Genomic DNA, 57,671 nt, shown 5'->3' with positions numbered 1-57,671 from the left:
CGGTGCGCGCCGCCCACTACCGCTCGCCCTCGGCCGCGACGGGATGCGTCTCGGCATCCCTGGACGGCACCGCGGGCGTGGCATTGTGCGTGAAGCCGCCCGCCTCCTCCCGGGTGAGCGAGGTGGTGAGCGGGTGCGCGTTGAGCTGTTTGAGGCAGCGCAGCAGATCCGCGAGCAGCAGATCCGCCATATCGAGGGTGAAGCCGTGTCGCAGCACCGCGCGCATGATGGTCTCGTCCTCGCGGTCGGCGGGCAGCGGATAGGCGGCGATCAACCAGCCGCGGGTGCGCAGTTTGTCGGACAGGTCGTAGAGGTTGAAGGTGCGCTCGCCCTTCAACTTCCACGACACGGCCGTGATGCCGCGGTTGGGATCGCCGTCGTGGATCATCTCGAAGAGTCCGGTATCGGTCAGTCCTGCCGCGAGATGCTGTGCGGCACGGTAGATCTCGTACTGCACCTTGGCGTAGCCGGTGCGGCCGAGCCGAATGAAGTCGTAGTACTGGGTGATGACCTGACCGCCCGGCCGGGAGAAGTTCAGATTGAAGGTGGCCATGGAGCCGCCGAGGTAGTCGACATCGAAGATGAGTTCCTTGGGCAGATCGGCGGCGGTGCGCCAGATGGCCCAGCCCGCGCCCAGCGGGGCGAGTCCGGTCTTGTGCCCGGAGGCGTTGATGGATTTCACCCGGGGTAGCCGGAAGTCCCACACCACCTCGGGCGCGCAGAACGGGGCCAGGAAGCCGCCGCTGGCCGCATCGACGTGGATGGGGATGTCGAGTCCGGTCTTCTGCTCCAGTTCGTCCAGGGCTCTGCTGATTCCGGCCACATCCTCGAAGAGTCCGGTGAAGGTCTGTCCGAAGGTGGGCACCACCATGATGGTGTTGGCGTCGCAGTAGGCGGCCACATCGTCCGGATGCATGGTGAGCTTGTCGCCGCGCAGCGGGATCTGCCGGATCTCCACATCGAAGTAGCGGGCGAACTTCTCCCAGCAGACCTGGACCGGCCCGCAGACGAAATTGGGGATGCCGGTGCCACCGCGTTTGCGCCAGCGGAATTTCGCGGCCAGTCCGCCGAGCATGGCGGCCTCGCTGGAGCCGGTGGTGGAGGTGCCGAGGGTTTTCATGGCGTCGGGGGAATGCCACAGGTCCGCGACCATGCGCACGCAGCGCTGTTCGAGTTCGGCGGTCTGCGGGTATTCGTCCTTGTCGACAATGTTCTTGTCGAGGGATTCGCTCATCAGGCGGCGGGCCTGATCGTCGACCCAGGTGGTGCAGAAGGTCGCCAGATTCATGCGGGAGACGCCGTCGAGCATGAGTTCGTCATGCACGATTTCGTACGCGACCTGCGCGAACATCTCGGGCACCGGGAATCCGGCCTTGGGCGCGCTGCGGCGCAGGCCCGGCATGGCGAAGAGATCATCGGATTCCGGATTGCCCGTCATTTAGCCTCCCAGAGATGGTTGCTGAAAGATTACTATCCAGCTCCATGGACTATCAGAATGTCATAGGACAGGTGATGTCCGCCGCAGCGCCACACATTGGGGAGGGTGCGGTCGCCGATTACATTCCCGGCCTCGCCGTGGTCGATCCCAAACAGTTCGGTATTGCCGTCGCCACCGCCGAGGGGCAGGTCTACAGCGATGGCGACGTGGGAATCCCCTTTGCGATAGAGAGTATTTCCAAGGTTTTCGCACTTGCTTTGGTGCTGTCGCGCAAGGGCACCGCGCTCTGGGATCGGGTTCGGCGCGAGCCGTCGGGGATGCCGTTCAATGACCTGATCGAACTGGAGTTGGAGAAGGGGATTCCGCGAAATCCCTATATAAACCCCGGTGCCATCGTGGTAACTGATCAATTGCTGTTTGATACCGGCGATGCCGTCGCCGCACTCCGGGACCTCTTCCGCGCCGAGACCGGAAACCACGCCCTCGATGTCGACAGCGTCATCGCCGAATCCGAGTTGCGCAGCGGTGAACGCAATCGCGCCATCGGCTATCTCATGTCGAGCTTCGGCAATGTGCGCAATCCGGTGGAGTTGGCGCTGGACCACTATTTCCGGCAGTGCTCGTTCAGCATCACCTGCACCGAGTTGGCGACGGCCGGACTGCTGGTGGCCCGGCATGGCCTGCGCGCCGACGGCAGTCGTTTGCTGGAGCGCGCCGACGCTCGTCATATCACCGCGCTCATGGCCACCTGCGGCACCTACGACGCGGCGGGCGAGTTCGCCTACCGGGTCGGATTGCCGTGCAAGAGTGGAGTCGGCGGCGCGATCCTGGCCGTCGTACCCGATCGCTGTTCGATAGCCGTCTGGGGGCCGGGGCTGGATCCGAAGGGTAATTCGGTCACCGGCGGCATCGCCCTGGCGGCTTTCGCGCGCGCGAGCGGGTTCTCGGTGTTCTGACGAACGGACGGGAAGGTGAGATATGGCCGGGACGACCACGACGGTCGCGAAAAGTACTGCCACCAAATATATCTCGTGGGTGACGCTGGCGCTCATGACCACCAGTTCGGTCGCCAGCCTGCGGGCCTCGCCCACCATGGCGGTGTACGGGCTGGCCTGTGTCTTCCTGTATCTGCTGCCCGCGCTGCTGTTCCTGCTGCCGACGGCCTTCGTCGCCGCCGAGCTGGCCTCGGGCTGGGCGGGCGGGGTGTACAAATGGGTCGGCGAGGGGCTTTCACAGCCGCTGGGATTCCTGGCGGTGTGGTGTCAGTTCGCCATGACGATCTTCTACTATCCGAGCCTCTTGGCTTATGTGGCAAGCACTTTCGCGTACATCATCAATCCCTCGCTGGCGGCCAACGGCACCTACGTGGCGATTGTCATCATCGTCATCTACTGGGCGGGCGTGTTCGTTTCCTCGCAGGGCACCAAAACCGTTGCGGGACTGTCGAGTATGGGGCTGATCATCGGCACGCTGATTCCGGGCGTACTGCTGGTGGCGCTCGGCCTGGTCTTCCTGGCGCAGGGCAATCCGTCCGCCGCGCCCATGGATGCCGGACATCTGCTGCCCGCCTGGACCGGACTCGCCAGCCTGGTGCTCATCGTCAACAACTTCCTGTCCTACGCGGGCATGGAGATGAACGCGGTGCACGTGTCCTCGCTGAAGAATCCGGGTAGGGAGTATCCGAGGGCCATGGCGCTGGCGGTCGCGCTGGTGCTGGTCATCTTCATCGTGCCCGCCGTGGTGATCAGCTGGGTGGTGCCTTCGCAGAATCTGAGCCTGACCGCCGGTGTCATGCAGGCGTTCGACGGCTTCTTCAACCACTTCCACATCGGCTTCCTGACCCCGATCCTGGGCGTCATGCTGGTGGCGGCGGCGCTGGGCGGCATGCTCACCTGGCTGGCCGGACCTTCCAAGGGGCTGCTGCTCATCGGCCGCAAGGAGGGGTATCTGCCACCGGTCCTGACTCGGGTGAACAAGCATGGGGTGCAACAGAACATGCTGGTCGCGCAGGGTGTGGTGACCACGCTGCTGGCGCTGCTCTACGCCTTCATCCCGGATGTCTCCAGCGCGTACTGGATGTTGTCGGTGATCACCACGCAGGTGTATCTGATCATGTACGTACTGATGTTCGCCGCGGCGATCCAATTGCGCCGCAAGCAACCCGACCATCCGCGCGGGTATCGCGCGCCCATGCTCATCGCGCTGTGCGGGCTCGGCACGGTCTCCTCCATTGCCGCGTTCCTCATCGGCTTCGTACCGCCCTCGCAGTACGGCAGCGGCGGCGCGCTCGGATATGTGCTGCTCATCGGTGTCGGCATGGGCGTGGTCGGCCTGCTGATTCCGTTCCTGTTCTTCAAGTTCCGCAAACCGGGCTGGAAGATCGCGGTCCCCGAGGAGGCGCTGGCATGACCGAGGTCGAGATCGAACAGCTGGAGGGGGCCTCCGCGCGGTCCCGGCGGATCGTCTACTGGTCGGTGGCGGTGGTGCTGGTGGCCATCGCGGTGGCCGGGGTGATCGTCTTCCGGGAGGGCCGGAACAGCGATGCGGCGCTGCGCAAAGCGCAGGTGCTCCAATCCCGTTTGCTGGAAGCGGGATTGGCCGCACCCGAGCCGCAGGTGATCGCGGATTCGCTCGGCGAGGACGGTGGGCTGGTCTGCTCGGATCCGAGTTCACCGCTGATCAGGGCCAGGTATCGGGCGTCCATCAGCAATGGGGCCGGTGGTCCGGGGAGTCGCCCGGTCATCGCCGACACCCAGATCTTCACCGCGACGGCGCTCGCCATCGAAACCTACTGTCCCGACCGGCTGGCCGCCTATCTGGAAGAGACCGGAACACTGCGCAAGGGTGACACAGTGAAGAGCGACCATTGATGGAGGAGAGGTAATGACCGAAGACGCCCTGCGCACCGCCGTGCGTGAACTCATGCCGCGCGCGAAAACCGATCTGACCGAGCTGGTTTCGTACAGGTCCGTCTATGACGCTCGGCAGTTCCCGGTCGAGGAGTGCCTGAAGGCCGCGCAGTGGGTCGCGGACGCTTTTGCGGCCGAAGGACTTACGGATGTGGGTCTGCACGAGACCCCCGACGGCAGTAACGCGGTCATCGCCCGCTATCCCGCGCCGCCCGGTGCGCCCACCGTCATGCTGTACTGCCACTACGACGTACAGCCTCCGCTCGGCGATGACGCCTGGAAGACGCCGGTCTGGGAACTCACCGAGAAGGACGGCCGCTGGTACGGGCGCGGCAGCGCGGACTGCAAGGGCAATATCGTCACGCACCTGACCGCACTGCGGGCGCTGCGAAAAGTGGTGGGGGACAAGTACCCCGTCGGTCTGACCCTGGTCGCGGAGGGCTCCGAGGAGCAGGGCACCGGCGGGCTGGAGCGGTTCGTCCCGGACAATGTGGAGCTGCTGCGCTCGGACACCCTGCTCATCTGCGACTGCGGTAATTTCGCGGTCGGCGTGCCCACCTTCACCCAGACGCTGCGCGGCAATGTGAATGTGCTCGTCACCATCGAAACCCTCGAAGGACCAATGCATTCGGGGATGTTCGGCGGCCCCGCGCCCGATGCCCTGGCCGCGCTCATCCACGTCCTGGCCAGCCTGCGCGACGCCGAGGGCAATACCACCGTCGACGGTCTGCCCAATGATCAGAAGTGGGACGGCGTGCAGTATCCGCCAGAGCAGTTCCGGGCCGACGCCAATATTCTCGACGGTGTGGACATCGTCGGCGGCGGCACCGTCTCCGATATGGTCTGGGCCCGACCGGCTCTCACGGTGCTGGGTATGGATGTGCCCCCGGTGGTCGGCTCCTCGGCGGCCATTCAGCCCAGGGCACGTGCCCGCCTCAACCTGCGCATCCCGCCCGGCGTGGAACCCCAGGACGCCCTGAAAGCCCTTACCGCGCACCTGGAATCGCATACGCCCTGGCATGCCAAGGTCACCATCGAGACCGAGGCGACCGGCTCACCGTTCCGCGCCGCGACCGATGGCCCCGCCCGCAAGGCCATGGCGGCCGCCTTCGCCGCCTCCTACGGCCGCGAGGCCACCACCGAGGGCCAGGGCGGCTCCATTCCCCTCTGCAATGTCTTCGCCGACATCTATCCGAACGCGGAGATCATGCTGATGGGTGTGGAGGAACCCAAATGCCTCATCCACGCACCCAACGAGAGCGTCGATCCCTCCGAGATCGAGCACATGGCCCTGGCCGAGGCCCTTTTCCTGGCCTCGTACGCCAAATAGTCGAAACCGGCGGCGCGACCCGGGCATCACCCGGGTCGCGCTTTCATGCGGCCCGGGCATCCGACCGGCCCCCATCGGGATTTCCGCGAATGTGGTGAATTCCCGTGCTGCGCAGCCTACTTCGATTCGAGAATTCGCAAGCCCGCAAAAATAGGGGCGGGGGATCAGAAATCGGTGTGGTCTTCCGGCTGAATGACGGTGAATTCGGTATCGGCGGGGGACATTTCGTTGAAGCGGCCGAAATAGATGCCCTGTGCGGCTGCTTCGATCATGCCGAAGTGGATGGGGAAGGCGGTGGTCGGATTGACCGCGCGGAGGTAGTCCACCGCTTCGCTGAGCCGCATCCACGGGGCGGCCGCGGGGAGGGCCAGTACGCCCACCGGAACGGGCGGCACCCAGAGGGAATCGCCCGGGTGGACCAGCTGTGCGGGGTCCTCGGGGGTGCCCAGTTGGAAGACGGTGTTGTCGATGACCGGGATCTCCGGATGGATCACCGCGTGCCGGCCGCCACCGCCGGTGATCTGGACGTCCTTGACCTTCAGCACATTCCCGGCGTGCACCGCTTCCCAGGGCTCGCCGCGCTGCTGCGCGGTCTGCGGATCGCTGAGCAGTCGCGCCTGCGGATTGGCGTCGATGAGCGCCTCGATGCGATTCGGGCAGATGTGATCGGGGTGCTGATGGGTGACGGCGATGGCGTCCAGTCCGGTGATTCCCTCGAACCCGTGCGAGAAGTTACCGGGGTCGAACAGGATCTTCGCGCCGTTCAACTCCACCAAGATGCAGGAATGTCCGAAATGGGCAATGCGCATGCCTGCCACGGTAGTCCCGCACCCGCATACGCACCACGATGGCTGTGGCGTGTGCCACGGGTGTTCTACCCGGTCGAGTGGGTTCCCGTCGCGCCAACTACTCTGATCAGCGAAACCCCCGCTCGGCCGCACGGTGCGAAACGCTGTCGTCCGGGCCCGCCCCACCAGCTGAGGAGCAACGCGTGGCACGTGTCGTGGTCGAGGTGATGCCGAAGGCCGAAATCCTGGATCCGCAGGGTCAGGCCATTGTCGGCGCGCTGGGGCGCCTGGGTCACCCCGGTATCTCGGAGGTGCGGCAGGGCAAGCGATTCGAGCTCGAGGTCGCCGACGATGTCAGCGAGACCGAGCTCGAGCAGATCGCCGAATCGCTGCTCGCGAACACCGTCATCGAGGACTGGAAGGTCGTCCGGCTGTGACCGCACGCATCGGAGTCATCACCTTCCCGGGCACCCTGGACGATGTCGACGCCGCCCGCGCGGTCAAGCTCGCCGGGGCCGAGGCCGTGAGCCTCTGGCACGGGGACGCCGATCTGAAGGGTGTCGACGCGGTCATCGTGCCCGGCGGCTTCTCCTACGGCGACTACCTGCGCACCGGCGCCATCGCCCGGTTCGCGCCGGTCATGGAGAAGGTCATCGAGGCGGCGGGTTCGGGTCTGCCCACGCTGGGCATCTGCAACGGCTTCCAGATCCTGTGCGAGGCCGGACTGCTGCCGGGTGTGCTCACCCGCAATGAGGGCCTGCACTTCATCTGCCGCGATCAGTGGCTGACCGTTGAGGCCGCGAATACCGCGTGGACCTCCCGGTACGAGCCCGGTGCGCAGATTCTGGTGCCGCTCAAGTCCGGTGAGGGCCGCTACCAGGCGTCCGCGCCGGTGCTGGACGAGCTCGAGGGGGAGGGCCGGGTGGTCTTCCGCTACTCCGGTGACAATCCGAACGGTTCGCAGCGCGGTATCGCGGGCATCAGCTCCGCCAACGGTCGCGTGGTCGGGCTCATGCCGCATCCGGAGCACGCCACCGAGGCGCTCACCGGGCCCAGCGATGACGGGCTGGGCATGTTCCTGTCCGTGCTGGACGCGCTGGTCTCGGCCTAGCCGAACAGTCTTGAGACAACCGGTCGTAAATACAATGCCCGCATCGTCGAGGACGGTGCGGGCATTGTCGTTTCGCGGGCTGACTCAGGCGCAGAGCCGGTCCAGGACCTCGAACTCGACGCCCTCGGCGCGCGCGATATAGCTCGGGAACAGCACCTGATTGCCATCGAATCCGATTGTGCCGGTAGCCGTTTCGATCGATCCCAGCTCGCCGACCACCTCGTGCAGGCGGCGCACGTCCAGAGAACCGGCGGCCTTGGCCATGGCGCAGAGCGTGCGGATCGCCTCGTATTCGGTATTGCTGAAGTTGGTGAGCTTGGGTGCGAAGTCGCCGTGCAGTCGCCGATAGCGTTCGGCGCGTTCGCGACTGGCGGGACCATTGACGAAGAAGCTGGAGGGCACATACAGATTCCGGTTGGCCTTCGCGCCGCCGGCGAGCAACACGTTGTCGTCGACCGCGGGGCTGACCCGCAATTGCCTTTCATCGCGTCCGATTTGGGCGAATTGCCGGTTGAATCGCGCCACATCCGCACCCACCAGCAGCACTATCACCCCATCCGCGCGATCCAATCGCGGATCGCTCAGAAACCCCTCGAAATCCGCGCCGAACGGAACGAATTCCTCCAGCGGCACGAATTCCTCCAGCGACAGCGCCCCGCGCTCGGCCAACTCCGCCCGCACCACCTCCGCGGTGCGCCGCGGCCACACATAGTCATTGCCGATGATCGCCCACCGCCGCGCCCCGAACTCGCGCCGCAGCCAGCGCAGCGCGGGCAGCAACTGCCGCCCCGGATCCGATCCCACCAGGAACAATCCCGGCGGCCGCTCATCCAGACCCTCGTGATCGGTGGCGAAAAGATACGGCACCCGCCCCGCGTTCACCCGGGTCACCGCCCGGCGCACCGCCGAGGTGTGCCAGCCGGTGATGGCGTGCACCATTCCGGTGGCCAGCAGAGCGGAAACCTCCAGCGCCACCTCACCGGGCTCGCGGCCGCCGTCAATGTGAGTGGCACGCAATTCCCGGCCGAGAATTCCTGTGCCACTGTTGATTTCTTCCACGGCCAATGAAATGGCGGCCTCACAGGAAGGCGCGAAGATACCGCCGGGGCCTTGCAGCGGCACTATGTTCAGGATCTCGATACTGTTCTCGGGGCTCCCGCGGAACGAGGTCATCGGATACCCTCTCCTCGTTCAAGTGAAATTGACGGGCGGGAATATGGCGACAATTCTAGGTGGGATTTCCACGCTGCATGGGGCGCTGCGGGCCGCGGAACGCAGTTGGCTTCGTCACCTCGACGCCGCGCTGTGCGCCAGACGGTTGACCGCCGACCAATGGTGCATGCTGACCAATCTCTCCTCCGATACCGGCATCACCATGAGCGAGCTGGCCGCCCGCGCGCAACTCCCGCCCTCCTCCGCCACCCGGCACGCCGACCATCTGGCCGAGCGCGGACTCATCTTCCGGGTCGCCGCCTCCGATGACCGCCGCCGCATTCTCATCGGCCTGAGCCGGCGCGGCGTGGAACTGGTCGATGAGGTGCGCGCCGAGGAGATGCGCGCCGAGGCCGAGCTACGCCGCTGCCTCGGCGGCGCGGATTATCTGGAGCTGCTGCGGCTGCTCGAACGCGTGTCGGATGTGCCGCTTACGCAATGAGACTCACCCGGTGAGCACGTCCAGTCCGAAGACGGGGCATTGCGGTCGCGGTCGCCACACCGAGCGGGCATGGGATAGGGCGTCCGTCTGCGGAAACTGAATATCGACTGCTTAGGATCGCAGTCATGCCAGTTGCCGAGACCACCGCGACCGCCGCCGGACTGTGCGAATTCATCGACGCCTCGCCCTCGCCGTACCACGTCTGCCGCACCGTCGCCGCCGAACTCGACGACCACGGTTTCACCCGGTTGTCGGAGTCCGCACCCTGGCCCTCCAGCAGCGCGGGCCGCTACTACGTGGTGCGCGGCGGCTCACTGGTCGCCTGGGCCGACGGCGGGCCGGGTGCGCCCACCGGATTCCGCACCGGGCAGGCCACCCCGTTCCGCGTTGTCGGCGCGCATACCGACAGTCCGAATCTGCGGGTCAAACAGCATCCCGATACCGCGGTGGCGGGCTGGCAGATGGTCGGGCTGGAGCCCTACGGCGGGGCCTGGCTGAACTCGTGGCTGGACCGCGATCTCGGCATTTCCGGACGGCTCTCGGTGCGCGACGGAAATGTGGTGCGGGAGCGGCTGATTCGCATCGACGAACCGATTCTGCGGGTACCGCAGCTGGCCATCCACCTCTCCGAGGACAGGCGCGGGGTGACACTGGATCCGCAGCGCCATGTGAACGCGGTGTGGGGGATCGGCGGGGAACCGCGCTCATTCCTGGCCTTCATCGCCGAACGCTCCGGCATCGAATCCGGTGCGGTGCTGGGGTGGGAGCTGATGACCCACGATCTGGTGCCGTCCAAGCTGATCGGGCGCGATCTGGATCTGGTGAGCGCACCCAGACTGGATAATCAGGGCACCTGCTACGCCGGGCTGCGGGCCTTCCTGGCCGCGGTCGCCGAACCCGGTGCGGCGGTGCCGGTGCTGGCCATGTTCGATCACGAGGAGGTCGGCAGCCAGTCCGATCGCGGCGCCCAATCCGGGCTGCTGCCCACGGTTTTGGAGCGCATCGTGCTGACCCGCGGCGGCGGGCGCGCCGAATACCTGGCCGCACTGGCCGGATCGGTGTGCGCGTCCGGCGATATGGCCCACGCCACCCACCCCAACTACCCGGACCGCCACGAACCCATGCACCGTATCGAGGTGAACGGCGGGCCGGTGCTCAAGGTCAACCAGAACCTGCGCTACGCCACCGATGCCACCGGCGCCGGGGCCTTCGCCTTGGCCTGCGCGCAGGCCGAGGTGCCGCTGCAACGCTACGTGCACCGCGCCGATCTGCCCTGCGGTTCCACCATCGGACCCATGACCGCCGCCCGAACCGGTATGCCCACCGTCGACGTCGGCGCGGCCCAGCTCGCGATGCACTCCGCCCGCGAAATGATGGGCGCCGCAGACGTTCCCGCCTACGCGGCGGCGCTCGCCGCGTTCCTGACCCCCGACGCCGCGCGCTAGGTCCGGCTCTCGACCCGTTTCGGCTCGGGGTGGTAGGTCAGCACCGCCACCACGAACAGGGCCAGGGTGAACAGCACGTAGCTGCTGCCGATGATCTGCTGCCACCAGGCCCAGGTGAGCTCGCGGTCGTGATCGTGCGGCAGCAGCCACTGCGGGCCGACGGCGAACAGGAGTACCGCCAGACCCGTCGCGCCCAGGAACCAGGGGCCGCGGCGGCCGGTGGCGATGGCATCGGCCACCACGACCAGCACCGGGGCGATCCACACCCAGTGATGCGACCAGGAGACCGGGGAAACCAGCAGCACCGCACCGGCGTTCACCATCAGTGCGGCGGCGTTCGCGCCCACCGAGATGAGCCGCTTCATCCAGATCGCGGCCAGGGCGACCGCGATCAGCGACAGGACGACCCAGATCAGCGTGGCCGCCGAATGGGAGACGCCCAGCCGGTAGGCGAAACCCTTCAGCGACTGATTGCCCGCGTACCAGGGCGGACCGATTCGCCCGGTATCGGAGAGCGTGTGGAACCAGTACTGCACCGAATCATGCGGGAACAGCGCGAAACCCACCGCCACCGCGCCGATGGTGGACAGCACCAGCGTGGCCGCGCCCTTCCAATCCTTGCGCAGCAGGAAATAGAGCAGATACCCGCCGGGCGTCAGCTTCACCGACACCGCGATGCCGATCAGCATGCCGCGCGGCCAGAAAGGCTTGCGCGCCAGGCAATCCAGGGTGATGGCGGCCATCAGCACCAGGTTGATCTGCCCGAAGCCGTAGGTCTGCCGAATCGGCTCGGCCAATTGCAGGATGGCGAGCGCGCCGATCACGATGGCCAGTCGATTCGCCCGCGCCAGATTCGGCCGCAGCCGATCCAGCACCACCCACAGCGTGATGCCGAGCGAGGCGATCGAGACGATCAGCACCGCCCATTCGGACAGCACCAGCGGCATGAGCGCCAGCGGTGCGAAGAACAACGCCGCCAAAGGCGGATAGGTGAACGGCAATCCGAGCCCGTAGACCGGCGGCATCGGACCGTACAGATCCTTGTCGTCCAGCCAGGCCCGCGCCCCGTTGCGATACACCTGTAGATCGATGTACCCGTGCCAGAAGTGCGCGAAATAACTCACGAGCGCGGACACCACGAACAGCGCGACCGCGATGAGGAGCAGCTTCTTCTGCTGCCGAGTCAGCGAGGAATCCCGCGGTGCACTCTTGGGCTTCTCCGCCGGATCCGCCAGCCCGGATCGTTCGTTCACCGGGACAGACTAGCTGTGTTATTGGCCTCCGCTTCGCTGCGGCGGGTTCGCGGCCCTGAGTCTCGCTTCTTCCCTCCCTCCGCTCCTCCGCTTCGCTCCCCCGCTCCACTCGGTCCAGAAGCGAGACGGCCGCGAACCTCGAGGGTTGGGCACGGGGGCGGTTGTTGCTGAAACCATTTCGCGTGTCGCAGGTGGGTTACCCCGACCTCGCGAAATCAGTCCTTCGCACCGCCTGGGGTGTGGTGGCGCACACAGGCAATAGGTGGGCGAAAGTGCTGTTCGAGGGGGAACTAGACTCGGGCCGGTATCTCGCCGAAATCCAGCATGCCGGTTCTCGGTTCTGACCTGCCCGGCCGAAAGGACTCTGGTTTCCCCGTGACCAGCCACGTCGATACCGTCAGCAACGCCGCGGCCAGCCCGGACCTCGCGCAGCCCTATAAGGAACTCGGCCTGAAGGACGACGAGTACGCCCGCATCAAGGAGATTCTCGGCCGGCGGCCGACGGATGCCGAGCTGGCCATGTACTCGGTGATGTGGTCCGAGCACTGCTCGTACAAGTCCTCCAAGGTGCACCTGCGCTACTTCGGCGAGACCACCACCGAACAGATGCGTTCCTCGATGCTCGCGGGTATCGGCGAGAACGCCGGTGTGGTGGATATCGGTGACGGCTGGGCGGTGACCTTCAAGGTCGAATCGCACAACCACCCCTCGTATGTGGAGCCCTATCAGGGTGCGGCCACCGGCGTCGGCGGTATCGTCCGCGACATCATGGCCATGGGCGCGCGCCCGATCGCGGTGATGGATCAGCTGCGCTTCGGTGCGGCCGACCACCCGGATACCCGCCGCGTCGTCGACGGCGTGGTGCGCGGTGTCGGTGGTTACGGCAATTCGCTGGGCCTGCCGAATGTCGGCGGCGAGACCGTGTTCGACGCTTCCTACCAGGGCAATCCGCTCGTCAACGCGCTGTGCGCGGGCGTCATGCGGGTCGAGGACCTGAAGCTGGCCTTCGCCTCCGGTGAGGGCAACAAGATCATTCTTTTCGGTGCGCGCACCGGCCTCGACGGTATCGGCGGCGTGTCGGTGCTGGCGTCGGACACCTTCTCGGGTGACGAATCCGGTTCCGGCCGTAAGAAACTCCCCAGCGTGCAGGTCGGCGACCCGTTCACCGAGAAGGTACTCATCGAGTGCTGTCTGGAGCTGTACCACTCCGGTGTGGTCGTCGGCATCCAGGACCTCGGCGGCGCCGGACTGTCCTGCGCCACTTCCGAACTGGCCGCCGCCGGTTCCGGCGGTATGCACATCAATCTGGACGCCGTCCCGCTGCGCGCGGCGAATATGTCTCCCGCCGAGATCCTTTCGAGCGAATCGCAGGAGCGCATGTGCGCCGTGGTCGCCCCCGAGAATGTGGATCGCTTCATGGCGATCTGCAAGAAGTGGGATACCACCGCCACCGTCATCGGTGAGGTCACCGACGGCGAGCACCTGCGGATCACCTGGCACGGCGAGACCGTCGTGGACGTCCCGCCGCGCACCGTCGCCCACCACGGCCCGGTGTACGAGCGCCCCGTGCAGCGCCCCGCCGACCAGGACGCGCTGAACGCGGATTCCACTGCCGCGCTGAACCGTCCGAAGACCGGCGACGAACTGCGCGCCACCCTGCTGAAGATGATCGCCAGCCCGCAGCTGTGCTCGCGCAAGTGGATCACCGAACAGTACGACCGCTACGTGCGCGGCAATACCGTGCTCGCCGAGCACGCCGATGCCGGTGTCATCCGCATCGACGAGGAGTCCGGCCGCGGTATCGCGCTGGCCACCGACGCCTCGGGCCGCTACACCAAACTGGACCCGTACACCGGCGCACAGCTCGCGCTGGCCGAGGCGTTCCGCAATGTCGCCACCACCGGCGCCGCCCCCAAGGCCGTCACCAACTGCCTGAACTTCGGTTCGCCGGAGGATCCGGGCGTCATGTGGCAGTTCCAGCAGGCCGTTCGCGGTCTGGCGGACGGCTGTGTGGCCCTTGGCATTCCGGTCACCGGCGGTAACGTCTCGTTCTACAACCAGACCGGCCAGACCGCCATCCTGCCGACCCCCGTGGTCGGCGTGCTCGGCGTCATCGACGATGTGCACCGCCGCATTCCGACCGGCCTGGGCCTGGAGCCCGGCGAGACCCTCATCCTGCTCGGCGAGACCCACGATGAGCTGGACGGCTCCATCTGGGCGCAGGTCGAACACGATCACCTGGGCGGCGTACCGCCCAAGGTCGACTTCGCCCGCGAACAGCTGCTGTCGGAGATCCTCACCGCCGGTTCCCGCGACGGCATGATCAGCGCCGCGCACGACCTCTCCGAGGGCGGTCTGGCGCAGACCGTCATCGAGGCGTCCCTGGCCGGTGAAACCGGTTGTCGCATCCTGCTTCCCGAGGGCGCGGACCCGTTCGTCGCGCTCTTCTCCGAATCCGCCGGTCGCGTACTGGTGGCCGTACCGCGCTCGGAGGAGACCCGCTTCACCAAGATGTGCGACGCGCGCGGCCTGCCGTGGGCCCGCATCGGCGTGGTCGATCAGGGCTCGGACTCGGTCGAGGTGCAGGGCCAGTTCTCGATCACCCTGGACGAACTGCGCACCGCCTTCGAAGGCACACTGCCCGCACTGTTCGGCCACTTCGAACACTGACCCAGCGCGCGCGACGCGACTACCGAAGCACCCCGCCGCACCGGACCCCTCGTTCCGGGCGCGGCGGGGTGTTCTCGTTCCGCCGCGGGTCGGGGATCACGAGACGACCTTGAACGGATCATGTTCGGCCATCAGCTTTTCCAAGCGGGCCTCGTCGATCCGGGAGTGCACCTTGGTCGACTCGTACTGATCGCGAATCACTTTCGCGAGGGTGAAACAACTGCTCACCAGGAACAGCATGGACATCAGCAGAAATCCGCGCTGCCAGAAATCGAGTGGGAGTCGTGCGATGCCGATACCCATGGCGCAGAAGCTGATTCCGAAGGCGATGACGGCCTGAGCCAGAAAAGCGGTGGTGCTCTTGGTCTGTGCGCTGGAGGTGCTCATGGCCATCGAGTCTGTCGAGCCAGAGCCCCGGAGCACCCCGTACAACTACTCGAGTGGCGTGGGTAGAACCAACACGCCGCGATCATGGTGCCACTCACACCGGTGCATCCCCGGATTCGAGGGTGCGCCGTCCATACTTGACGGGTGCTGGACCCCGCCGTGACATGGACGCGGCTGCGCACGCGCAGCGCCGCGTTCCTGCGGCGTGGCTGGGGCAGGCGGGCCGCGCGCGTGGCCGCCCGCGCCGAGGACGTCGTCGACCTCAATCACACCGGGCTGGCGGTGGCCACCCTCTTCTTCGCCCTCTCGCTCACCCCGTCCCTGGTACCCCGCGACTGGCTGTTCCAGGGCTTGATCTCCGGGCTCAACGCCGCGGCCGGGTACGGCGTGGGCTGTGTTCTGCAATGGTTGTTCCGCAAGTGGATTCGGCCGCGGCTGCCGATCGGCACCCCGCCCGAATGGGTGCGCTACGTGGTCGAGGTCGCCGTCGTGCTCACCTGTGCCCTGGCCGCGGCGTACATGCTGGTCATGTCCGCGGACTGGCAGCGCGAGATCACCGGGCTGATGGGTATGGAGGGCACCACCCGCGCCGCCTACCTGCGCACCGGCGGTTTGAGTTTCGTGGTCGGCGCGCTCGTGGTGGCGGTGTTCCGAACCCTGCGCGAGACGGTGCGATTCATCGGGCGTCAGCTCAGCCGGTGGGTGCGCATCCCGCCCGCGCTCGCACCCGCCACCGGGGCGCTGCTGTTGTTCGTGCTGATCATCACGCTCTTCAATGGCGTTGCCACCCGGGCCTTCTTCGCGGTCGCCAACTCCGCGTTCAGTGTGCGCAATGACAAGATGACGCCGTATGCCGTACAGCCCACCCGGCCCGAACGCTCCGGGAGTCCGGAATCGCTGGCCAAATGGGAGACCCTCGGTTCGGAGGGGCGCTGGTTCGTCTCGCACGGACCCGACCCCATGCTCATCAGCGCCGTCACCGGAAAGCCCGCGCGCCAACCCATTCGGGCGTACGTGGGCTTGCAGTCGGCCTCGTCGGACACCACCGAGGAGGAGTTGGCGGTCGCGGAATTGCAGCGCACCGGGGCCTTCGACCGCAAGGTGCTGGTCATCGTCACCACCACCGGTACGGGCTGGGTGAATTCCATGAGCGCGGCCGCTCTGGAGTACATGTACGGCGGTGATACCGCGATTCTGGCTTCGCAGTACTCGTATCTGCCCAGCGTGCTGTCCTTCCTCGCGGACCGGCAGAAGGTCGCGATCGCCGGGCGCAAGATGTTCGACGCGGTGTACTCGGCCTGGTCGGCGCGGCCCGAGAACGCGCGCCCCAAACTGCTGGTCTACGGCGAGAGCCTGGGCTCACAGGGTTCCGAAGCGGCCTTCGACGGTCTGGCCGATCTGCGCTCCAAGGTGGACGGCGCGCTCTGGGTCGGCCCACCCAATTCGAATCGACTGTGGGAGCAGTTCGTGTCGCGCCGCGATCCGGGCACTCGCGAGGTGGACCCCATCTACGCGGACGGTCTGGTCGTCCGATTCGCCGCCACCGCGGCGGACCTGGACAAACCCTCCGCAGACTGGCGACGACCCCGCATCGCCTACCTCATGCATCCGTCGGATCCCATCGTGTGGTGGTCCTCGGATCTCATATTCTCCCAACCGGATTGGCTCTCCGAACCGCGCGGGGCCGATGTTTCTCCTCAGATGCGCTGGTCGCCCTTGGTCACCTTCTGGCAGGTGGCGGCCGACCTCACCAATGCCCAGGGGGTGAGCGACGGCCACGGCCATCGCTACGGTTCGCTGGTCCTGGACGGCTGGGCCGCCATTGCCGCACCCCCGGAGTGGACCCCCGAACTCTCCGAGAAGATCCGCACCCAGATCGAACTCGCCGAGGAGTATGAACGAGTGGTGAAGTAGTGCGCGGCCTGAAAGCCGCTGCGGCCGTTGCGCTCCCACTGCTGTGGAGCGACCGGCTGCTGCCCGCGATGAAGCTGGATGTCCGCGGCCGCACCGCCGCCAATACCGCCTTCGCCATTTCCTACAGCATTGCCCTGCAAGGGAATCCACGGTGGATATCCGAACGTGGCTTGCGCGCGGGAACCATCGCGGGGGGTGTCGTTCTCACCGGTTACGGTGCGGCCCTGGCGATTCCGCCGATCCGCCGCCAACTCGCCGGAGCCGAACATCGCGGGCCCGCCGTCTCGACCCTGGAGTGGGCGGGGCTGCACATCCCGGGCGGCACCGTCTACAGCGAGGAACTCGTCTATCGCGCGACCTTGACCCCGCTGCTCGAACGGACCCTCGGCGGCTCCGGAAGATGGCTGGGCGCACTGACTTTCGGCCTCTCACACATCCGTGCCGCCCGCTCCGCCGGAGATTCGGTCCCGGGCACGATCGCGGTGACCGGCCTGGCCGGTGCGCTCATGGACGCCCTCTATCGGCACACCGGAAGCGCGACCGCCCCCGCGCTGCTGCATCTGGCCATCAACTCCGGTGGTGCCCTGCTCCCGTTCGCGGCCCGCCGGATATCCGGCCCTGTCGGGGGTCGGCGGTAACCTGGCCGTCGTGGCTGGACGTGGAGCGGTGAATCCGGGGGAGGTCAGGGCGGCGGTGGCCGCGGTGGGGGAGTGGCTGCGCGACGCATCGGTCCCGGCTCCCGCGCGGGCCGAGCTGGCGGCGGCGGTGCGGGGGACGGCACGGTCATTGGCGGCGGACGCGCCTGGTGGGGCGGTGGAGGTGCGGGTGCCGCCGTTCGTGGCGGTGCAGTGCATCGAGGGGTTGCGGCATACGCGGGGGACGCCGCCCAATGTGGTCGAAACCGATCCTCGCACTTGGCTATTGCTGGCCACGGGACTGCTCGACTTCGAGGCCGCCGTCGCCTCGGGTGTGCTCACCGCCTCGGGTAGCCGGGCCGCCGAAGTGGCGCGGTGGCTACCCATCGTTCCGCTCTGACGCGAAACCTACTGTGCCGCTGCTGTCGCGGGCTTGCGCTCCAAACCCTTGCGGTCGTAGAAGCGGGTGATGGCGAGGCCGAAGACCAGGCCGATGGCCAGGCCCAGCACGGACATCCAGATACCGCGCGACAGTCCGGCCGCCCCGCTGCCGTTGAAATACAGGATGGAGCGCGTGCCCAGGAACACCTGGTGCATGGGCTCGAAGCTGGAAAGCCAGCCGAAGTACTTGGGGGTGGCCTCGATCGGGACCGTGCCGCCCGAGGACGGCAGGCCCAGAATGATGAAGACGATCAGATTGATGATCAGGCCCGCGGTGCCCACCGCGGCGAGTACTGCGGTACAGGTGAAGCCGACCGCGGTGATCACGAGCGCGCCGTAGAGGAACAGCAGCAGCGGGCGATCGATCGGCATGCCCAGGGCCTTGCCGATACCGAGCAGCACACCCGAGACCGCGATCGACAACACCACCACCGCAGACCATTTCAGCAGCAGGGTGTGCACGCGGGAGATCGGCGTGCGTGGGAAATGCACGTACCACGGACCCCATTCGGTCGGCAGGAACCCGAGTGCGGAGTCGATGAGCTGATGAATGATCATCGCCCCGACCATGCCGACCAGGAGCAGCAGCAGACTGTAGAAGAACGCGGTCAGACCCTCACCGGAACCGCCGGGCAGCGGCCGGAATTGATCGACCACGATATTCAGCGGTTGCGCCAGCGTGATCAGCGTCGCGGCGGACAGCTCCGGGGCGGGCGGTCCACCGGGCGGCGGTGTCAGCGTCGTCTTGACCTGATCGGTCAGCTGCTTGCCGACCTGCGCGTTCACCTGGGTGAGCGCCTCCGCGCCGAATTTCTGCACGATCGCCGTCGCGAACGCCCCGGTGCGCGGATTGGTCTGCAAGGTGATGGTCGGCTTGCTGATATCCCCGGGCACCACACTGCCGACACCGAGAATGCCGAGCCGCTTGGAGAAATCGCTCGGAATGATCAGGGTCCCGTACACCTGCGCCGACTGCATCTGCAGCTGCGCCTCATTGATGCCGAGGACCCGCAGATCGATCTTGTCCGCGGGCACCGCCTGCCGCAGCCCCGCCTCGACCTGATCACCGAAGTTCACATGTTTGGTCTCCCCGCCGGTGTTCAGGTCGTCGCCGACATCCTGATTCACCAGCGCGATCGGGAAATTGTGCAGGTTCTTCTCGGGATCGACGATGTAGTCGAGGTACATGACGCCGAGCAGGGAGGCCAGCAGCGTCACCACCACAATGGGAAAGGCCCACCTGAGAGGGGTCAGATGCCGCGGGGTCGGAGTCGATGCCGAAGGACCGGTGCTCACCACGCCCGAACGCTAGCAGCAAACCCCCTGCCATCGGGGTTATCCCAGCGGTGGGTTGCGCCACGGTTACCAGTACTATGGGGTCTGCCCCCCGCCCGCCGAACAGGGAGCAAACACGGTGACCCTGCCCCCCGCCGACACCACCCCCGATCAGCCCGAGAACGAACCGCGCGAAGAGTGTGGTGTTTTCGGTGTCTGGGCCCCGGGCGAAGATGTGGCCAAGCTCACTTACTACGGGCTGTACGCCCTCCAGCATCGCGGTCAAGAGGCAGCCGGCATCGCCGTCTCCGACGGTTCGCAGGTACTGGTATTCAAGGATCTGGGCCTGGTGAGCCAGGTCTTCGACGAACAGACGCTCGCGGCCATGCCCGGCCACGTCGCCGTCGGCCACTGCCGCTACTCCACCACCGGCTCCACCACCTGGGAGAACGCCCAGCCGATCTTCCGCACCACCGCGGTGGGCTCCGGACTTGCGCTGGGCCACAACGGAAATCTGGTCAATACCGCTGAATTGAGTGCTCGCGCACGGGAACTCGGCCTGATCAGCGGCCGCCTGGCCGGGAATATGGCCGCCACCTCCGATTCGGATGTGATGACCGCGCTGCTCGCGCACGCCGCCGCCGACAAGAGCATCGAACAGGCCGCTCTCGAACTGCTTCCGACCCTGCGCGGCGCCTTCTGCCTGACCTTCATGGACGAGCACACGCTCTACGCCGCGCGGGATCCGCACGGTGTACGCCCGCTCTGCCTGGGCCGCCTGGAGCGTGGCTGGGTGGTCGCCAGCGAAACCGCCGCACTCGATATCGTCGGCGCCTCCTTCGTGCGCGAGATCGAGCCGGGCGAACTGCTGGCGATCGACGCGGACGGCGTGCGCTCGCTGCGCTTCGCCAATCCCACGCCCAAGGGCTGCGTCTTCGAAATGGTGTACCTGGCCCGCCCGGACAGCACCATCTCCGGTCGGTCGGTGCACGCCACCCGCGTGGAGATCGGCCGCCGGCTGGCCGTCGAACATCCCGTCGAGGCCGATCTCGTCATCCCGGTGCCGGAATCCGGTACCCCCGCCGCCGTGGGTTACGCCCAGGGCTCCGGGGTGCCCTACGGCCAGGGCCTGATGAAGAACGCCTATGTGGGCCGCACTTTCATCCAGCCCAGCCAGACCATTCGCCAGCTCGGCATCCGGCTCAAGCTGAATCCGCTGCGCGAGGTCATTCGCGGTAAGCGCCTGATCGTGGTGGACGACTCCATCGTGCGCGGCAATACCCAGCGCGCATTGATCCGAATGCTGCGTGAGGCAGGCGCTTTGGAGATCCACGTGCGGATCGCCTCGCCGCCGGTCAAGTGGCCGTGCTTCTACGGCATCGACTTCGCCTCGCGCGCGGAGCTGATCGCCAATGGGGCCGGGCCCGACGGTATCGAGGGCACCAGTATGGACGAGATGGTGGAGGGTGTGCGCCGCTCCATCGGCGCGGACAGCCTGGGCTACATCTCCCTCGACGCCATGGTCGCCGCCACCGAGCAGCCGCGCTCGCGACTATGTTGCGCCTGCTTCGACGGCGACTACCCGATCGCCCTGCCCACCGAGGCGGCCATTGGCAAGAACCTGCTCGAGAGCGTCCTCACCGGCGCGACCGAGGCGGAACTGCTGGCGGACAACGCGAATGCGAGCGCCCTGAGCCGCCCGTAGCCGATCCCGCCACCCGAGGTAACCAGCTCGACGCACCCCGTGCCCGTCCGCGATCTCCGCGGGCGGGCACGAGTGTTTTCGCGCCCTTTTCCTGCCATTGCTCGCGAATTGCGCTGTCGCAGTTGGGTCATCGTCCTGCTCGGGCAGGTAATGCAAAAGTGATGAGTTTGTTCGTATTCGCAACATTCCGGTTATAACCGGCAGATACTGTCCGCAGCCAAACGAAGTCCACCGCGGCGCGGCGGGGTCGCGACCCGGCCCACGCGCCGCGTCTCGAAAGCAGGCGGTATGCGCGCTAAAACTATTGCGGCAGTGGGGCTGGCAGGTCTCACCATGCTCGCAGCGGCAGGTTGTGGGTCCGGGCGAACCGGGGGAGACAGCGGGGGCGCCGGTCTGGTGGTGGGTACCACCGACAAGATCTTCGCGCTCGACCCGGCCGCGGCCTACGACAATGGATCACTCCTGGTGGAGACGCAGGTCTACCAGTTCCTGATGAACTTCGCCCCCGGCGAGGCAGTGCCGAAACCCGATGCCGCGCAGAAGTGCGGCTTCAGCACCCCGACGGTCTACTCCTGCACGCTGAAGCCGAATCTGAAGTTCGCCAACGGCAATCCGCTCACCGCCAACAGCGTGAAGTTCTCCTTCGACCGCATGCTCAAGATCAACGACCCGAACGGTCCGGCGTCGCTGCTGGGCAATCTCGACCACACCGACGCCCCCGACGCGACCACGGTCAATTTCACCCTGAAGGTGGCCAACGACCAGACCTTCCCGGCCATCCTGCCCACCCAGGCCGGTCCCATCGTCGACGAGAAGGTGTTCCCCGCGGACAAACTCCTCGACGACGACGCGGTGTGGAAGGCCAAGCCGTTCTCCGGTCCGTACTCCATCACCAGCTACGACAAGAACAAACTCGTGTCGTACCGGGCGAATCCGGATTACGACGGCCTCTTCGGCAAGCCCAAGACCGAAACCGTCTCCACCAAGTACTTCGCCGGTTCGGAGAATATGCGCCTGGATGTGCAGAACGGCGATATCGACGTCGCCTGGCGCTCGCTCGCCCCGACCGATATCGAATCCCTGCGCAATAACGACAAGGTGACCGTCAAGGAGGGCCCGGGCGGCGAACTGCGCTACATGATCTTCAATATGAACACCATGCCCGGCGCCAACCCGGCCGCGAAACTCGCCGTGCGCAAGGCACTCGCCTCCTCGATCGACCGGGAGGCGCTGTCCACCGGCGTGTACAAGGGCACCTACGCGGCCGCGTACTCCTCTGTGCCGCAGGGCGTTCCGGGCGCCACCGAACCCTTCAAGGACATCTACGGCGCCAAGCCGAACAAGACCGCCGCGGCCAAGTTCCTCGCCGACGCGGGTGTGGCCACCCCGGTGGATCTGAATATCCAGTACAACACCGATCACTACGGCAGCACCTCCTCCGAGGAATACGCCGCCATCAAGAGCCAGCTCGAAGCCACCGGGCTGTTCAAGGTGAATCTGCAATCCACCGAATGGGTTTCGTATCAGAAGGAACGGGTCAAGGACACCTACTCGATCTTCCACTTCGGCTGGTTCCCGGACTATCCGGACGCCGACGACTACCTGACCCCGTTCTTCGGCACCAACAACTTCCTGCAGTCGCATTTCGAGGATCCGCGCATGAATGCCGAACTGCTGGCCGAGGTGACCGAACCCGACAATGCCAAGCGCATGGCAGCCCTTGCCACCGTGCAGCGTTCGCTCGCGGCCGACTTCATTCCGATCCTGCCACTGCTCTCGGGTAAGCAGATCGCCGTCGCGGGCAAGGGCGTCTCGGGTGTGGAGAACACCCTGGACCCGTCCTTCAAGTTCCGGTTCGGAGTGCTCAGCAAGTGATCTCCGGTCAACTGCTGCGGTACCTCGCGGTACGGCTGCTGCTGATCGTGCCCACCACCTGGATTCTGGTGACAGTCGTATTCTTCCTGATGCGGGTGGTGGGCGATCCGATCACAGCGGCGCTCGGCGGACGGCTACCGGCCGACCAGCTCGCGGCGCGCAAACACGCCGCCGGGCTGGACCGGCCCATCCTCACCCAGTATTGGGACTACATCAGCAAGCTCGCACGCGGGGATTTCGGCCGCTCCCAAGACAATCGGGCGATCACCGAAGTGGTGTCGACCTACGGAGCGGCCACCCTCGAGCTGGTGTTCTGGGCACTGATCGTGGCCTTCGCCGTCGGAATTCCGTTGGGGCGCTACGCCGCCACCCGTCGTGATACGGCCGCCGACGCGGGATTGCGACTCTTCGCGATCCTCGCCTACGCGGCGCCGGTGTTCTTCGTCGGCCTGCTGCTCAAACTGATCTTCTCGGTGAAACTGCACTGGCTGCCCGCCTCCGGACGGGCCAGCACCAATGTCGAACTCGCCCTGCAACATGTCTCGCCCAAGACGAATGTGCTGTTCATCGACGCGATTCTGTACGGCGACACCGGGTACCTGATGGACGTGCTCAAACACGCTGTGCTGCCGGCCGTCGCACTGGGCCTGCTCACCGCGGGCGTGTTCCTGCGGCTGGTCCGGATCAACCTGATCCAGACCCTGCGCAGCGATTACGTCGACGCCGCTCGCGCGCGCGGCCTGTCCGCGCGGGTGGTGACGCGGCGGCACGCCTTCCGCAATGCGCTCATACCCGTCGTCACCGTCATGGGCATGTACATCGCCTCCATGCTGGGCGGCGCGATCCTCACCGAACGGACCTTCGACTGGAAGGGGCTCGGCTATCAGCTCACCGAGTACCTGACCCAGCGTGATTTCGTCGCGGTGCAGGGCATCGTCACCTTCCTGGCGCTGGTGGTGGCGATCATGAGCTTCCTGGTGGATCTGATCGTCGCGCTGATCGACCCGAGGGTGAGGTTCTGATGACTGCACCGGAAGTAATGGCCGATCCGGCCGTCCCGCCCCTCGCGGTCCGCGGCGGCCGGCGCGGCATACCGGGGCTCCGGCTGTTCGGCATGACGCACGGATTCCAGCGCGCCACACTGATATTCGGCGTCGTGCTGATCGTGATATTCCTGCTGGCCGCGCTGCTGGCGCCGTGGATCGCACCCTACGGCCTGGCCCAGAACGCTGCCGACGGCGTCGATTTCGTCCGCCAGCAGCCACCCTCGGGACAGCATTGGCTCGGCACCTCGGTGCGCGGGGAGGATGTGCTGTCGCGCGTGCTCTACGGTGCGCGCACCGCGCTGTACGTCATCGCGGTCTCGCTGGTGCTCTCGCTGTTCGCCGGCGTCCCTTTGGGATTGATCTCCGGCTATGTCGGGCGCTGGGTGGACCGGGTGCTGGTGCTGTTCATGGACGCCATGTTCGCGTTCCCGACCCTGCTGCTGGCCATCGTGGTCTCGATCATGGTGGCGGGCGGCAACTCCAGCAAACTCGGCGGTGTGCTGTCGGCGGCCGTCGCCATCACGGTCATCTTCGTCCCGCAATACTTTCGAGTGGTGCGCAATGCCACCGTCGCGGTGAAGAACGAACCGTACGTGGACGCCGCGCGAGTGAGCGGGGCCTCCACGCTGCGCATTCTGTACCGGCACATCTTCGCCAACGTCACCCAGTCGTTGCCGGTCATCATCACCCTCAATGGCGCGGAGGCGATTCTCACCCTCGCCGGACTCGGCTTCCTGGGCTTCGGCATCGAACCCACCCAGGCCGCCGAATGGGGCTTCGACCTCAACAAGGCACTGCAGGACGTACCCAACGGCATCTGGTGGACCGGCGTATTCCCCGGCGCCGCAATCGTTCTGGTGGTGCTCGGCATGACGCTCGTCGGGGAGAGTCTCAACGAAGTACTCAATCCGCTGTTGCGCACCCGCCGCGGTGTCGACGCCGCCGCACCGGAACAGGAGGCCGCCGATGCCTGACCAACCCGAGCCCGCACAGGCCACGACGCTCGAAAAGCGCAGTCCCGCACTGGCGGTCGAGGCCCTCTCGGTCACCTTCGCCACCGATGCCGGGGCCGTGCGCGCGGTCTGCGACGTCTCCTACGAGGTGTATCCGGGTGAAGTCCTCGCCGTGGTGGGCGAATCCGGCTCCGGCAAATCGGTGAGCTCACGCACCGCCATCGGACTGCTGCCGTCCACCGCGCGGGTGAGCGGCACCGTCACCCTGGGCAGCGCCGAGATCACCCGGATGAGCGAACGCCAGCTCACCGCGGTGCGCGGCGGTGATATCGCCATGGTGTTCCAGGAACCCGGCTCCGCGCTCGACGCGCTCTTCACCGTCGGCTACCAGATTATGGAAGCCCTGCGCGCACATAAGAAGATGTCCCGCATCGCCGCGCGCACCCGGGCCATCGATCTGCTGCGCCTGGTCGGATTGCCCGAACCCGAACGCCGCGTCGACTACTACCCGCATCAACTCTCCGGCGGGCAGAAGCAGCGCGTCATGATCGCCATCGCCATCGCCTGCGAACCCAAGGTGATCATCGCCGACGAACCCACCACCGCACTCGATGTGACGGTGCAGGCCGAAATCCTGGAACTGCTGCGGGATCTGCGCGATCGCATCGGCAGCGCCATCATTCTCATCACGCACAATATGGGCGTGGTGGCCGATATGGCCGACCGCGTGGTCGTCATGCGCGCCGGGCGCGTCGTCGAACAGGCCACGGCCGATGAGCTTTTCGCCAACCCCACCCAGGAGTACACCCGGGCGCTGCTCGCCGCCGTCCCGCACCTGGGCACCTCGACCCGGGCCGCACCCGCGGTGGAATCCGGGGAGCCCGTGCTGGAGATCACCGATCTCACCGTCGAATTCTCCAGCGGGCTGCGGCGATCCACCTTCACGGCGGTGCGGAATGTGAGCTTCGAGATCGCGCGCGGGGAAACCCTCGGCCTGGTGGGCGAATCCGGGTCGGGCAAATCGACCATCGGCCGCTGCGCCGCCGGATTACAGCGCGCCACACGCGGATCCGTGCGCGTGCACGGCGCCGAACTGACCGGCCTCTCCGAACGGCGGCTGCGGCCCATGCGCCGCCGGCTCGGCTTCGTCTTCCAGGATCCGGCGACCTCCCTCAACCCGCGCCTCACCGTCGGCGACTGCGTGGCCGAACCGCTCGTGGTGCACCGCGCCGCCACCGGCGCCGCCATGCGCGATCGGGTCCGCGCACTCCTGGACGACGTCCAGCTCCCCGAGGGCACCGAAAAGCGCTACCCGCACGAACTCTCGGGCGGCCAGCGCCAGCGCGTCAGCCTGGCCCGCGCCCTGGTCCTGAATCCGGACCTGCTCATCGCCGACGAACCGACCAGCGCCCTGGACGTCTCGGTCCAGGCCACCGTCCTGCGACTGTTCGCCGACCTGCAACGCGAATACGGCTGGGCCTGCCTGTTCATCAGCCACGACCTCGCCGTGGTCGACCAGCTCTCGGACCGCGTCGTGGTCCTCTGCAATGGCGAAGTGGTCGAACAGGGCACCCGCGACCAGATCCTGCGCACCCCCACCCAGGACTACACCCGCCGCCTGGTGGCGGCGGTTCCCGTCCCCGATCCGGAAGAGCAGCGCCGAAGGCGCGCGGAAAGGCGGGAACTGATCTCGTGAGGCGGGGGTGACTCACCGGGCACTGCGTTGTTTGTCTGCTATATGGGGAGGCGGCACGGTCCTCAGGCGGCTCCGGTACCGTGAGCAGGCATCTATCCGTCGATTCGGCTTGGAGCTTTCCCCGACAATGACTGAACAGACCCCCAGTGGCGCTGGTGCTTCCTACGCAGCGGCCGGAGTGGATATCGAAGCCGGCGACCGCGCAGTGCAACTGTTCGCGCCGCTGGCCAAGAAGGCGTCCCGGCCCGAAGTGCAGGGTGGAATCGGCGGCTTCGCCGGACTGTTCGCGCTGAAGGGCGGATACAAGGAACCCCTGCTGGCCTCCTCCACGGACGGCGTCGGCACCAAGATCGCCATCGCGCAGGCCATGGACAAGCACGACACCGTCGGCCTCGACCTGGTCGCCATGGTCGTCGACGATCTGGTCGTCTGCGGCGCGGAACCGCTGTTCCTGCAGGACTACATCGCGGTGGGCAAGGTTGTGCCCGAGCGCGTCGCCGAGATCGTCTCCGGTATCGCCGAAGGCTGCATCCTGGCCGGCTGCGCCCTGCTCGGCGGTGAGACCGCTGAACACCCGGGCCTGATGGGCGCGGACGACTACGACATCTCCGGCACCGGCGTCGGCGTGGTCGAGGCCGATGCCGTGCTCGGCCCGGACCGCGTGCGCCCCGGCGACGTCGTCATCGGCATGGGGGCCTCCGGTCTGCACTCCAACGGCTACTCGCTGGCCCGCAAGGTGCTGCTGGACATCGACCGCATGCAGCTCTCCGGACATGTCGAGGAGTTCGGCCGCACCCTCGGCGAGGAACTGCTCGAGCCCACCAAGATCTACGCCAAGGACTGCCTGGCCCTGATCGCCGAAACCGATGTGCGCACCTTCTCGCACGTCACCGGCGGCGGCCTGGCGCAGAACCTGGCCCGCGTGCTCCCGGCCGGTCTGGTCGCCGAACTGGACCGCGGCACCTGGAGCCCCGCCCCGGTCTTCAAGCTCATCGCCCAGCGCGGCCGCGTCGAGCGTGCCGAGATGGAGAAGACCTTCAATATGGGCGTCGGCATGGTCGCCATCGTGGCCCCCGAGGACGCCGACCGCGCCCTGGCGGTACTGACCGCCCGCCATATCGACTGCTGGACCCTCGGCACCGTCAAGAAGGCCAAGGACGCCGATGCCCAGCGCGCCGTGCTGCTGGGTGAGCACCCGCGCTTCTGACCGGATGGACAGAGCACAGGGCCCCGGTTACTCCGCGGAGTAACCGGGGCCCTGCTGTATGTCTGGAATGCCGGATATCGTTGCCGCCCGCCACCTTCGGAGCACCGAGTCCGGAATCCACGTACGCGGAATTCCGGTACGCCGGTACAGAACACACATCGGCGTCCCGTCCTGGATGGACGAGACGCTCGGGATCAGCGGTCCTTCAATGTCGTCGGAGCTCGGCGCGCATCGGCGCGTCAAAAGGCAGGCCAGTCACGGCCTGCCTCCTTACCCGCATGCGAAAAGATCCGAGTCAGCGGCGCCAGTCGTCGTAGTCGTCTTCGTCCCAGCGCGACCGCGATTCTTTCGCGTCGTGCTCGTCGGAAAGCACACCACTCCGCGGCAATTCGGAGGGACTTCCTCCTCCCAGCTCCCGCTGCAGGCTCTGGAAGTCGGTCGGCGCCGAGCTGTACTTGAGCTCGCGTGCCACCTTGGTCTGCTTTGCCTTAGCCCGGCCACGGCCCATGGCTGACCCCCTCATGTCACTGCGGGGCGGCCTGGGGTGGTTTGGCGGCCCCGTTCGAATTAATAATCTTCCTGACAGACACTTTAGCGTGTGTCAGGCGGTCTCGCTTCCAGGAGTGGGGGAGAAACCGTCGAAGTGCCGCCCGCGACCGGATTTCGCGGCTCGGGTGCGGTCGCGTGGTCGAGGCGGAACGAGGGGGCCGAGCGGCTAGAACACCCCCGGCACCGCGCGGATCACACCGACCCGGGCGCCGCCGCCGAGCACCGCGGGCGAGGCCAACTCCGCGTGCTCATCGGTCCACTCGATACCCATACGCTGCAACAGCGCCAGCGTCAGCGGCAATCGGGCACGATCGGAACCGTCATCGATCTTGTAGGCGAACGCCGAGCCATCCGGCAGCGCACCCGCGTGCACACCGTCCGCGCCGATCTTGCAGACCAGACCCGGGGTGGCCGACATGACCCGGAAATCCGGGCCGTCCGTGCCGGAAATCACTCGCGGATGCGCGCGAATCGCGTCCGCGACGCGCCGCTCCGGGCTGTCCACCGGCGCGGTCGCCAGCTTCGAATAGGCGCGCGCCAGGTTCACCAGCGAGACCGGCACGATCGGCAGCCCGCAACCGTCGATGCCGAGATCGGTCTCCGGCTCACCGGTGACATCGGTGATGGTGGCCAGCACCGCCTGTTGCAGGGGGTGCGCGATATCGAGATAACCGGTGGTGGGCCAGCCGTTGATCCGGCAGGTCGCGAGCATCGCCGCGTGCTTGCCCGAACAGTTCATGAAGACCCGGCGGGCCGCCCGGCCGCGTTCGCTCCCGGTGAGTGCCCGGGCGCGCGCCTGATCCTCGAAGGGCAGATCCGGCGGGCACTCCAGCTCGTCCTCGGTGAATCCGAAGCGATCCAGCAGGCGCCGCACCAGTTCCACATGATCGGGTTCACCGAAGTGCGAGGCGGTGGCGATGGCCAGCTCGGCGGTGTCCACCGGTTCGAAACCATTGCGCAGCAGCGTGAGTGCCTGCATCGGCTTGTTGGTCGAGCGCGGGAAGATCGGGCCGTGCACCGCGCCCACCTCGACCAGCGGTTCACCATCGGGGCGCAGCACCACCGCCGAACCGCGATGCACGCATTCGCGGAATCCCGAGCGCACCACCTCCACCAGGTCCGCGTTCACGCCCGGAACACCCGGTGCGCTCATGCGGTGGCCTCCTGCTGCTCGCGTTTCGCGGCCGCGCGGGCGGCGTTCTCATGCCTGCGGCGATGCCGTTCGATCTGCATGCGTACATCGTCGGAGAGGGTCGGCTCCGATTCCAGGAGCCGCTCCAGGCGAGTCATATCCGCGCCGGTGAAGAGATCACGCACGGTGATGCCGTGCGCGGGGACGTGCAGCACCCGCACCTCGTCGTCGGCGCCGATCGTGCCCTCGGTCAGCACGCGCAGATACGCGCCCGTATTCGACTGCGCGGTGAACCTTTTCACCCACTGCTGCTCACCGGACCAGTGCTGGAAGGTCGCGCACGGGACCCGCGGCGCGGACACCTCGAGGACGGTATCGCCGATGGCCCAGCGGGCGCCGAGCACGGCATCGCTCACCGGCAGACCGGTGATGCGCAGATTCTCGCCGAACCAGCCGGGCGGGAGCTCGCGGTTCAGCTCGGCCGTCCAACCGCGGGCGTCCTCCTCGGCATAGGCGTAGACGGCCTGGTGCACGCCGCCGTGATGGTCTGTATCGCAGACGTGATCGCCGTCCAGACCCAGGGCGCGCACCGGAACCCGATGCGGCACCGGGCGTTTGTCGATGGCGGTGCGCCCGACCCGGCCGGGCACCTCGAGCTCCGCGTGCACCACACACACCGCCAGCACGCGTCCCACCGCCGCGGCATCGCCGCTCGACGGTTCGCCCCGGGTGCCGACGGCCGGACCGCTTGCGGCGCGGGAATCGGCGGTCATCGGCCGCGCAGCCTTTCCACGGCGAGCCGACCGGCCTGCGGTTCGTCATGGGCGGGAACGGAATCCGGGTCGATGGCCGCGGCACAGGGGCCGGCCTCGAGCGGAGTGTCCGCCGAAACATTGCGTTTCACCAGTGCCAGGGCGATCGGACCGAGTTCGTAGTGGTCCACCACCGTGCCCAGGACGCCCACCGCGCGCCCGCCGGCGGTGACCGCGTCACCGGTCACCGGGCGGGAGTCCGCGGAGCCGTCCAGGTGCAGCAGCACCAGATTGCGGGGCGGCTTACCCAGATTGTGGACGCGGGCGACGGTCTCCTGACCGCGATAGCAGCCCTTGTTCAGGTGGACCGCGCCGTGATCCTCGATACCGCCGACCCAATTCGCCTCGTGCGGGATGGTGCGGTCGTCGGTGTCGATGCCGATGCGCGGGCGCAGGGCCGCGACCCGCAGCGCCTCGAAGGTCCAGCTGCCCGCCGCCTCCGCGCCCGCCGCGCGCAGTCGCGTCCACCAGGAGGTGAGCTGCTCGCGCGGGACCAGCAGGTCGAAGGAGTCGTCGGTGGGCCACGGCATCCGGCGCAGGAAACCACCGCCGGGCAGGGCCACGGCCCGATAGACCTCGGGAAGGGTTGCGATTTCGAGGGTTTCGGTCAGCTGCGCGACATTCGGGCCGAGCAGGCTCAGCACGGCGTACGCGGGTGCGGCCTCGGGCTTGGCGTCCGCCCAGAAAACCATCTTCTGCAGGAAGGCCAGCAGATCGGGGCCGCGGTCGGCCTCGGTATCGATCCACAGGGTGCCCTCCAGATCGGTGAGCACGAAGTGATGCAGCACCCGGCCGTTCAGATCCAGATCCAGATCCTCGGCGGACTGCCCGTCGGCCAGATCGGCCACCGCTTGACTGGAGATGGTGTTCAGCCAGCTCAACCGCTCTTTACCGGTGATGCTCAGCACGAACCGATGTGATCGATCCACCACGACCGCGCGCTGTATCGCCGCGCGCTGCTCGCCCAGCGGATCTCCGTAATGCCACGCGACGGCCGCATCCGGTGAGTCGGGCGGCCCCGCGACAGCCCCTGGAACCTGAAGAATCGGACTGGGCGCTACCTCGAAGGACACCTACCCACCCTAGCTGTGTCTGATTTGCTCCGCCTTCGGCGGCGCGGTTCGGGGTGGTTTCGCGCCCTTGGGGATGGGTGTATCCGGGCGGTTCTTGTATTGGCGGGTTGCGGTGTATTGCTGGCCGGATATCGCTCGTTCGCGGGTTATCTGTCATAGGGTCGATCGCATGGTGGAACGGGTTCTGGTGACTCTCGACGGCGCGATCCGGGATCCGGACGCGCCGCTTCTGTACGCGGACGATATCGGGGCACTGCGCGGGGACGGGATCTTCGAGACGGTGCTGGTGCGGGGCGGGGTGGCCTGCGCGCTGGAGTTGCATCTGGCTCGGCTACGGCGCTCGGCCGAGGCGCTGGATCTGCCCGCGCCGGATCTGGACGCGTGGCGGTTCGCGGTGGAACTGGCGGCCGAGGAGTGGGGGAGCGCGGCGGAGGGCATGCTGCGCATGGTGCTCACCCGCGGACGTGACAGTGATCACGGAAGCGGTGATGGCAAATCTGTGGCAAATGTCCCCGGGGGATTGTCCGCGGCCGAACCTGCCGGTACCGGTTACGTTTTGGTGGCCCCGGTGCACGAGCGTGTGAAAACCGCTCGCAGCGAAGGCGTTTCGGTCATAACGCTGTCGCGGGGGATCTCCGTCGATCTGGCGCAGGCCGCGCCCTGGCAGCTACTCGGGGCCAAAACCCTCTCGTACGCAACGAATATGGCGGCTTTGCGCTTCGCCCGGCGGATGAACGCCGATGACGTGATCTTCACCAGCACCGAACATCGGGTGCTCGAGGGACCGCGCTCGACGGTCGTGGTGCAGCGCGAGAATCAGCTGATCACCCCGCCCGCCCGCAATGGCGTACTGCCGGGCACCACCCAGCGCGCACTGTTCGCGCAGGCCGAGAAGGCGGGCTGGGACTGCCGCTACGAACCGCTCTTCACCGCCGACCTGATCACCGCCGACAGCGTCTGGATGCTCTCCAGCATCACCCTGGCCGCGCGGGTGAAATCCCTGGACGGGCTGCGCATGTCGGCGCCCGAGAATGCCGCCGAGATCGCGGCGCTGGTGGATCGGGGCATTGCGCTGCCGGGCAGTATCGCCGACTGGTAGCCCGGCGCGTCCGGACTCTTTCATGATCACGGGCTCGTTCGGCGCGCGGTGACCGGGGCGAACGGCGGCGTCGGAATCACGGTCCAGCAAATTTTCCGCGACTGTGGCGCGGCGCATGTTGATATGAAGCGCTCGAAGCGTAATCTTCGGTACTACGTCATGTCGTAGATCGGCTGGAGGTCGGATGAGCGTCGTTGACTTAGCGCGCTGGCAGTTCGGAATCACCACCGTCTATCACTTCATCTTCGTGCCTCTGACCATCGGACTCGCGCCGCTGGTGGCGGGCATGCAGACCGCATGGGTGATTACGGGCAAAGAGCACTGGTACCGCCTCACCAAGTTCTTCGGGAAGCTCTTCCTGATCAACTTCGCCCTCGGCGTCGCCACCGGCATCGTGCAGGAATTCCAGTTCGGCATGAGCTGGAGCGAATACTCCCGCTTCGTCGGCGATGTCTTCGGCGCACCGCTGGCCATGGAGGCCCTGGTCGCCTTCTTCCTCGAATCCACCTTCCTCGGACTGTGGATCTTCGGCTGGACCCGGCTGCCCAAGAAGGTGCACCTGGCCACCATCTGGCTGGTCGCCATCGGCGTCAACGCCTCCGCGTACTTCATCGTCGCGGCCAACTCCTTCATGCAGCATCCGGTCGGCGCGGAGTACAACCCGAACACCAAACGCGCCGAGCTGACCAGTATTTGGGAGCTCATCACCAACAACACCACGCTCGCGGCCTTCCCGCACGTGGTCGCCGGAGCCTTCCTGACCTCCGGCACCTTCGTCGCGGGCATCGCGGGCTGGTGGATGGTGCGCAAGGTGCGGGCCGGTCGAAAGGCAAGCGACACAGCCCCGGTCGAGGAGGCCCGCACCATGTGGCGGCCCGCCGCGCGCATGGGCCTGTACGTGGTGCTGGTCGCCGCGGTCGCACTCGTCTTCACCGGTGACATCCAGGGCAAGCTGATGTTCAAACAGCAGCCCATGAAGATGGCCTCGGCGGAATCGTTGTGCCACACCGAAACCGATCCGGACTTCTCCGTCCTGACCATCGGCACGCACAACAACTGCGACAGCGTGAACCACCTCATCGAGGTGCCGGGCGTGCTGCCGTACCTCGCCGAGGGCAAGTTCAGCGATGTCACCCTGGCGGGCGTCAAGGATCTGCAGCTCACCTACAACGAGAAGTACGGCGTCGGCGACTACCGGCCCAACCTCTTCGTCACCTACTGGTCCTTCCGCGCCATGATCGGCTTCCTGGCGGGCTCGATCCTGTTGGCACTGGCCGGATTCTGGGTCACCCGGCGCGGGCGGGTGCCGGATCAGAAGTGGTTCTCCTGGCTGTCGCTGATCGCCATCGTCACCCCCTTCCTGGGCAATATCTCCGGCTGGATCTTCACCGAGATGGGCCGCCAGCCCTGGGTGGTGGCCCCCAATCCCACCGGCGATCAACACATTCGAATGACGGTGCAGCAGGGCGTCTCCGGCGTCACCGCGGGCACCATCGTCACCTCCCTCATCGTCTTCACCCTGCTGTACGGCCTGCTCGCGGTCGCGTGGTTCTACCTCATGCGCCGCTATGTCGTTGCGGGACCGGAGGATCCGGCTCCCACCGACAACGGCCCGCGCATGACCGGGGACGCCGTCGCCAAGCTTTCCTTCGCCTACTAGGAGCCGAGGATGAGTCTGCCTGAATTCTGGTTTCTGCTGATCGCGGTGCTCTTCACCGGCTACTTCGTGCTGGAGGGCTTCGACTACGGCGTCGGCATGCTCATGCCGATCCTCGGTAGGGGCTCCGAAGTGCGAAAGCGTGTGGTGCTCAACACCATCGGACCCGTATGGGATGGCAATGAGGTGTGGCTGCTCACAGCGGGCGGCGCCATGTTCGCGGCCTTCCCGGAGTGGTACGCGAGCCTGTTCTCCGGGTTCTACCTGGCGCTGCTGCTCATTCTGGTCGGCTTGATCGCCCGCGCCTGCGCCATCGAATGGCGCAGCAAGATCAATGACGACAAATGGCGGGTGTGGTGCGATATCGGCATCGGGCTCGGTTCCTGGATTCCCGCTCTCGCCTGGGGTTTGGCGTTCGCCAATATCGTGCGCGGCGTGAAACTCGACGCGCACAGGCAGATCGGCGGCAATCTGCTCGATCTGCTCAACCCGTACGCGCTGCTCGGCGGCCTCACCACACTGCTGCTGTTCATGCTGCACGGTGCGCTGTTCATCGCGCTCAAGACCGGGAACGAGGTGCGCGACGCCGCCCAGGCGCTGATCCGCAAACTGTTCGTGCCCACCGCCGTGGTGGTCGCCGCCTTCGGCGTCTGGACCCAGCTCGCCTACGGTAAGGGCTGGACCTGGATTCCGCTGGTACTGGCCGTGGCCGGACTGCTGATCGCGGGCTTCGCCGCGACCCAGGGCCGGGACGGCTGGGCCTTCACCGGTACCGCGCTCACCATCGTCGGGGCGACCGCTCTGCTGTTCGGGTCTTTGTTCCCGAATGTGCTGCCCTCCACCATCGATGCCGCCTTCAGCCTCACCGTGGACGGGCGCGCCGGCACCGTCTCGGCGTCCTCCACGCATTACACGCTGGTGGTCATGAGCTGGGTCGCGGTGGCCATGGTGCCGGTGGTGCTGATCTACCAGGGCTGGACCTACTGGGTGTTCCGCCAGCGCCTCACCGTGGAACAGATTCCGGCCCCGATCGGCCTGCCCCTGGAATCCGCTCCCAAGGTCTAGCCGAACCGCTCTCGAAAGACGGAATGAACCGATGGCACGACCGGTAGACCCGCGCCTGTGGCGGTACGCCCGCTCGGCACGCACATATCTCGCGCTGAGCGTCGGCCTGTCGCTGACGACCACGATCTGCATCGTGATCGCGGCACTGGCCCTGGCGCGGGTCCTGGCCGGAGTCATCACCGATCCGGCGCGGCGCGATATCGGTTCCTGGACAGCGGAACTGGCGATCTTCGCCGCCGCGGTGCTGTGCCGGGTCACCGCCACCTGGTGGCAGTCCCGGCTCGCGCACCGGGCCGGGGCGCAGGTTGTCGCCGAACTCGAGACCGCCGTCCTCACCGCGGGCGCGCACCTGCCGCCACGCGAATTGGAGAGCCGCCGAACCGAATTGGCGGTGGTGGTCGGCAACGGCCTGTCCGGCCTGCGCGCCTACCTCGCGGGATACCTGCCCGCGCTGCTGCTTTCGATGCTCGTCCCGCCGATCGTGCTGACCGTCATAGCACTGCACGATTGGATCTCCGGTGCGATCATCCTGGTCACCCTGCCGTTGATCCCGATCTTCATGATCCTCATCGGCCTGCTCACCCAGGGCCGTGCCCAGGAAACCCTGGCCGCCACCACCCGCCTGTCCGATCAGCTTCTCGACCTGTTCGCGGGCATGCCCACCCTGCGCGCCCTCGGCCGCGAAACCGGCCGCACCGCAGCGGCATCCGAGACAGCTGATGCTCTCGAACCGGCGCGCACCACCATGCAGCACCGCGTCCGCGAGCTGGGCGACGCCCTGCACAAGCGCACCATGTCGGCGCTGCGCATGGCGTTCCTGTCCTCCATGGTCCTGGAATCGCTCGCCACCCTCTGTGTAGCGCTGGTGGCCGTCTCCATCGGTCTGCGCCTGGTCTTCGGCGATATGGGCCTGTACGCCGGACTCCTCGCCCTGATCCTGGCCCCCGAGGTCTACCTCCCCATCCGTGCGGTGGGCGAACGCTTCCACGCCGCTCAGGACGGAATAGCCGCCGCCGAAAAGGCTTTTGCCGTCCTCGACCCGACCACCACAACCGCGACGGAACCGGGCATTCCGACCACCGCACCGAAGCGCACCGGGACTGTCGCCTCCAATGCCCGAGAGTTCCACGGCCGCATAGAAATTCGCCACCTCACCATCGGGGCGCGCGACGGCGCGGCCCCCGACAACCTCTCCGCGATCCTGCGACCCGGTGCGGTCACCGTCCTGACCGGCCCCAACGGCAGCGGCAAATCGACAGCCCTGCAAGCGATCCTGGGCCTCATCACCCCCGACAGCGGCGACGTCCTCATCGACGGCACCCCGATAGCCGCCATGGATCTCGACCGCTGGTGGTCCCACCTGGCCTGGTTGCCCCAGCGCCCCGTCCTGGTCCCCGGCACCCTCCGCGACAACCTCGAACTCCTCGGCCCGCCCGCCGACCACGCCCAACTCGACGCGGCCTGCCGCGCAACCGGATTCGACACGGTATCGGCCGAGCTTCCCGCAGGCTGGGACACCGTGGTCGGCGCGGGCGGCATCGGTCTCTCCCTCGGGCAGCGCCAACGCCTGGCCCTGACCCGCACCCTGGCAGCCGACCGCCGAGTCCTCCTCCTGGACGAGCCCACCGCCCACCTCGACCCCGAGGCCGAAGAGCGTGTGCTGGCCGAGCTCTCGGCTCGCGCTCGAGCGGGAGCCACCGTGGTAATCGTCGGCCACCGCCCCACCCTCGTGGCCATCGCCGATCACGTGGTGCCCGTCCTCGCCATTGCCGGTTCGGAAGTTGATTCGGCGACCTCTGCCGCTGAGCCGGTGGCTACAGCGTCCGAACTGGTTGATGGTCATGGCAACCCACTGACGGAAACGCCTCGGTCACGCGTTGCGTTCGACGCCGCCCCGAGAACACCGATCAGTTCCGTAATCGCGCCGAGGCACGGCTCTTTGCGCGAAGCGTGGCCCACAGCGGAGCGAATGGTCACTGACGCGACGCGCACGACCGACGCGCCTGATCCATCCAAGTCCGGATCGAATCCTGCCGACGCGGAGCCGGATCCGGCCGAAATCGAGCGGAATGCCGCCGAATCCGGTGCCGCAGCGCGGGTTGATGTGGATGCCGCGCTGCGGCGATCCTCCGAGGTACCTGCGACGACGGCCTCGGACGGTACGGAGTCCGTTGCGCGGCCGGGAGTTTCGGCGACAGTGGCAGGGGGCGACGGTGGCGATCGGGCCGCTGCGGAAGTGGGTGCGCGATGAGTATGGTGCAGGCGGACTTTCGCCGGATCCGGGAACTGCTCGAGCTTTCGAAAGGGCGATTGGCGCTGTCGATCGCATGGGGTGTGGCCGCGCTCGGGAGCGGGCTGGGGCTCGCCGCGCTGGCCGCTTGGCTCATCGCGCGGGCCTGGGAGATGCCGCCCGTGCTGGATCTGAGCATTGCGGTGGTGACGGTGCGGGCGCTCGGTATTTCGCGCGGGGTGGCGCGGTACCTCGAGAGGCTGGCAACGCATGATGTCGCGCTGCGCTCGATGAGCCTGGCACGTACCACCACCTATCGCACGCTTGCCGCGGCGGATATCTGGCGGCCGCGTCGTACCGGTAGGCATGGTGAGGGTGGGGCCGGGTTGGGTGCGAGAGGTACGGCCGGGAGTGCGGGCGCTGCCGAAGCGGCTGCGCGCCAGGATGATCGGAGTTCCGTAGGGGAGGGCGACCCGACCCGGCTGCGACGGGGTGAACTGCTCGGGCGGGTCGGGTCGGATATCGACGATCTCGGGGCGGTGGTGGTGCGGGCGTTCGTGCCGATCGCGGTCGCGGTGATCCTGTCGGTGCTCGCGGTGGTGCTGCTGGCGTTCATCTCGGTTCCGGCGGCGGTGATTCTGGCTGCGGCGCTGGCGGTTTCCGGAATCGTTGCGCCGTGGCTGTCCGCCCGGGCCGCGCGGGAGGCGGAGTTGGCGGTGCGGGCGGATCGGACCGAGTTCACCGCCGGGGCGTTGACGGTGCTCGACCACGCCCCCGAATTGCGGGTTGCCGGAAGGCTATCCGGGGCGATCGCGGCCGCCGAGCGGGCGGGGCGTCGGGCCGTCGCGGCCGAGGACCGGGCCGCCGCGCGGAGCGCCTGGTCGGCCGCCGTGCTGCCACTGTCGATCGGTACGAGCGTGCTGGGTTCACTGCTGATCGGGATCGCGCTGTACGGCAACGGAAACGTCGTCGCCACCAAGGGTTTTCAGACCGTCGCGGGTGGCGGAATGACGCCCATGACGTTCGCGGTGCTGGTGCTGGTGCCGCTGTCGGCGTTCGAGGCGGTGGCGGTCTTGCCCGCCGCCGCGCAGGCGCTCACCACCGGTCGGGCCGCTCTGCACCGCCTGATTCGGCTGGAGCGGCCCGAAACCGCGCCCGTGACAATGGATCTGCCGCCGCTGCCGGAAGGCCGCAGAATCGCCGTCACGGGGCCGAGTGGGGCGGGTAAGACCACGCTGCTCATGGCGTGGGCGGGACTGTTCGACATCCCGCGACCGGGGATCACCTTCTTCGCCGAGGACGCGCACCTCTTCGGGACGACCGTGCTGGAGAACCTCCGCGTCGCGCGCGGTGACATCACCGCGGCGGAGGCCGAGATCGCCCTGCGCGCGGTCGGCGCGGGGGAGTGGCTCGATGCGCTGCCGGACGGCGTGGACACCGATCTCGTCGGCGGAGCGGCCGCCGTATCCGGTGGCCAGCGCCGCCGCATTCTGCTAGCCCGCGCCCTGCTGTCCCCGGCCGATGTGCTGCTGCTGGACGAGCCCACCGAGCACCTCGAGGCCGAGGCGGGCGCGGAGCTGTTGCGCGAGCTGCTGGACCAGAACTCCGGTCTGGTCGCGCCCGAGCGCGGAGTCGTGGTTGTCACCCATCAGCTTCCACCGGACCACCGCGCCGACACGATCGTGGAAGTCGCCGCGAACTCAACCCCCTCGATCCACCGTCTTATTCCGGCAAACCAGCATTGACCTGCGATTTCGCGGACCGAGAAAATGCGTTGCCGCGTCCGTCCGAGCCGACTACTTTCGTCTGTACACAGGAAGGAGGTGGTTCGAATAATGATTGATTCGAGGACGCGTGAGGTGGCTGCCGGCTAGGCGCCTCCGCTGCAACGGATTCGCGTAGCGCGAGCGCTGAGCTAATCCCAGGCAGTCACCCGGCCCCTGAGTCCCAGATCCGTCCGGTCTGGATCGCGTGATTTCACTCCGCGATATGACTCAGGGGTCGTTCCCGTTTTCGGGGGAAGACCAGCGAAAATGGCTGTGGTTCAGCCGAAATGCCTTACCCGACGTAGCGTTGCAGGCGCGCGGACAACCGCGGCTCCAGCGCGCCGTCCGGAGCGATGCGCTCCTCGACGTACCCCAGGTCGCCGCCCTCGACAATGCCGTAGAGCCGCTTGGCCCCGCCGACCACGATGCCGGACTGGCTGCGAATCACCACATCGGTGGCAAGCTCCCAGGAGGACTGGGTCAGCGCCTGACCGTAGAACAGCTCGACGATCCCGGAGGAGTGCGTGAGCAGCAGCTCCAGCACCTCGTCGTCACCGTCGATGCCGACCCGCCAGAAACCGCTCTCGCGCAGATCCGGTCCGGCGTATTCGCCCTCGGAGTCGATGACCCAGGAACGCGCTTCCCAGGTGAGATAGTCGCCGCCGTCATGCGAGACGATGATCTGCTGGCCGAAGCGGTAATCGCCGGTCTCGGGATCATTGCCCTCGCCCTCCCCGCGCCACACGCCCACCAGGGGCAGCAGCGCGAGCATGGAGGAACTCAGATCCGGACCCAGGCGCAGATTGGCGGTGTCGATCGGCAGGGGTAGGCCGTCGAGCGAGGGGATATTCGTCGCTCCGGTGACCTTGGCGCGCTCGGCGGCCTCGGCGACAGCCTGATCGCCGCTGCGGCGAGCCGAGAGCTCATCCCGCGCGGCATCGTCACGACGCGCACCAGGCGTGTCGGACGTTCCAGCTGTTCCGTTTTCGACGTTCTCGCTCGCAGGCTCTGTCACGACTCGGTGAACAGCCGGTAGAGGACGTACAGACCGAACCAGGCGATCAGCACGGAGACGAGAACCAGCAGAATCTCGAAGGTAAGCACCACATTCCGGAGTCTAATCGCACCGTGTCCCGGGCGCGAAAACGGCCCTGCGTCGCACGCGTGACATTCGCCATGTCCGACAGCGAGAACGGCCCCGGGAAGTGAATCCCGGGACCGTTCAAGCTGTTTCGAGAACCCGATTACTTGGCGACGGTCACGTCCACATTGTGGATGCCGTTGCCCTCGGGGGCGATCTCGGTGGTGCCGTTGCCCGACGCCGACAGCGCGCGGATGGTCCACGAGCCCGGTGCGGCGAAGAAGCGGAAGTCGCCGGTGCCCGAGGCCACGACCTCGGCGGTGAAATCACCGTTGCCGTCCAGCAGGCGGACGAACGCGCCACCGACGGTCTGGCCGTCGGCGGTCAGGACGCGGCCGGTGATGACCGTCTCCTTCTCCACGTCGACGCCGGCCGGGATGGCCTGTCCCTGGGTAGGTGCTGCACACATATTGATTACGCTCCCAACTCGATCGGTGCACCGACGAGGGAGCCGTACTCGGTCCAGCTCCCGTCGTAGTTCTTGACGTTCTTGTGGCCCAGCAGCTCCTGCAGCACGAACCAGGTGTGCGAGGAACGCTCGCCGATGCGGCAGTAGGCGATGGTCTCCTTCTCGCCGTCCAGACCGGCCTCCTTGTAGATGGAGGCGAGCTCGTCATCGGACTTGAAGGTGCCGTCCTCGTTCGCGGCCTTGGACCACGGCACATTGATGGCGCCGGGGATGTGGCCGGGGCGCTGCGACTGCTCCTGCGGCAGGTGGGCCGGGGCCAGGATCTTGCCGGAGAACTCGTCGGGCGAACGCACGTCGACCAGGTTCTTGGTGCCGATGGCCTGGATGGCCTCATCGCGGAAGGCGCGGATGGACAGATCCTGCTCGCCGGCCTTGTACACGGTGGCCGGGCGGACCTTGACATCCTTGACCAGCGGGCGGCCGTCGAGCTCCCACTTCTTGCGGCCACCGTCGAGCAGCTTCACGTCCTGGTGGCCGTAGAGCTTGAAGTACCAGTACGCGTACGCCGCGAACCAGTTGTTGTTGCCGCCGTACAGCACCACGGTGTCGTCATTGCCGATGCCGCGGGTGGAGAGCAGATCGGAGAACTGCTCGCGGTTCACGAAATCGCGGCGAACCTGATCCTGGAGATCCTTCTTCCAGTCCAGACGCACGGCGCCCTCGATGTGCCCCAGGTCGTAAGCCGAGGTGTCCTCGTCGACCTCTACGAGGACGACTCCGGGGGTGTTCAGGTTCTCTTCGACCCAGTCTGCGGAGACCAGGACATCGGAGCGAGCCATGTTGTTCCTTTCGGGGTGGTGCCGGGTCAGGCGGTGGGAGTGGGGGTGGTCGGCGCGGTCTTGAACCGCGAGACGAGGGGATAGATCTTGCAGCCCAGGCAGATGCCGAAGGCGGCGTTCAGGAAAGCCGCGAACAGTGCGAAACCGGTGAAGATCGCGCCCACGACACCGAGTCCGGCGGCGAAGCCGAGCACGCCGAGGACGGCGAAGATCAGGCCGACCAACTGCGCGAACCGCAGCGGCGCAACGGGTTCCACCTCGGGGGCGGGTCCGATGCGGGGTGCGACGAAGTTCGCGTAGATGAGGCCGTACGGGCTGCGCCGCGGGCCATTGGCCGCGCCGAGCGCGAAGACCACGGCTTGCGCGGCCAGCAGTACGGCCGCGGCGGGAACGGAGAAGGCGGCGATGATCAGTACGAGAGCCAGGACGGCGGTGGTGATCCAGGCGGCGAAACGCGGGCCGCGAACATCGACCTGCCCGGCGGGCGGCCTGGTGGGATTCGGGTTCGACATATGCGTACTCCTGCGCGAAGTGGTCTATTGGTCATTTCCGCCGGAGGATCGGAATCGATGACTCAATACGGCGGGACACACCCGGTCGGCGCGAGGGATTGGGGCAGACGAAAGGCCGACCGGCTAGCGGCACAGGCAGCAACAACCACCGAGGCGGCACAGGTCTACCGTGCGGCGTCGGGTGAGCATCAGCTCGCGGTTGGTTTGCACGAGAGGGAGTTTACCCAATTTTCGGGGGAAATTGGACCCCGGGTCCGTAATGCTGGTCACTCGGAAGTCTCGGAGACCGTTACGGACGCCAGTGACCTGCGCAAATCGGCGGATTTCGGAACTCCGGCTATCCGGAATTTTTCCTGCCCCTTGGGATCGAGGACGAAAGTTGTCGGGAGCGAGAGCACATTCAGCTCGCGCGCCAGGTCCGGATTCGCATCGATGTCGAGCTCCAGATCCAGCGGCGGCGCGGATGCCTTCGCCCACTCGGCGACCACACTCGCCACCACCCGGCGCACCGCCGCGCACGGACCACACCAGTCCGCGGAGAAGTGCAGGACCGTCGGACGACCGGGAATCACACCGGCCGCGGTGAGCAGGGCCGCGCGGGGACCGTCGGGGGCCGACGGCGCGGGCGTGCGCTCGCGGACGCGACCCTCGTTGCGGCGCACCAGGATTCCGATCCCGATGGCGGCCACGAGTGCGACGACCAGCACGCCCAGTGTGATCACGGCTGCTGCAACCGATCCAGATCGATGGTGACATCGCGGCCGCGACCCTCGACCACGATCTGCCCGCCACTGGCCTGGACCTTGCTGGGGCGGATGCCGAAGGGCAGATCCCGGGTGTCGATGGTCCGGGTGAACAGCGCCAGCACCCGGGGCTTGTCCGAATCCGGGGTCACCGGCGGGGGCGAGGAGGCGACATCACCCTGATTCGCCGCGCCCACCCCGCGATAGATATCGGTCGCGGTGATCCGCACCTGATCGTCGACCAGGCGCAGATCGGCCAGCACGCTGACCGTCTCACCGCTGGTGCGGGTGCCCGGGACGACCGGGGCGTCGGAGTCGGGGAGCGGAATCGTGCCGGTCAAGATGATCGCCCCGGCCGTGGTCATACCGGAACCGCCGGAACCGCCGGTGCCATCGGATTTGTCGGCGGGCGGGCCGAACACCTGCAGATCCGGGATCTTGAACAGCCGGCCCAGCTCGACCGGTTCGATGCGCATGCGCGCCTCCACCTGATCCACCGGCACCGACCGCACCTTGCCGTCGATCAGATCGCGCAGTGACATGTGCACGCCGCGGAGATTGGTCTCAACCATGATCTCGCCCGGAATGTCCGGTCGCATGGCTCGCGCCCGAATGTCCACATTCTTGTAATCGTCATTGAGAGCCTGTGCCACGAACGGGAATCCGTGAAAGGTGACCTCGGGATCCGCGCTCAGATTCGAGCCGTCGCGGAGCATTCGCGACACCCGGTACTCCGAATACGCGGCCGCGCCGAAGTCGAGGACGACGGCGAGCCCTGCAAGGCACAGCAGCCCGATGATCACCCGACGAAAAGCCATACCTGCACCTTAGTGGGGGCCCGAGATCTGGATTGTTCGCGGCCGTCCCGGCTCTGGACTGAGTGGAGCGGGGGAGCGAAGCCCAGGAGTGGAGGGAGGGAAGAACCGGGACTTCGGGGCCGCGAACACCCCGTAGCGGAGCGGAGCAGATAAAACAGTGATAGCCAAGGCCCGATAAGCCGCCCGGATTGCGTGGGTGTCGGTCCGGACACGCTAATGTAGCAACCGATATACCTGTGATAACCAGCATGAGGTCGTGGCGGACAGAGCGGTTGCCACGCACATGCCAGATGGGATGGAGGGCCCCCATGGAGCTGCTCCTGCTGACCTCCGACCCCAACCCCGAGGCGGTGCTGCCTTCACTCGCGCTGCTGCCGCACCACGTGCGGCCCGCGCCGACCGAGGTGGCGTCCCTGCTCGAGGCCGGTTCCGCCGATGTCGCACTGGTCGACGCCCGCACCGATCTGGCCGCCGCGCGCGGCCTGTGTCGTTTGCTGGGCAGCACCGGATCGTCGGTACCGGTGGTAGCGGTGCTCACCGAGGGTGGGCTGGTGGCCGTGAACGCGGACTGGGGGCTGGACGACATCCTGCTACCCGGCACCGGTCCGGCCGAACTCGACGCCCGCCTGCGACTGCTGGTCGCGCGCAATGGCGGCGTCGCCAGCCCGGAGAACACCGGCAAGATCACCCTGGGCGAGTTGGTGATCGACGAGGGCACGTACACCGCGCGCCTGCGCGGTCGGCCACTCGACCTGACCTACAAGGAATTCGAGCTGCTCAAGTACCTCGCGCAGCATGCGGGCCGAGTCTTCACCCGCGCCCAACTGCTGCAGGAGGTCTGGGGCTACGACTTCTTCGGCGGCACCCGCACCGTGGACGTGCACGTGCGGCGTCTGCGCGCCAAGCTGGGCAGCGAATACGAATCGCTGATCGGCACGGTCCGCAATGTCGGTTACAAGGCGGTGCGCCCGGCGCGCTCGTCCGGCGCGAAGGGCGAGACCGTCGCCTTCGCCGAGACCGACGGGACCGACGACTCCGAATTGACCTCGGCGAACGGCGCTTTCTGATGATCTCGTACACCGATCGGCTGCCCCTCGAGACCGCCGAGCAGGTGCGGGGCGTGCTGGAGCGGGCCACCGCCGCGGACGGGGTGGCCCCGGTTTCCGAGCAGGCGGTGCTTTCGCTGGGTACGGACGGCCCGGCACATCATCTGGTGGAGCAGTGGGACGACTCGATCGGCGGCTACGCCAATGTGACGCCCGCCCACGGTGAGCATCCGGCCATGGCCGAGGTCGCGGTCGATCCGCGGTTCCGGAAACAGGGCATCGGCACGGGTCTGGTGGCGGGTGCGCTGGAGGCGGGCGGGCCGGGTGCGCGGGTCTGGGCACATGGGAATCTGCCCGCCGCGCGGGCGGTCGCCAAGCGTCTCGGATTGGTTGTGGCGCGCGAACTCTGGCAGATGCGCCGCGATTTGGTTAATACCGAGCTACCGGAACTGGCGGTGCCGGAGGGTCTGACGCTGCGCACTTACGCGGGCCCCTCGGACGATGCCGAGATCCTGCGCGTCAACAATGCCGCCTTCGACTGGCATCCGGAACAGGGCGGGTGGACCGAGCGCGATATCGCCGCGCGCCGCGGTGAGTCCTGGTTCGATCCGGCGGGGCTGTTCCTGGCCGTCGATCCGGCCGATCCGGAGCGCATCCTCGGATTCCATTGGACCAAGGTGCATTCGGACGAGACCCCGGCGATCGGCGAGGTCTACGTGGTCGGGGTCGATCCGGCGGCACAGGGCCGCGGGCTCGGGCGGTTGCTCACCCTGGCGGGTCTGCATCATCTGCGCGAGCGCGGGCTGGGCGCGGTGCTGCTCTACACCGAGGCCGACAACACCGCGGCGGTCAATACCTACACCAAGCTCGGGTTCGCGCCCGCGCATATCGATGTGGCCTACACCACCGCCTCCTAGCTGCGGTTTGTCGCGCTGAGCGGGACCATGGGCAACGACGCGGCAAATGTCACATATCGTGCAGCGGAATCGCGCCGGGTTGTTCATCTGCCGTTCACCTACCCAGGTCCAACTGGCCACCGAGCGCCCTTACGTTGCTTGTGGGCAGCACTCAGCTGACCGGTGCGCTAGTTCGCAGCGAACGGCCGCCACATGTGCCCGTCCGACCGTTGAGGGGTTGGGCGTGCAAACCGTGATTCGCGGAGGAATCAAGTGAATCTCAAGCGCAGCAGCGCCCTGATCGGTGTTCTGGCAGCGGCCGGCGCCATGACGCTGACCGCCTGTGGCAGCGACGACAATTCCGCCCAGACGGGCAATGTCGCCAAGATCGACGTCGCCTGCGGCGGCAAGACCGCGCTCAAGGCCAGCGGTTCGTCGGCTCAGAAGAACGCCATGGACCGCTTCATCGCCGCCTACGAGGGCAACTGCTCCGGCGCGAAGCTGGACTACACCTCCTCGGGCTCCGGCGCGGGTGTGAACGAATTCCTCGGCGGCCAGACCGATTTCGCGGGTTCCGACTCGCCGCTGGACGCCAAGAAGGGCGAGATCGACAAGGCCGCCGCCCGCTGTGGCAGCCCGGCCTGGAACCTGCCGACCGTCTTCGGTCCCATCGCCGTCACCTACAACGTGCCCGGCGTGACCGACCTGGTGCTGGACGCCCCGACCCTGGCCAAGATCTTCAACGGCCAGATCACCACCTGGGATGACGCCCACATCAAGGCGCTCAACACCGCCAAGGCCGACAAGCTGACCTCGGACAAGATCGCGGTCCTGTTCCGCTCGGACGAGTCGGGCACCACCGACAACTTCCAGAAGTACCTGGACTCCGCCTCCGAAGGCACCTGGGGCAAGGGTGCGGGCAAGGCCTTCGCCGGCGGCGTCGGCGAGGGTGCGAAGGGCAACGAGGGCACCTCGGCCGCCATCAAGTCCACCCCCTTCTCGATCACCTACAACGAGTGGGCGTTCGCGAAGTCGCAGAACCTGTCGGTGGCGCGCATCCTGACCACCGCCACCTCGAACGACCCGAAGCCGGTCGAGCTGACCTCCGCGACCGCCGGTAAGGCGATCGACAGCGTCAAGATCTCCGGCCAGGGCAACGACCTGGTGCTGGACAACAGCTCGATCTACAAGCCCACCACCGGTGGCGCCTACCCGATCATGCTGGCCACCTACGAGATCGTCTGCTCGAAGTACAGCGACGCCGACACCGCCAAGGCTGTCAAGGCGTTCCTGACCTCGGCCGTCGGCAATGGTCAGAACGGTCTCGCGGATGCCGGCTACGTGCCGATCCCGGACGCCTTCAAGACCAAGCTGACCACCGCGATCGCCGCCATTTCCTGATCGACTGATCGCCACCGACTGATCGAAGAAGCACCATGACCGTGCACGACGAAACAGCCTCGGCGGGCCTGTCGGTGACGACGGACCCGCGCGAGGACCGTGCCCAGCCGCCGGGGGATACTGCGCTCATGCCGACCGAACCCAGCACGAAGCCGGCCGCAGGGCGTAAGGCTCCTTCCAAATACGGCCCGGAGTTCCTCTTCCGTTCGGCGGCCACCGCCGCCGGTGGGCTGATCGTCGCGGCCATCGCGTTGATCGCGCTGTTCCTGCTGATTCGCGCGGTGCCGTCGGTGCTGGCGAACAAGGCGAACTTCTTCACCAGCACCGAGTTCAGCACCTCGAACGCGGATAATCTGCGCTTCGGCATCAAGGACCTGTTCGTGGTCACGGTGCTGAGTTCGGTGCTGGCGCTGGCGATCGCGGTGCCGATCGGCGTGGGTATCGCGTTGTTCCTGACGCAGTACGCGCCGAAGGTGCTGGCCCGGCCGTTCTCCATGGTGGTCGACCTGCTGGCCGCGGTGCCTTCGATCGTGTTCGGTCTGTGGGGTGTGCTGGTGCTCGCGCCGAAGATCGAGCCGTTCCAGCGCTTCCTGAACGAACACCTCGGGTGGTTCTTCCTGTTCTCCGACGGCAATGTCAGCATTGCCGGTGGCGGCACCATCTTCACCGCGGGCGTGGTGCTCGCGGTGATGATCCTGCCGATCATCACCTCGGTCAGCCGTGAGGTTTTCGGTTTGACCCCGCTCTCGCATATCGAGGCGGCGCAGGCGCTGGGCGCCACCAAGTGGGAGGTCGTGCGCATGACTGTGCTGCCGTACGGTCGCTCCGGCATGATCGCGGGCTCCATGCTGGGCCTGGGGCGCGCGCTCGGTGAGACCATCGCGGTGCTGGTGGTGCTGCGCACCTCGGCGCAGGCGGGCGGTTGGTCGCTGTTCGACGGCGGCTACACCTTCGCCTCCAAAATCGCCTCGGCCGCTTCGGAATTCAGCTCCAAGCTGCCGACCGGCGCATATATCGCCGCCGGTTTCGTATTGTTCGCGCTGACCTTCGTGGTCAACGCGCTGGCCCGGCTCGTCGCAGGCGGGAAGGTGAACGGATGACCACCACACTCGACAAGCCGATCAAGGCCCCCACCTTCCGGCATGTCAGCACCGGCCGCCGGATCAAGAACGGCCTGGCCACCGGTATCGTCTGGGCCTGCTTCGCCATCGCCCTGGTACCGCTGCTGTGGGTGCTCTACACCGTCATCGAGAAGGGCTTCGACTCGATCGCCTCGATCGACTGGTGGACCAAATCGCAGAAGGGTGTGCTGCCCGAGCAGTCCGCGGGCGGTGTCTACCACGCCATCTACGGCACCATCGTGCAGTCGGCAATGGCCGCGGTGATCGCGGTGCCGCTGGGTGTCATGGCCGCCATCTACCTGGTCGAATACGGACGCGGCTGGCTGGCCCGGACCACCACCTTCATGGTCGACATCCTCGCGGGCGTGCCCTCGATCGTGGCGGCGCTGTTCATCTTCGCGCTGTGGATCGCCACTTTCGGTGCGCCACAGAGTGCTTTCGCGGTCGCGCTGGCCCTGGTGCTGCTCATGCTGCCGGTGGTGGTGCGCAGTACCGAGGAGATGCTCAAGCTGGTTCCCGACGAATTACGGGAGGCCTCTTACGCTCTCGGCATTCCGAAGTGGAAAACCATTCTGCGCATTGTGGTTCCGACCGCGGCTCCCGGCATGATCTCGGGCATCCTGCTGTCGGTGGCCCGCGTCATGGGTGAGACCGCACCCGTGCTGGTGCTGGTCGGTTATTCGAAGTCGATCAACCAGAACCTGTTCGACGGCAATATGGCCTCGCTTCCGCTGATGATCTACCAGGAGCTGGCCAACCCCGAACCCGCCGGGCGGGCCCGGGTGTGGGGCGCGGCCCTGACCCTGATCCTGATCATCGCGCTGCTGTACCTCGCCGCTGCGGCGGTCAACAAGCTGCTGACGCGGAACCGATAGAGGAACGGAAAAGACTGATGGCCAAGCGGATCGACGTCAAAGATCTCAATATCTACTACGGCAAATTCCATGCGGTCTCCGATGTTTCGCTGACCGTGCTGCCGCGCAGCGTGACCGCCTTCATCGGCCCGTCCGGCTGCGGTAAGTCCACCGTGCTGCGTGCGCTGAACCGCATGCACGAGGTGACCCCGAGTGCCCGTGTCGAGGGCGCGGTGCTGCTCGACGGTGAGGACATCTACGGCGCCACCATCGATCCGGTGGGCGTGCGGCGCACCATCGGCATGGTGTTCCAGCGGCCGAACCCGTTCCCCACCATGTCGATTCGCGACAATGTGGTGGCCGGGCTGAAGTTGCAGGGTGTGCGCGGCAAGAAGGAGCTCGAAGAGGTCGCCGAGCGCTCACTGCGCGGTGCGAACCTCTGGAACGAGGTCAAGGATCGTCTGGACAAGCCGGGCGGCGGGCTCTCGGGTGGTCAGCAGCAGCGTCTGTGCATCGCCCGTGCCATTGCCATCTCCCCGGACGTGCTGCTCATGGACGAGCCGTGTTCGGCGCTGGACCCCATCTCCACGCTCGCGATCGAGGATCTGATCTCCGAGCTGAAGAAGGAGTTCACCATCGTCATCGTCACGCACAATATGCAGCAGGCCGCGCGCGTGAGCGATCAGACGGCGTTCTTCAATCTCGAGGCGCAGGGCAAGCCCGGCAAGCTCATCGAGATCGACGAGACCGAGAAGATCTTCTCCAACCCGTCGCAGAAGTCCACCGAGGACTACATCTCGGGTCGTTTCGGGTAATTCCCGGCGCTTGGATCGGCGGCCTCGAAGCCATGCGGCTTCGGGGTCGCTTTTTCGTTTGCCCTGATCAGCACGGTGTGTGTTCTGTGTCATACATACCGTGGGAGGTTGTGTGCAACTCTCGGTTACATCTAATCTGGCCCAGTTGGTAAACCAATCGGTCTAGTTGGAGGTGTCGGGTGACTGTTTCCATGGCGAGCCGGGTATCCGGAACCGCCGGATTGAGTCGACGGGCGCGCATTGCCGCACTGGTCGCCATCTGCCTGGCGGAACTGCTCGTGGTGCTGGACAACACGCTGGTGAATGTGGCGCTGCCGTCCATGGCGGTGCAGTTGCAAGCCGATATGAGCGGATTGCAGTGGATCGTCGACGCGTTCACCCTGGCGTTCTCGGGCCTGCTGCTCGCCATGGGTCATCTCGGTGACCGGTTCGGGCGGCGCAGGTTCATGATCATCGGCCTGATCGGCGTCGCGGTCATGTCGGCGGCGGGGGCGCTCTCCTCCGGACTCGGACAGGTCATCGCCGCTCGCGCGGGCATGGGAGTCTTCGCGGCGGTGGTGTTCCCCGCGACGCTGGCGCTGCTGATCAATATCTTCACCGATGCCAGGGAGCGGGCCGCGGCCGTCGCCTCCTGGACCGCCATGGCGGGTATCGCCGTCGCGCTCGGGCCGACCATCGGCGGCTGGCTGCTCAAGTACTTCTCCTGGCATTCGGTGTTCTGGATCAATGTGCCGGTGGCGCTGATCGCCATCGCCGCGGTGATCGGGACCGTGCCGGAATCGCGTGCGGCACATGTGGATCGGCTGGACCGCATCGGTATCGTGCTGTCGCTGGTGGGTGTGACGGCGCTGGTGTGGTCGATCATCGAGGCGCCCAAGCACGGCTGGCTGTCCACGCAAAGCGTTGTGGGCTACCTGCTTTCGGTGCTGGCGCTGGCGGTGTTCGTGGGCTGGGAGCTGCGGGCGGCGGCACCGGTGCTGAATATGCGGCTGTTCCGCAATCGCCGTTTCGCACTGCCGTCGCTGGCCATTACCGTCTCCTACTTCGCGGCGTTCGGCTTCCTGTTCCTGATCACCCAGTACTTCCAGGGCGTGAAGGAGCTGACACCGCTCGAATTCGGCATCCACTCACTGCCTTTCGCCATCGCCGTCGGATTCGGCGCGCCGATCGCGACCATGCTGGCGCAGCGGTTCGGCACCACCGCCCTGGTGGTGAGCGGACTGCTGATTCTCGCGGTGGCCATGTACATCGCGGGGCAGACCAGGGTCGAAACCGCCTATGTGGGGCCGGTTGTGGTGTCCATGATCCTGATGGGCCTGGGATTCGCGGTGGTTCAGGGTCCGGCGACCGAATCCATCATGGGCTCGGTGCCTTTGGCGGAGGCGGGCGCGGGTTCGGCGGTCAACGACACCACCCGTGAGGTCGGCGGTGCGCTGGGCGTGGCACTGCTCGGCTCGATCATGACCTCGGTGTACTCCCACCGGGTGGGTGACAAGATCGCCGGAATCCCGAATCAGATCATGAATCCGCAGCAGAAGGATTTGGCGAGCAATACCCCGATCAGCGTGCTCGAAATCATCAAGACGCCGGTGAATCCGCTGCTGTCCCAGGCGAAGCTGGATCTGATCCACGCCATGAAGGTGGCCGCCCTGGACGGCGCGCAGGCGGCTTCCTATGTCGCGGTGGGCACCTTGGTCGTCGCGGCCCTCATCGTCGCGCTGGCGCTGCCCTGGAAGCCCGAACGCGGTCCCTCGGTGCTACTGGGCTGGCGTGAAAAGGAGCCCACCGCAACCGATTCGGAGACCGATCCCGCGCCGCGGGCCTGATACGGCTCGACGCCCGCACCGTGTCGTGTGCGGGCGCCGAGCCGATTGCCTTGCCTCCCTTGCGGGAGCGCGTCAGATGCTTTCCTTCTCCGAATCCGGGTCCGGCGGCAGGACGCCGGTCACCAGGAACACCACGCGGCGCCCGATCTCCACGGCGTGATCGGCGAACCGCTCGTAGTACCGGCCCAGCAGCGCCACATCCACCGCGGACGGCACGCCGAACTGCCAGTCGCGGTCCATGATCAGCGTGAACAGATGCTTGCGCAGATCGTCCATCGCCTCGTCGTCATCGGTGAGCTTGGCGGCCCGCTCGGGATCGCGGGTCTCCAGCACCTCCTTCGCGGTCGCGCCCATCTTCACCGCGATGCGGCCCATCTCGGCGAAGTAGCTGTTGACGGCCTCGGGTACGGCGTGGTTCGGGAAGCGCCGGCGGGTCATCTTGGCCACGTGCAGGGCGAGCGCGCCCATCCGGTTCACATCGGCGACGATCTGGATGGCGCTGACGACCTGCCGCAAATCGCCGGCCACGGGGGCCTGCAGGGCCAGCAGTGCGAAGGCTTTCTCCTCGGCCAGCTGGATCATCTCGGCGATACGGTCGTACTCGGTGATCACCTGCTCCGCGAGCTCGAGATCGGCATTGAGCAGCGAGTTGGTGGCCCGCTCCATGGCCGATCCGGCGAGCCCGGCCATGCCGCCGAGCAGATCGGCGAGCTCGGCCATTTGTTCGTTGTAGATGACACGCATGAGTCAAGACATTAGTGGTAGCCGCTGTCCAAGTCACCAACGGTGGGTGAATCATCGGTGCTGGTCGATCCCGGCAAAGTCGCCGCACGTCGAGAGCGTGCGGGCGGCCGCCTACTTACAGGTGTCGTCGGCGGCGTTCACGTGTTCCAGGTCCGAGGGGAGTGTGACCGGGGCCGCAGTCGCACCGGCGGAATCGGTGGGTGTGTCGGGGAGCGGCTGGCCGAAGGCGATGGGCGTGCGCACGCTGCCCGCGTAGTCCGAACCGAGGACGACCTCGACAATGCTGCCGAGCCCGGTGGCCGGTTCGAGCACCGCGCCGGGCAGGGCGCTGGCGACGGTGGCGGCGGCGGCCTCGTGCCCGCTGGAGTAGCGGACCGTGGTCTTGACCGAGGTGCCGTCGGCGAAATTGCCGGTGTTGTAGATCGGGAAGCCCTGATTGGCCAGTTTGGTCGCGGCCGTGGAGGCCACCCCCGGGACCCCGGAGCCATTGGAGACCTGCAGCGACACCGTGGACGGGTCGACGGCGGTCAGCTTCGGCTTGGCCGGTGGCGCGTCGGTGGTGGTGGTCGCCGGATCGGATTTCTTCTCACCGGGCAGCGGCTGATCGTCGATGACCGCGCGGAAGATGGCCTTGATATCGGATTCGCGCGGAATCTCATTGCCGTACGAGGTGGTTCCGGCGGTCGGCACCGTCAGGAAGGTGATGGATCCGGCCTGCATCTTCTGCATGGACCGGCCCAGCATGAGCAGATCCTTGGTGGTGACATTGTCCATGAAGGAGTGCTGGCCGAAGGCGTTGATGAAGCCGTTCATCTTGCCCGGATCGAAGAGCACCTTGCTCGACAGCGCGCCGCGCAGCAGTGAGGACAGGAAGCGCTGCTGCCGGTTGATCCGGTCGTAGTCGCTGCGCTCCTCGCCGACCACATGCCGGGCGCGCACGTAATCGAGTGCGGTGGAACCGTTCACGATCTGCTTGCCGGGTGTGGTGAGGACGGTGCCGAGGATTTCGTCGACGAGTGGTTTGCTGGTGCAGACCTCGACGCCGCCGATGGTGTCGACCATGGTCTCGAAGCCGGCGAAGTCGATGCCGACGAAGTGGTTGATCTTGAGGCCGGACATCTTCTGAATGACCTTGGTCAGACATTTGGGTCCGCCGAGCGCGTAGACGGCATTGAGCTTGTCACCGATGGCGGAGGGGAAGCTCTCGCCGGTGTAGGCGCCCTTCTCATTGTCCCAGCCTTCGCAGACCGGGCGGGTGACATCCAGATCGCGCGGGAAGGAGACCGCGACCACCCGCTGCCGGTTGGCCGGAATGTTCACCAGCATGACGGTGTCCGAGCGCGCGCCCTCGGCATCGGCGGTATTGCCCGCGCCCAGTTGCGAGTTCGCGCCCGCGCGGGTGTCGGTGCCGACGATCAGGAAGTTCTCGTCGCCGTACTGCGCATCGGCGTCGACCACGTCGGGGGAGTCGTTGTCGAGTGCGGAGACCTGGTTGAAGCCATTGTCCTTGGCGTGTAGATAACTCCAGCCGCCGCCGGTGATCAGCATGGCGATGACCGCGAGCAGGGCGCCCGCACCGCGCCCGGCCAGCCGCAGCCGGCGATTGCGTTTGCGGCGGGCGGGGGAGAGGGGTTTGGGGCCGACCGCGGTCGGGAGCGCGGTGGTGGGGTAGTCGGCGGGCGATTCGACGGGGGCGGTGGCCCGCGGTTTCCTGCGCCCGGTGCGGGGCGGTTCGGTGATCGCGGGTAGTTCCTCGGTCACCGGATCCGCGGTCGGATCGACCCGGGCGGGCGGAACCGCGCGGCGCGCAGCGGTATTCGCGGGGGTGGCGACCCGGCGTAGGCCCTCGATCGCGGCGGCGGCGGGCACCGTGCGCTGAGAGCCGGTGCCGCCGGGCGTAGTCGGCGGGACCGCGTGTTGAGAGCCGGTGCCGCCCTGGGTATTCGGCCGGACCGTGCGCTGCGCGTCGGTGGCCTCCGCGCCGTGCCGAGAACCATTGGGGGCGTTCGATTCCGGGGGCAGTGCCCGTCTGCCGGTGGTGTCGGCGGGTGGTTGCTGGGCGGGTTCGTCGTCGCGGCGGCGCCGGCGGCGGGATTTGCGCTCGCTGTCCACGCGTTCGACCAGATCCTGCACCGAGATGGGTGCGGAGCCGGTATCCGGGTTGTCAGTGTGCCGGGACCGCCGGGAGGCGCGAGGCTGGGCGTCGTCATCCGCGGGATAGCGCTCCCACGGGGCGCGACCTCCGGGCCGTGGCGTACGCCCGTACCGATCGTCACCCACCAACGAACCTCACTTTGCTTTTCGATGCCGACCGTCATGATAACGATTCCGCCACGGTCGACCACTCGAACGCCGATCCGCCGGGTGTGGCCGACCTCGCCACGCCCGGGTTCGCAGAGCCTGAGCTCGGCGAGTCGAGGTTGTCGCGATCGGTCGGAGGTGCTGCGAAAAAGTGTGCCAGGGCGCGGGGAATCGGTTCGCCGACGCGGCGGTCGGATCCGCGGGCGTTACGACTTCGCCGCTCAGCCGCCGCTGTGCATGACGTCGGCGGCGCACGGCACGGTGCGATCCTCCGGATCGTCCAGCCAGCCGTCCGGTAGCGCGACCTTGCCCGGGGAGCCCTGGCGCCCGCGCGGGCCCTCGGCGTCCTTGGGGAATGGCGCATCGGCGTCGAGCTGCCCGATCAGGTCGTCCAGGCGGGCCATACTGCTGACCGTCGCGAAGCTGCGGCGCAGATCGCCGCCGATCGGGAAGCCCATCAGGTACCAGGCCATGTGCTTGCGGATATCGCGCATGGCCTTGTCCTCGCCGTCGTGCGCGACGAGCAGTTCGGTATGGCGGCGCAGGATCTCCCCGACCCGGCCCAGATTCGGCGGGGCGGGCAGCGGCTCACCGCGCAGCGCGGCCTGGAGTTCGGCGAAAAGCCAAGGGCGGCCGAGGCATCCGCGGCCCACGACGACGCCGTCGCAGCCGGTCTCGGCCATCATGCGCAGCGCGTCGTCGGCGCTGAAGATATCGCCGTTGCCGAGCACCGGAATGGTGGTGACGGCTTCCTTGAGGCGGGCGATGGCGGTCCAGTCGGCCTCGCCGGAGTAGCGCTGGGCGGCGGTGCGGGCGTGCAGGGCGACCGCGGCCGCGCCCTCCGCCTCGGCGATGCGCCCGGTGTCCAGGAAGGTGTGGTGCTCATCGTCGATGCCGATGCGGAACTTCACGGTGATCGGTACGCCCGCCGGTGCGGCCGCCGACACCATCGCCTTCACGATGTCCCGGAACAGCTGCCGCTTGTACGGCAGTGCCGCCCCGCCGCCGAGCCGGGTCACCTTGGGCACCGGGCAACCCAGGTTCAGGTCGATGTGGTCTGCCCACCCCTCGCCGACGATGATCCGCACGGCCTCGCCGACGGTCTTGGGGTCCACCGCGTACAGCTGCATCGATCGGGGACTCTCGTCCGCCCCGAACGACATCATGTGCAGCGTCTTCTCGTTACGCTCCACCACGGCCCGCGCGGTGATCATCTCGCACACGTAAATCGAAGTGGCGCTGCCGAATTCCCGGCACAGCGTCCGGAAGGCCACATTGGTGATCCCGGCCATCGGAGCCAGCACCACAGCCGGATCGACCGGATACGGTCCGATCCGCAGCGCGGTCTTGGAGGCTTCGATCGAGGTCGTCACGCCCACCAGTGTCTCATCACCACCGACGTGCCCCCGCTCACATCCCCGCAAGCGGGCTCTGACAGAAGAACGGCCCCTCCCGACTGAACGTCGGGAGGGGCCGGGCGCAGGGGAGTGCGGTGGCCCGCAACAGGGCGTTGCGATCTGGGGCGGGCCGTGTCACAGGCCCAGCCGACGCGGCAGGGCGGCCGGGAGCCTTTGGGGGTTCGGGGGCAGCGCCCCCGAACCCAGCGTCAGCGTCTCCTTCTGTCCCCGGGTGTTTGGGGGGGGCGAAGCCGCCAAGTTCCCGATCCCGGGGGTTCGGGGGCTGAGCCCCCGACGCCTACGCGCGAGCGAGTGCCTTTTCGGCCTTGGCGGCTTCGCGGGCGAGCATCTTGTCGCGCTGCTCCTCGAACTTGAGGACGTCCTTGCCGAGCTTCTCGAGGAAGAGGCCCAGGCGTTCGCGGGTCTCCTCACCGCGGGCGGTGAAATCGTCGCGCTCGAAGATGCGCCACTTCTTCAGGACCGGGTTGACCACTTCTTCCAGGTGCTGGCGCAGGTCGTAGATGCCGTGCTTGGCCATCAGGACGCCATTGCGGCGGAAGTTGGGCATGCCCGCACCCGGCATCTGGAAGTTCTCCAGGATGAGGGTGATGGCGTCCAGGGTCTGGTCGGGCGAAAGGTCAAGGGCCGCACCGCACATATTGCGGTAGAAGATCATGTGCAGGTTCTCGTCGGCGGCGATGCGCTGCAGCATGCGGTCGGCGATCGGGTCGTCGCAGACGCGTCCGGTATTGCGGTGCGAGACGCGGGTGGCGAGTTCCTGGAAGGTCACGTAGGCGACCGAGTAGAGGAATCCCGCATCGGTCTGGCTGACCTGTGCGGGGGAGGCGAAGCCGTTGGTCATGTGGATCATGCGGGCTTGCTCGAGGGCGACGGGGTCGACCGCGCGCGTGGTGACGAGGTAGTCGCGCATGACGATGCCGTGCCGGTTCTCCTCCGCGGTCCACCGGCCGACCCAGGTGCCCCAGGCGCCGTCCTGCGAGAAGTTCTCGGCGATCTCGCGGTGGTAGGAGGGCAGGTTGTCCTCGGTGAGCAGGTTGGTGATCATCGATGCCTTGGCGAGTTCGCTCAGCCGTGACTGCGACGGATCCCAGTCCTCGCCGCCCATGGCGGCGAAGTTGCGGCCCTCATCCCACGGCACGTAGTCGTGCGGGTGCCATTCCTTGGCCAGGGAGAGGTGCCGATCTACGTTCTCCGCGGCAACCGGCTCCAACTCCGTCAGTAGCTCGAGTTGAGTCAGATCCTTTGCCATGTATATGCCCTTCGTAATCGTGCGATCAAGCTGTCGTACCCTCGCCGGCCTGCCGCCGCGGCCCATACCTTACGGCACCGTATGGTGATGTGAAACTCATGCGAGTGCCATTGCGGGGTCAGTGAGAGATGTCATATGACAGCGGCCCACGGCGCACTGTCTATCGCAGTGAGCCGCAGTTCGTTAGCCGCGCACCGTAACTCGGTGCATGCTCACTTCTTGCCGAGCAATCCGCCCAGTACGTTGCCGAGCACATTTCCGGCATTCTGACCGACGGCCTTGCCGAGGATGTCCCCGAGTCCGCCGCCGCCCTTGCCTCCGGCGGCGCCGCCGAGCAGGCTGCCCAGGATGTCGCCGATACCGCCGCCACCGGCCGCGGTCTCACCGCCGGTGGCCGCGCCGCCACCGCCCATTGCCTTCTTA

The 57,671-nt window shown here is 66.9% G+C and carries 51 protein-coding genes and 1 pseudogene (2 of these 52 only partly in view); 30 read left to right on the top strand and 22 right to left on the bottom strand.

The genetic code is table 11. The features are described 5' to 3' along the window. Both NA10_RS15110 and gad read right to left on the bottom strand, forming a co-directional pair. Window positions 1-17, bottom strand: partial view of an amino acid permease gene (locus NA10_RS15110; protein WP_067568447.1) — the beginning only. The gene continues 1,498 nt to the left of window position 1, outside the view; 17 of the gene's 1,515 nt are visible here — the first part of the coding sequence; its start codon is at window positions 15-17; the stop codon falls past the left edge of the window. Further along, window positions 17-1,438 carry a glutamate decarboxylase gene (gad, locus tag NA10_RS15105; protein ID WP_067568446.1) on the bottom strand — a complete coding sequence of 474 codons (1,422 nt, stop codon included), beginning with the start codon at window positions 1,436-1,438 and terminating at the stop codon, window positions 17-19. The genes NA10_RS15110 and gad overlap by 1 nt, the downstream gene beginning before the upstream one ends. Window positions 1,439-1,482: 44 nt before the next feature. Here gad and NA10_RS15100 point away from each other — a divergent pair, with 44 nt between their 5' ends. From NA10_RS15100 to NA10_RS15085, 4 genes are read left to right on the top strand one after another with little or no spacing between them, the layout of a single operon-like run. Further along, complete coding sequence (locus tag NA10_RS15100) at window positions 1,483-2,394, top strand: glutaminase (protein ID WP_067568445.1); 912 nt, start codon at window positions 1,483-1,485, stop codon at window positions 2,392-2,394. Window positions 2,395-2,416: 22 nt separating this feature from the next. Continuing rightward, window positions 2,417-3,847, top strand: coding sequence for a glutamate/gamma-aminobutyrate antiporter GadC (gadC, locus tag NA10_RS15095; protein ID WP_067568444.1), 1,431 nt, complete (start codon window positions 2,417-2,419; stop codon window positions 3,845-3,847). Next, complete coding sequence (locus NA10_RS15090; RefSeq protein ID WP_084514696.1) at window positions 3,844-4,308, top strand: hypothetical protein; 465 nt, start codon at window positions 3,844-3,846, stop codon at window positions 4,306-4,308. The genes gadC and NA10_RS15090 overlap by 4 nt, the downstream gene beginning before the upstream one ends. A 13-nt stretch (window positions 4,309-4,321) precedes the next feature. Next, a complete protein-coding gene (locus NA10_RS15085) occupies window positions 4,322-5,677 on the top strand; it encodes a dipeptidase (protein ID WP_067568443.1) in 1,356 nt (451 codons plus the stop codon). Window positions 5,678-5,841: 164 nt separating this feature from the next. Here NA10_RS15085 and NA10_RS15080 read toward each other — a convergent pair whose 3' ends face one another. Then, the gene (locus tag NA10_RS15080) at window positions 5,842-6,486 is read right to left on the bottom strand and encodes an MBL fold metallo-hydrolase (protein WP_067568442.1); all 645 of its coding nucleotides are present in this window, start codon (window positions 6,484-6,486) and stop codon (window positions 5,842-5,844) included. Between the two features lie 182 nt (window positions 6,487-6,668). Here NA10_RS15080 and purS point away from each other — a divergent pair, with 182 nt between their 5' ends. Together purS and purQ are read left to right on the top strand one after the other, a co-directional pair. Continuing rightward, entirely contained in the window at window positions 6,669-6,902 is a 234-nt protein-coding gene (gene purS, locus NA10_RS15075) for a phosphoribosylformylglycinamidine synthase subunit PurS (protein WP_067568441.1), read from the top strand. Then, entirely contained in the window at window positions 6,899-7,576 is a 678-nt protein-coding gene (purQ, locus tag NA10_RS15070) for a phosphoribosylformylglycinamidine synthase subunit PurQ (protein WP_067568440.1), read from the top strand. The genes purS and purQ overlap by 4 nt, the downstream gene beginning before the upstream one ends. An 84-nt stretch (window positions 7,577-7,660) precedes the next feature. Here purQ and NA10_RS15065 read toward each other — a convergent pair whose 3' ends face one another. Then, window positions 7,661-8,749 (bottom strand): substrate-binding domain-containing protein, encoded by a 1,089-nt coding sequence (locus NA10_RS15065; RefSeq protein ID WP_067568439.1) that lies wholly within the window; start codon window positions 8,747-8,749, stop codon window positions 7,661-7,663. Window positions 8,750-8,792: 43 nt separating this feature from the next. On the opposite strand from NA10_RS15065, the gene NA10_RS15060 reads away from it, so the two are divergent. Together NA10_RS15060 and NA10_RS15055 are read left to right on the top strand one after the other, a co-directional pair. After that, window positions 8,793-9,230: a MarR family winged helix-turn-helix transcriptional regulator gene (locus NA10_RS15060; protein WP_067568471.1), complete on the top strand. Its 438-nt coding sequence runs from the start codon at window positions 8,793-8,795 to the stop codon at window positions 9,228-9,230. A 125-nt stretch (window positions 9,231-9,355) separates the two neighbouring features. Next, entirely contained in the window at window positions 9,356-10,675 is a 1,320-nt protein-coding gene (locus NA10_RS15055) for a M18 family aminopeptidase (RefSeq protein ID WP_067568438.1), read from the top strand. On the opposite strand, the gene NA10_RS15050 is transcribed toward NA10_RS15055, so the two are convergent. Then, window positions 10,672-11,928, bottom strand: coding sequence for a glycosyltransferase 87 family protein (locus NA10_RS15050; protein WP_084514695.1), 1,257 nt, complete (start codon window positions 11,926-11,928; stop codon window positions 10,672-10,674). The two genes, NA10_RS15055 and NA10_RS15050, sit on opposite strands and share 4 nt — an antisense overlap. A 375-nt stretch (window positions 11,929-12,303) precedes the next feature. On the opposite strand from NA10_RS15050, the gene purL reads away from it, so the two are divergent. After that, entirely contained in the window at window positions 12,304-14,598 is a 2,295-nt protein-coding gene (gene purL, locus NA10_RS15045) for a phosphoribosylformylglycinamidine synthase subunit PurL (protein ID WP_067568437.1), read from the top strand. Window positions 14,599-14,694: 96 nt separating this feature from the next. Here purL and NA10_RS15040 read toward each other — a convergent pair whose 3' ends face one another. Then, a complete protein-coding gene (locus NA10_RS15040; RefSeq protein ID WP_067568436.1) occupies window positions 14,695-14,985 on the bottom strand; it encodes a YiaA/YiaB family inner membrane protein in 291 nt (96 codons plus the stop codon). A gap of 144 nt (window positions 14,986-15,129) precedes the next feature. Between NA10_RS15040 and NA10_RS15035 the strand changes: the two genes are divergently transcribed. Genes NA10_RS15035 through NA10_RS15025 form a run of 3 tightly spaced genes read left to right on the top strand, consistent with a single transcriptional unit; the run spans window position 15,130 to window position 17,934 of the window. Continuing rightward, complete coding sequence (locus tag NA10_RS15035) at window positions 15,130-16,899, top strand: alpha/beta hydrolase (protein WP_067568435.1); 1,770 nt, start codon at window positions 15,130-15,132, stop codon at window positions 16,897-16,899. Next, window positions 16,899-17,537 carry a CPBP family intramembrane glutamic endopeptidase gene (locus tag NA10_RS15030; protein WP_067568434.1) on the top strand — a complete coding sequence of 213 codons (639 nt, stop codon included), beginning with the start codon at window positions 16,899-16,901 and terminating at the stop codon, window positions 17,535-17,537. The genes NA10_RS15035 and NA10_RS15030 overlap by 1 nt, the downstream gene beginning before the upstream one ends. 10 nt (window positions 17,538-17,547) lie before the next feature. Beyond that, window positions 17,548-17,934 (top strand): sterol carrier family protein, encoded by a 387-nt coding sequence (locus tag NA10_RS15025; RefSeq protein WP_067568469.1) that lies wholly within the window; start codon window positions 17,548-17,550, stop codon window positions 17,932-17,934. 8 nt (window positions 17,935-17,942) lie between these two features. Here the strand turns inward: NA10_RS15025 and NA10_RS15020 are convergent, their stop codons facing one another. Next, complete coding sequence (locus NA10_RS15020) at window positions 17,943-19,274, bottom strand: YhgE/Pip domain-containing protein (RefSeq protein WP_245677212.1); 1,332 nt, start codon at window positions 19,272-19,274, stop codon at window positions 17,943-17,945. A gap of 115 nt (window positions 19,275-19,389) precedes the next feature. Between NA10_RS15020 and purF the strand changes: the two genes are divergently transcribed. From purF to purM, 6 genes are all read left to right on the top strand, one after another. Continuing rightward, window positions 19,390-20,955 (top strand): amidophosphoribosyltransferase, encoded by a 1,566-nt coding sequence (gene purF, locus NA10_RS15015; RefSeq protein ID WP_067568433.1) that lies wholly within the window; start codon window positions 19,390-19,392, stop codon window positions 20,953-20,955. A 333-nt stretch (window positions 20,956-21,288) separates the two neighbouring features. Continuing rightward, window positions 21,289-22,830 carry an ABC transporter substrate-binding protein gene (locus tag NA10_RS15010; protein ID WP_067568467.1) on the top strand — a complete coding sequence of 514 codons (1,542 nt, stop codon included), beginning with the start codon at window positions 21,289-21,291 and terminating at the stop codon, window positions 22,828-22,830. Then, window positions 22,830-23,852 carry an ABC transporter permease gene (locus NA10_RS15005; RefSeq protein WP_067568466.1) on the top strand — a complete coding sequence of 341 codons (1,023 nt, stop codon included), beginning with the start codon at window positions 22,830-22,832 and terminating at the stop codon, window positions 23,850-23,852. Before NA10_RS15010 ends, NA10_RS15005 begins: the two co-directional genes overlap by 1 nt. A 17-nt stretch (window positions 23,853-23,869) precedes the next feature. Next, on the top strand, window positions 23,870-24,850 hold the full coding sequence (locus NA10_RS15000; RefSeq protein ID WP_373862377.1) for an ABC transporter permease: 981 nt from the start codon (window positions 23,870-23,872) through the stop codon (window positions 24,848-24,850). Continuing rightward, window positions 24,843-26,525: an ABC transporter ATP-binding protein gene (locus NA10_RS14995; RefSeq protein ID WP_067568431.1), complete on the top strand. Its 1,683-nt coding sequence runs from the start codon at window positions 24,843-24,845 to the stop codon at window positions 26,523-26,525. The genes NA10_RS15000 and NA10_RS14995 overlap by 8 nt, the downstream gene beginning before the upstream one ends. A gap of 127 nt (window positions 26,526-26,652) precedes the next feature. After that, window positions 26,653-27,732 (top strand): phosphoribosylformylglycinamidine cyclo-ligase, encoded by a 1,080-nt coding sequence (gene purM / locus NA10_RS14990; protein WP_067568430.1) that lies wholly within the window; start codon window positions 26,653-26,655, stop codon window positions 27,730-27,732. A 295-nt stretch (window positions 27,733-28,027) separates the two neighbouring features. On the opposite strand, the gene NA10_RS14985 is transcribed toward purM, so the two are convergent. The 4 genes from NA10_RS14985 to ygfZ form a co-directional block, all read right to left on the bottom strand. Further along, complete coding sequence (locus NA10_RS14985) at window positions 28,028-28,240, bottom strand: DUF3073 domain-containing protein (RefSeq protein ID WP_067568429.1); 213 nt, start codon at window positions 28,238-28,240, stop codon at window positions 28,028-28,030. A 207-nt stretch (window positions 28,241-28,447) separates the two neighbouring features. Beyond that, window positions 28,448-29,410, bottom strand: coding sequence for an asparaginase (locus NA10_RS14980; RefSeq protein WP_067568465.1), 963 nt, complete (start codon window positions 29,408-29,410; stop codon window positions 28,448-28,450). 20 nt (window positions 29,411-29,430) lie between these two features. Then, on the bottom strand, window positions 29,431-30,186 hold the full coding sequence (locus tag NA10_RS14975; RefSeq protein ID WP_084514693.1) for an MOSC domain-containing protein: 756 nt from the start codon (window positions 30,184-30,186) through the stop codon (window positions 29,431-29,433). Then, complete coding sequence (gene ygfZ / locus NA10_RS14970; protein ID WP_067568428.1) at window positions 30,183-31,298, bottom strand: CAF17-like 4Fe-4S cluster assembly/insertion protein YgfZ; 1,116 nt, start codon at window positions 31,296-31,298, stop codon at window positions 30,183-30,185. The genes NA10_RS14975 and ygfZ overlap by 4 nt, the downstream gene beginning before the upstream one ends. 169 nt (window positions 31,299-31,467) lie before the next feature. On the opposite strand from ygfZ, the gene NA10_RS14965 reads away from it, so the two are divergent. The 5 genes and pseudogenes from NA10_RS14965 (at window position 31,468) to NA10_RS14945 (ending at window position 39,094) form a co-directional block, all read left to right on the top strand. Beyond that, on the top strand, window positions 31,468-32,397 hold the full coding sequence (locus tag NA10_RS14965; protein WP_067568427.1) for an aminodeoxychorismate lyase: 930 nt from the start codon (window positions 31,468-31,470) through the stop codon (window positions 32,395-32,397). A 184-nt stretch (window positions 32,398-32,581) separates the two neighbouring features. After that, the gene (locus NA10_RS14960; protein ID WP_067568426.1) at window positions 32,582-34,057 is read left to right on the top strand and encodes a cytochrome ubiquinol oxidase subunit I; all 1,476 of its coding nucleotides are present in this window, start codon (window positions 32,582-32,584) and stop codon (window positions 34,055-34,057) included. A 9-nt stretch (window positions 34,058-34,066) separates the two neighbouring features. Beyond that, window positions 34,067-35,119 (top strand): cytochrome d ubiquinol oxidase subunit II, encoded by a 1,053-nt coding sequence (gene cydB, locus NA10_RS14955; RefSeq protein WP_067568425.1) that lies wholly within the window; start codon window positions 34,067-34,069, stop codon window positions 35,117-35,119. A gap of 31 nt (window positions 35,120-35,150) precedes the next feature. Continuing rightward, window positions 35,151-36,884: pseudogene (gene cydD / locus NA10_RS14950) on the top strand (thiol reductant ABC exporter subunit CydD); the annotation flags it as partial. Between the two features lie 482 nt (window positions 36,885-37,366). After that, window positions 37,367-39,094: an ATP-binding cassette domain-containing protein gene (locus NA10_RS14945; protein ID WP_067568423.1), complete on the top strand. Its 1,728-nt coding sequence runs from the start codon at window positions 37,367-37,369 to the stop codon at window positions 39,092-39,094. A 313-nt stretch (window positions 39,095-39,407) separates the two neighbouring features. On the opposite strand, the gene NA10_RS14940 is transcribed toward NA10_RS14945, so the two are convergent. From NA10_RS14940 to NA10_RS14915, 6 genes are all read right to left on the bottom strand, one after another. Continuing rightward, window positions 39,408-40,130, bottom strand: coding sequence for a heme-binding beta-barrel domain-containing protein (locus NA10_RS14940; RefSeq protein ID WP_084514691.1), 723 nt, complete (start codon window positions 40,128-40,130; stop codon window positions 39,408-39,410). Between the two features lie 229 nt (window positions 40,131-40,359). Beyond that, window positions 40,360-40,665, bottom strand: a complete 306-nt coding sequence (locus tag NA10_RS14935; RefSeq protein WP_067568422.1) for a DUF1416 domain-containing protein — start codon at window positions 40,663-40,665, stop codon at window positions 40,360-40,362. 5 nt (window positions 40,666-40,670) lie between these two features. Beyond that, on the bottom strand, window positions 40,671-41,504 hold the full coding sequence (locus NA10_RS14930; RefSeq protein ID WP_067568421.1) for a sulfurtransferase: 834 nt from the start codon (window positions 41,502-41,504) through the stop codon (window positions 40,671-40,673). A 26-nt stretch (window positions 41,505-41,530) separates the two neighbouring features. After that, complete coding sequence (locus NA10_RS14925; protein ID WP_067568420.1) at window positions 41,531-42,016, bottom strand: DUF4395 domain-containing protein; 486 nt, start codon at window positions 42,014-42,016, stop codon at window positions 41,531-41,533. A 266-nt stretch (window positions 42,017-42,282) separates the two neighbouring features. Continuing rightward, on the bottom strand, window positions 42,283-42,738 hold the full coding sequence (locus tag NA10_RS14920; protein ID WP_067568419.1) for a thioredoxin family protein: 456 nt from the start codon (window positions 42,736-42,738) through the stop codon (window positions 42,283-42,285). Then, window positions 42,735-43,577, bottom strand: coding sequence for an LmeA family phospholipid-binding protein (locus NA10_RS14915; protein ID WP_067568418.1), 843 nt, complete (start codon window positions 43,575-43,577; stop codon window positions 42,735-42,737). The genes NA10_RS14920 and NA10_RS14915 overlap by 4 nt, the downstream gene beginning before the upstream one ends. Before the next feature lie 308 nt (window positions 43,578-43,885). Here NA10_RS14915 and NA10_RS14910 point away from each other — a divergent pair, with 308 nt between their 5' ends. From NA10_RS14910 to NA10_RS14880, 7 genes are all read left to right on the top strand, one after another. After that, window positions 43,886-44,644: a winged helix-turn-helix transcriptional regulator gene (locus NA10_RS14910; protein WP_067568417.1), complete on the top strand. Its 759-nt coding sequence runs from the start codon at window positions 43,886-43,888 to the stop codon at window positions 44,642-44,644. After that, window positions 44,644-45,540 carry a mycothiol synthase gene (gene mshD / locus NA10_RS14905; protein WP_067568416.1) on the top strand — a complete coding sequence of 299 codons (897 nt, stop codon included), beginning with the start codon at window positions 44,644-44,646 and terminating at the stop codon, window positions 45,538-45,540. The genes NA10_RS14910 and mshD overlap by 1 nt, the downstream gene beginning before the upstream one ends. A 252-nt stretch (window positions 45,541-45,792) precedes the next feature. Beyond that, window positions 45,793-46,920, top strand: a complete 1,128-nt coding sequence (gene pstS, locus NA10_RS14900) for a phosphate ABC transporter substrate-binding protein PstS (RefSeq protein ID WP_157556520.1) — start codon at window positions 45,793-45,795, stop codon at window positions 46,918-46,920. A 128-nt stretch (window positions 46,921-47,048) separates the two neighbouring features. After that, window positions 47,049-48,020, top strand: a complete 972-nt coding sequence (pstC, locus tag NA10_RS14895; protein WP_067568462.1) for a phosphate ABC transporter permease subunit PstC — start codon at window positions 47,049-47,051, stop codon at window positions 48,018-48,020. Then, window positions 48,017-48,916 carry a phosphate ABC transporter permease PstA gene (pstA, locus tag NA10_RS14890; protein ID WP_067568415.1) on the top strand — a complete coding sequence of 300 codons (900 nt, stop codon included), beginning with the start codon at window positions 48,017-48,019 and terminating at the stop codon, window positions 48,914-48,916. The genes pstC and pstA overlap by 4 nt, the downstream gene beginning before the upstream one ends. 17 nt (window positions 48,917-48,933) lie before the next feature. After that, on the top strand, window positions 48,934-49,710 hold the full coding sequence (gene pstB / locus NA10_RS14885) for a phosphate ABC transporter ATP-binding protein PstB (protein ID WP_067568414.1): 777 nt from the start codon (window positions 48,934-48,936) through the stop codon (window positions 49,708-49,710). Between the two features lie 191 nt (window positions 49,711-49,901). After that, window positions 49,902-51,536, top strand: coding sequence for an MFS transporter (locus NA10_RS14880; RefSeq protein WP_084514689.1), 1,635 nt, complete (start codon window positions 49,902-49,904; stop codon window positions 51,534-51,536). A gap of 72 nt (window positions 51,537-51,608) precedes the next feature. Here the strand turns inward: NA10_RS14880 and phoU are convergent, their stop codons facing one another. From phoU to NA10_RS14855, 5 genes are all read right to left on the bottom strand, one after another. Then, complete coding sequence (gene phoU / locus NA10_RS14875; RefSeq protein ID WP_067568412.1) at window positions 51,609-52,280, bottom strand: phosphate signaling complex protein PhoU; 672 nt, start codon at window positions 52,278-52,280, stop codon at window positions 51,609-51,611. Between the two features lie 111 nt (window positions 52,281-52,391). After that, window positions 52,392-54,560: an LCP family protein gene (locus tag NA10_RS14870; protein ID WP_067568411.1), complete on the bottom strand. Its 2,169-nt coding sequence runs from the start codon at window positions 54,558-54,560 to the stop codon at window positions 52,392-52,394. A 242-nt stretch (window positions 54,561-54,802) separates the two neighbouring features. Continuing rightward, window positions 54,803-55,954: a tRNA dihydrouridine synthase DusB gene (gene dusB, locus NA10_RS14865; RefSeq protein ID WP_084514703.1), complete on the bottom strand. Its 1,152-nt coding sequence runs from the start codon at window positions 55,952-55,954 to the stop codon at window positions 54,803-54,805. 322 nt (window positions 55,955-56,276) lie between these two features. Beyond that, window positions 56,277-57,248: an acyl-ACP desaturase gene (locus NA10_RS14860; RefSeq protein WP_067568410.1), complete on the bottom strand. Its 972-nt coding sequence runs from the start codon at window positions 57,246-57,248 to the stop codon at window positions 56,277-56,279. Window positions 57,249-57,460: 212 nt separating this feature from the next. Further along, window positions 57,461-57,671, bottom strand: partial view of a DUF937 domain-containing protein gene (locus tag NA10_RS14855; RefSeq protein ID WP_067568409.1) — the final stretch only. 383 nt of this gene lie beyond the right edge of the window; 211 of the gene's 594 nt are visible here — the last part of the coding sequence; its start codon lies off the right edge, out of view; its stop codon occupies window positions 57,461-57,463.

Source organism: Nocardia acidivorans NBRC 108247, from assembly GCF_001625085.1.
GTDB classification, from domain to species: Bacteria; Actinomycetota; Actinomycetes; order Mycobacteriales; family Mycobacteriaceae; genus Nocardia; species Nocardia acidivorans.
The sequence above is the reverse complement of the archived record's forward strand: the minus strand, read 5'-3'. Positions and strand labels throughout refer to the sequence as shown.

Bases quoted from the DNA above. Each gene is read 5' to 3' on its own strand.
- gad (WP_067568446.1), bottom strand. From the start codon at position 1,438: ATGACGGGCAATCCGGAATCCGATGATCTCTTCGCCATGCCGGGCCTG.
- NA10_RS15100 (WP_067568445.1), top strand. From the start codon at position 1,483: ATGGACTATCAGAATGTCATAGGACAGGTGATGTCCGCCGCAGCGCCA.
- gadC (WP_067568444.1), top strand. From the start codon at position 2,417: ATGGCCGGGACGACCACGACGGTCGCGAAAAGTACTGCCACCAAATAT.
- NA10_RS15090 (WP_084514696.1), top strand. From the start codon at position 3,844: ATGACCGAGGTCGAGATCGAACAGCTGGAGGGGGCCTCCGCGCGGTCC.
- NA10_RS15085 (WP_067568443.1), top strand. From the start codon at position 4,322: ATGACCGAAGACGCCCTGCGCACCGCCGTGCGTGAACTCATGCCGCGC.
- NA10_RS15080 (WP_067568442.1), bottom strand. From the start codon at position 6,486: ATGCGCATTGCCCATTTCGGACATTCCTGCATCTTGGTGGAGTTGAAC.
- NA10_RS15065 (WP_067568439.1), bottom strand. From the start codon at position 8,749: ATGACCTCGTTCCGCGGGAGCCCCGAGAACAGTATCGAGATCCTGAAC.
- NA10_RS15060 (WP_067568471.1), top strand. From the start codon at position 8,793: ATGGCGACAATTCTAGGTGGGATTTCCACGCTGCATGGGGCGCTGCGG.
- NA10_RS15055 (WP_067568438.1), top strand. From the start codon at position 9,356: ATGCCAGTTGCCGAGACCACCGCGACCGCCGCCGGACTGTGCGAATTC.
- NA10_RS15040 (WP_067568436.1), bottom strand. From the start codon at position 14,985: ATGAGCACCTCCAGCGCACAGACCAAGAGCACCACCGCTTTTCTGGCT.
- NA10_RS15010 (WP_067568467.1), top strand. From the start codon at position 21,289: ATGCTCGCAGCGGCAGGTTGTGGGTCCGGGCGAACCGGGGGAGACAGC.
- NA10_RS15000 (WP_373862377.1), top strand. From the start codon at position 23,870: ATGGCCGATCCGGCCGTCCCGCCCCTCGCGGTCCGCGGCGGCCGGCGC.
- NA10_RS14995 (WP_067568431.1), top strand. From the start codon at position 24,843: ATGCCTGACCAACCCGAGCCCGCACAGGCCACGACGCTCGAAAAGCGC.
- purM (WP_067568430.1), top strand. From the start codon at position 26,653: ATGACTGAACAGACCCCCAGTGGCGCTGGTGCTTCCTACGCAGCGGCC.
- NA10_RS14985 (WP_067568429.1), bottom strand. From the start codon at position 28,240: ATGGGCCGTGGCCGGGCTAAGGCAAAGCAGACCAAGGTGGCACGCGAG.
- NA10_RS14975 (WP_084514693.1), bottom strand. From the start codon at position 30,186: ATGACCGCCGATTCCCGCGCCGCAAGCGGTCCGGCCGTCGGCACCCGG.
- NA10_RS14965 (WP_067568427.1), top strand. From the start codon at position 31,468: ATGGTGGAACGGGTTCTGGTGACTCTCGACGGCGCGATCCGGGATCCG.
- NA10_RS14960 (WP_067568426.1), top strand. From the start codon at position 32,582: ATGAGCGTCGTTGACTTAGCGCGCTGGCAGTTCGGAATCACCACCGTC.
- cydB (WP_067568425.1), top strand. From the start codon at position 34,067: ATGAGTCTGCCTGAATTCTGGTTTCTGCTGATCGCGGTGCTCTTCACC.
- NA10_RS14945 (WP_067568423.1), top strand. From the start codon at position 37,367: ATGAGTATGGTGCAGGCGGACTTTCGCCGGATCCGGGAACTGCTCGAG.
- NA10_RS14935 (WP_067568422.1), bottom strand. From the start codon at position 40,665: ATGTGTGCAGCACCTACCCAGGGACAGGCCATCCCGGCCGGCGTCGAC.
- NA10_RS14930 (WP_067568421.1), bottom strand. From the start codon at position 41,504: ATGGCTCGCTCCGATGTCCTGGTCTCCGCAGACTGGGTCGAAGAGAAC.
- NA10_RS14925 (WP_067568420.1), bottom strand. From the start codon at position 42,016: ATGTCGAACCCGAATCCCACCAGGCCGCCCGCCGGGCAGGTCGATGTT.
- NA10_RS14915 (WP_067568418.1), bottom strand. From the start codon at position 43,577: ATGGCTTTTCGTCGGGTGATCATCGGGCTGCTGTGCCTTGCAGGGCTC.
- NA10_RS14910 (WP_067568417.1), top strand. From the start codon at position 43,886: ATGGAGCTGCTCCTGCTGACCTCCGACCCCAACCCCGAGGCGGTGCTG.
- mshD (WP_067568416.1), top strand. From the start codon at position 44,644: ATGATCTCGTACACCGATCGGCTGCCCCTCGAGACCGCCGAGCAGGTG.
- pstC (WP_067568462.1), top strand. From the start codon at position 47,049: ATGCCGACCGAACCCAGCACGAAGCCGGCCGCAGGGCGTAAGGCTCCT.
- pstA (WP_067568415.1), top strand. From the start codon at position 48,017: ATGACCACCACACTCGACAAGCCGATCAAGGCCCCCACCTTCCGGCAT.
- pstB (WP_067568414.1), top strand. From the start codon at position 48,934: ATGGCCAAGCGGATCGACGTCAAAGATCTCAATATCTACTACGGCAAA.
- NA10_RS14880 (WP_084514689.1), top strand. From the start codon at position 49,902: ATGGCGAGCCGGGTATCCGGAACCGCCGGATTGAGTCGACGGGCGCGC.
- phoU (WP_067568412.1), bottom strand. From the start codon at position 52,280: ATGCGTGTCATCTACAACGAACAAATGGCCGAGCTCGCCGATCTGCTC.
- NA10_RS14860 (WP_067568410.1), bottom strand. From the start codon at position 57,248: ATGGCAAAGGATCTGACTCAACTCGAGCTACTGACGGAGTTGGAGCCG.